At 44.1% G+C, this 51,100-nt stretch carries 52 protein-coding genes and 1 other annotated feature; of the genes, 11 read left to right on the top strand and 41 right to left on the bottom strand.

The features are described 5' to 3' along the window. Positions 1-186: 186 nt before the first annotated feature. The 3 genes from pheT to BQ9856_RS08535 form a co-directional block, all read right to left on the bottom strand. Positions 187-2,607 (bottom strand): phenylalanine--tRNA ligase subunit beta, encoded by a 2,421-nt coding sequence (gene pheT, locus BQ9856_RS08545; RefSeq protein WP_077610647.1) that lies wholly within the window; start codon positions 2,605-2,607, stop codon positions 187-189. 21 nt (positions 2,608-2,628) lie between these two features. Further along, the gene (pheS, locus tag BQ9856_RS08540; RefSeq protein WP_077610646.1) at positions 2,629-3,648 is read right to left on the bottom strand and encodes a phenylalanine--tRNA ligase subunit alpha; all 1,020 of its coding nucleotides are present in this window, start codon (positions 3,646-3,648) and stop codon (positions 2,629-2,631) included. Positions 3,649-3,736: 88 nt separating this feature from the next. Next, positions 3,737-3,985 (bottom strand) — a binding site (T-box leader). A 74-nt stretch (positions 3,986-4,059) separates the two neighbouring features. Further along, positions 4,060-4,383: an FYDLN acid domain-containing protein gene (locus tag BQ9856_RS08535; protein ID WP_077610645.1), complete on the bottom strand. Its 324-nt coding sequence runs from the start codon at positions 4,381-4,383 to the stop codon at positions 4,060-4,062. Between the two features lie 269 nt (positions 4,384-4,652). Here BQ9856_RS08535 and BQ9856_RS08530 point away from each other — a divergent pair, with 269 nt between their 5' ends. Next, positions 4,653-5,333, top strand: coding sequence for a response regulator transcription factor (locus BQ9856_RS08530; protein WP_077610644.1), 681 nt, complete (start codon positions 4,653-4,655; stop codon positions 5,331-5,333). On the opposite strand, the gene BQ9856_RS08525 is transcribed toward BQ9856_RS08530, so the two are convergent. Beyond that, positions 5,325-7,397, bottom strand: a complete 2,073-nt coding sequence (locus BQ9856_RS08525) for a methyl-accepting chemotaxis protein (protein ID WP_077610643.1) — start codon at positions 7,395-7,397, stop codon at positions 5,325-5,327. The two genes, BQ9856_RS08530 and BQ9856_RS08525, sit on opposite strands and share 9 nt — an antisense overlap. A gap of 451 nt (positions 7,398-7,848) precedes the next feature. Between BQ9856_RS08525 and BQ9856_RS08520 the strand changes: the two genes are divergently transcribed. Continuing rightward, complete coding sequence (locus BQ9856_RS08520) at positions 7,849-8,157, top strand: helix-turn-helix domain-containing protein (RefSeq protein WP_077610642.1); 309 nt, start codon at positions 7,849-7,851, stop codon at positions 8,155-8,157. Positions 8,158-8,220: 63 nt separating this feature from the next. On the opposite strand, the gene BQ9856_RS08515 is transcribed toward BQ9856_RS08520, so the two are convergent. From BQ9856_RS08515 to BQ9856_RS08475, 9 genes are all read right to left on the bottom strand, one after another. Next, positions 8,221-8,499 (bottom strand): hypothetical protein, encoded by a 279-nt coding sequence (locus BQ9856_RS08515; protein WP_077610641.1) that lies wholly within the window; start codon positions 8,497-8,499, stop codon positions 8,221-8,223. 469 nt (positions 8,500-8,968) lie between these two features. Next, positions 8,969-9,376 carry a hypothetical protein gene (locus tag BQ9856_RS08510; RefSeq protein WP_077610640.1) on the bottom strand — a complete coding sequence of 136 codons (408 nt, stop codon included), beginning with the start codon at positions 9,374-9,376 and terminating at the stop codon, positions 8,969-8,971. A 212-nt stretch (positions 9,377-9,588) separates the two neighbouring features. After that, positions 9,589-10,164 carry an accessory gene regulator B family protein gene (locus BQ9856_RS25705; RefSeq protein ID WP_077610639.1) on the bottom strand — a complete coding sequence of 192 codons (576 nt, stop codon included), beginning with the start codon at positions 10,162-10,164 and terminating at the stop codon, positions 9,589-9,591. Next, positions 10,164-10,325 carry a cyclic lactone autoinducer peptide gene (locus BQ9856_RS08500; RefSeq protein WP_077610638.1) on the bottom strand — a complete coding sequence of 54 codons (162 nt, stop codon included), beginning with the start codon at positions 10,323-10,325 and terminating at the stop codon, positions 10,164-10,166. The genes BQ9856_RS25705 and BQ9856_RS08500 overlap by 1 nt, the downstream gene beginning before the upstream one ends. A 69-nt stretch (positions 10,326-10,394) precedes the next feature. After that, a complete protein-coding gene (locus BQ9856_RS08495; RefSeq protein WP_077610637.1) occupies positions 10,395-11,750 on the bottom strand; it encodes a sensor histidine kinase in 1,356 nt (451 codons plus the stop codon). Continuing rightward, positions 11,737-12,525: a LytR/AlgR family response regulator transcription factor gene (locus BQ9856_RS08490; RefSeq protein WP_077610636.1), complete on the bottom strand. Its 789-nt coding sequence runs from the start codon at positions 12,523-12,525 to the stop codon at positions 11,737-11,739. The genes BQ9856_RS08495 and BQ9856_RS08490 overlap by 14 nt, the downstream gene beginning before the upstream one ends. A 143-nt stretch (positions 12,526-12,668) precedes the next feature. After that, positions 12,669-14,414: an ABC transporter ATP-binding protein gene (locus BQ9856_RS08485; RefSeq protein ID WP_077610635.1), complete on the bottom strand. Its 1,746-nt coding sequence runs from the start codon at positions 14,412-14,414 to the stop codon at positions 12,669-12,671. A 1-nt stretch (position 14,415) separates the two neighbouring features. Next, a complete protein-coding gene (locus BQ9856_RS08480; protein ID WP_077610634.1) occupies positions 14,416-16,146 on the bottom strand; it encodes an ABC transporter ATP-binding protein in 1,731 nt (576 codons plus the stop codon). Positions 16,147-16,325: 179 nt separating this feature from the next. Then, positions 16,326-17,216, bottom strand: coding sequence for an SPL family radical SAM protein (locus tag BQ9856_RS08475; protein ID WP_077610633.1), 891 nt, complete (start codon positions 17,214-17,216; stop codon positions 16,326-16,328). A 206-nt stretch (positions 17,217-17,422) separates the two neighbouring features. Between BQ9856_RS08475 and BQ9856_RS08470 the strand changes: the two genes are divergently transcribed. Further along, positions 17,423-18,259 carry a YihY/virulence factor BrkB family protein gene (locus BQ9856_RS08470; protein ID WP_077610632.1) on the top strand — a complete coding sequence of 279 codons (837 nt, stop codon included), beginning with the start codon at positions 17,423-17,425 and terminating at the stop codon, positions 18,257-18,259. Between the two features lie 60 nt (positions 18,260-18,319). Here BQ9856_RS08470 and cysK read toward each other — a convergent pair whose 3' ends face one another. The 12 genes from cysK to ruvA all read right to left on the bottom strand — a co-directional run bounded on the left by cysK (position 18,320) and on the right by ruvA (position 30,839). Then, on the bottom strand, positions 18,320-19,249 hold the full coding sequence (gene cysK, locus BQ9856_RS08465; protein ID WP_077613307.1) for a cysteine synthase A: 930 nt from the start codon (positions 19,247-19,249) through the stop codon (positions 18,320-18,322). 115 nt (positions 19,250-19,364) lie between these two features. After that, entirely contained in the window at positions 19,365-20,861 is a 1,497-nt protein-coding gene (locus BQ9856_RS08460) for a carboxypeptidase M32 (RefSeq protein WP_077610631.1), read from the bottom strand. 88 nt (positions 20,862-20,949) lie between these two features. Next, complete coding sequence (locus tag BQ9856_RS08455) at positions 20,950-22,026, bottom strand: 5'-3' exonuclease (RefSeq protein WP_077610630.1); 1,077 nt, start codon at positions 22,024-22,026, stop codon at positions 20,950-20,952. A 33-nt stretch (positions 22,027-22,059) separates the two neighbouring features. After that, positions 22,060-22,293 carry a hypothetical protein gene (locus BQ9856_RS08450; RefSeq protein WP_077610629.1) on the bottom strand — a complete coding sequence of 78 codons (234 nt, stop codon included), beginning with the start codon at positions 22,291-22,293 and terminating at the stop codon, positions 22,060-22,062. Positions 22,294-22,362: 69 nt separating this feature from the next. Next, positions 22,363-22,860: a macro domain-containing protein gene (locus BQ9856_RS08445; protein WP_077610628.1), complete on the bottom strand. Its 498-nt coding sequence runs from the start codon at positions 22,858-22,860 to the stop codon at positions 22,363-22,365. A gap of 246 nt (positions 22,861-23,106) precedes the next feature. After that, complete coding sequence (locus tag BQ9856_RS08440; protein ID WP_002603763.1) at positions 23,107-23,559, bottom strand: NUDIX hydrolase; 453 nt, start codon at positions 23,557-23,559, stop codon at positions 23,107-23,109. Between the two features lie 138 nt (positions 23,560-23,697). Beyond that, entirely contained in the window at positions 23,698-25,122 is a 1,425-nt protein-coding gene (locus BQ9856_RS08435) for a peptidoglycan D,D-transpeptidase FtsI family protein (protein ID WP_139348675.1), read from the bottom strand. After that, the gene (locus BQ9856_RS08430) at positions 25,112-26,437 is read right to left on the bottom strand and encodes an FtsW/RodA/SpoVE family cell cycle protein (protein ID WP_077610626.1); all 1,326 of its coding nucleotides are present in this window, start codon (positions 26,435-26,437) and stop codon (positions 25,112-25,114) included. Before BQ9856_RS08430 ends, BQ9856_RS08435 begins: the two co-directional genes overlap by 11 nt. Positions 26,438-26,444: 7 nt before the next feature. After that, positions 26,445-28,628, bottom strand: coding sequence for a DUF3656 domain-containing U32 family peptidase (locus BQ9856_RS08425; RefSeq protein WP_442855505.1), 2,184 nt, complete (start codon positions 28,626-28,628; stop codon positions 26,445-26,447). 73 nt (positions 28,629-28,701) lie between these two features. Next, positions 28,702-29,067 carry a cell division protein ZapA gene (locus BQ9856_RS08420; RefSeq protein WP_077610625.1) on the bottom strand — a complete coding sequence of 122 codons (366 nt, stop codon included), beginning with the start codon at positions 29,065-29,067 and terminating at the stop codon, positions 28,702-28,704. Between the two features lie 83 nt (positions 29,068-29,150). Beyond that, on the bottom strand, positions 29,151-30,149 hold the full coding sequence (gene ruvB, locus BQ9856_RS08415) for a Holliday junction branch migration DNA helicase RuvB (protein WP_077610624.1): 999 nt from the start codon (positions 30,147-30,149) through the stop codon (positions 29,151-29,153). A 21-nt stretch (positions 30,150-30,170) separates the two neighbouring features. Then, positions 30,171-30,839 carry a Holliday junction branch migration protein RuvA gene (gene ruvA, locus BQ9856_RS08410; RefSeq protein WP_442855504.1) on the bottom strand — a complete coding sequence of 223 codons (669 nt, stop codon included), beginning with the start codon at positions 30,837-30,839 and terminating at the stop codon, positions 30,171-30,173. Between the two features lie 111 nt (positions 30,840-30,950). Between ruvA and BQ9856_RS08405 the strand changes: the two genes are divergently transcribed. Continuing rightward, positions 30,951-32,045 (top strand): ribonuclease H-like domain-containing protein, encoded by a 1,095-nt coding sequence (locus BQ9856_RS08405; RefSeq protein ID WP_077610622.1) that lies wholly within the window; start codon positions 30,951-30,953, stop codon positions 32,043-32,045. 18 nt (positions 32,046-32,063) lie between these two features. Here the strand turns inward: BQ9856_RS08405 and BQ9856_RS08400 are convergent, their stop codons facing one another. Both BQ9856_RS08400 and BQ9856_RS08395 read right to left on the bottom strand, forming a co-directional pair. After that, positions 32,064-32,873 carry a helix-turn-helix transcriptional regulator gene (locus BQ9856_RS08400; protein WP_077610621.1) on the bottom strand — a complete coding sequence of 270 codons (810 nt, stop codon included), beginning with the start codon at positions 32,871-32,873 and terminating at the stop codon, positions 32,064-32,066. 201 nt (positions 32,874-33,074) lie between these two features. After that, positions 33,075-33,623: a DUF5662 family protein gene (locus tag BQ9856_RS08395; RefSeq protein WP_077613305.1), complete on the bottom strand. Its 549-nt coding sequence runs from the start codon at positions 33,621-33,623 to the stop codon at positions 33,075-33,077. 214 nt (positions 33,624-33,837) lie between these two features. On the opposite strand from BQ9856_RS08395, the gene BQ9856_RS08390 reads away from it, so the two are divergent. After that, complete coding sequence (locus BQ9856_RS08390) at positions 33,838-34,035, top strand: cold shock domain-containing protein (protein ID WP_077610620.1); 198 nt, start codon at positions 33,838-33,840, stop codon at positions 34,033-34,035. A gap of 204 nt (positions 34,036-34,239) precedes the next feature. Here BQ9856_RS08390 and hslO read toward each other — a convergent pair whose 3' ends face one another. From hslO to BQ9856_RS08330, 12 genes are all read right to left on the bottom strand, one after another. Beyond that, positions 34,240-35,115, bottom strand: coding sequence for an Hsp33 family molecular chaperone HslO (gene hslO, locus BQ9856_RS08385; RefSeq protein ID WP_077610619.1), 876 nt, complete (start codon positions 35,113-35,115; stop codon positions 34,240-34,242). Between the two features lies 1 nt (position 35,116). After that, positions 35,117-35,875, bottom strand: coding sequence for a class I SAM-dependent DNA methyltransferase (locus BQ9856_RS08380; RefSeq protein WP_077610618.1), 759 nt, complete (start codon positions 35,873-35,875; stop codon positions 35,117-35,119). A gap of 99 nt (positions 35,876-35,974) precedes the next feature. Continuing rightward, positions 35,975-36,484 (bottom strand): SEC-C metal-binding domain-containing protein, encoded by a 510-nt coding sequence (locus tag BQ9856_RS08375; protein ID WP_077610617.1) that lies wholly within the window; start codon positions 36,482-36,484, stop codon positions 35,975-35,977. Between the two features lie 150 nt (positions 36,485-36,634). Beyond that, positions 36,635-37,942 carry a TRAP transporter large permease gene (locus BQ9856_RS08370; protein WP_077610616.1) on the bottom strand — a complete coding sequence of 436 codons (1,308 nt, stop codon included), beginning with the start codon at positions 37,940-37,942 and terminating at the stop codon, positions 36,635-36,637. Further along, positions 37,939-38,442, bottom strand: coding sequence for a TRAP transporter small permease (locus BQ9856_RS08365; RefSeq protein ID WP_077610615.1), 504 nt, complete (start codon positions 38,440-38,442; stop codon positions 37,939-37,941). Before BQ9856_RS08365 ends, BQ9856_RS08370 begins: the two co-directional genes overlap by 4 nt. 1 nt (position 38,443) lies before the next feature. Further along, the gene (locus BQ9856_RS08360) at positions 38,444-39,466 is read right to left on the bottom strand and encodes a TRAP transporter substrate-binding protein (RefSeq protein ID WP_077610614.1); all 1,023 of its coding nucleotides are present in this window, start codon (positions 39,464-39,466) and stop codon (positions 38,444-38,446) included. A gap of 223 nt (positions 39,467-39,689) precedes the next feature. Continuing rightward, positions 39,690-40,487 carry a response regulator transcription factor gene (locus tag BQ9856_RS08355; protein WP_077610613.1) on the bottom strand — a complete coding sequence of 266 codons (798 nt, stop codon included), beginning with the start codon at positions 40,485-40,487 and terminating at the stop codon, positions 39,690-39,692. Between the two features lie 29 nt (positions 40,488-40,516). Then, positions 40,517-41,965 carry a sensor histidine kinase gene (locus tag BQ9856_RS08350; protein WP_077610612.1) on the bottom strand — a complete coding sequence of 483 codons (1,449 nt, stop codon included), beginning with the start codon at positions 41,963-41,965 and terminating at the stop codon, positions 40,517-40,519. Between the two features lie 369 nt (positions 41,966-42,334). Continuing rightward, positions 42,335-42,580 carry a hypothetical protein gene (locus BQ9856_RS08345; RefSeq protein WP_077610611.1) on the bottom strand — a complete coding sequence of 82 codons (246 nt, stop codon included), beginning with the start codon at positions 42,578-42,580 and terminating at the stop codon, positions 42,335-42,337. Between the two features lie 107 nt (positions 42,581-42,687). Further along, entirely contained in the window at positions 42,688-44,361 is a 1,674-nt protein-coding gene (locus BQ9856_RS08340; RefSeq protein ID WP_077610610.1) for a S8 family peptidase, read from the bottom strand. Between the two features lie 285 nt (positions 44,362-44,646). Then, complete coding sequence (gene mscL, locus BQ9856_RS08335) at positions 44,647-45,135, bottom strand: large conductance mechanosensitive channel protein MscL (RefSeq protein WP_077610609.1); 489 nt, start codon at positions 45,133-45,135, stop codon at positions 44,647-44,649. A 504-nt stretch (positions 45,136-45,639) separates the two neighbouring features. After that, positions 45,640-45,963 (bottom strand): hypothetical protein, encoded by a 324-nt coding sequence (locus tag BQ9856_RS08330; RefSeq protein ID WP_077610608.1) that lies wholly within the window; start codon positions 45,961-45,963, stop codon positions 45,640-45,642. Between the two features lie 209 nt (positions 45,964-46,172). Between BQ9856_RS08330 and BQ9856_RS08325 the strand changes: the two genes are divergently transcribed. Continuing rightward, positions 46,173-46,589 (top strand): putative ABC transporter permease, encoded by a 417-nt coding sequence (locus BQ9856_RS08325; RefSeq protein WP_077610607.1) that lies wholly within the window; start codon positions 46,173-46,175, stop codon positions 46,587-46,589. A gap of 32 nt (positions 46,590-46,621) precedes the next feature. Here BQ9856_RS08325 and BQ9856_RS25700 read toward each other — a convergent pair whose 3' ends face one another. After that, positions 46,622-46,744, bottom strand: coding sequence for a DUF4258 domain-containing protein (locus BQ9856_RS25700; protein ID WP_077610606.1), 123 nt, complete (start codon positions 46,742-46,744; stop codon positions 46,622-46,624). Between the two features lie 134 nt (positions 46,745-46,878). Here BQ9856_RS25700 and BQ9856_RS24805 point away from each other — a divergent pair, with 134 nt between their 5' ends. The 3 genes from BQ9856_RS24805 to BQ9856_RS08310 are packed head-to-tail and all read left to right on the top strand — an operon-like array spanning position 46,879 to position 47,499. Then, positions 46,879-47,031 (top strand): CPC_1213 family protein, encoded by a 153-nt coding sequence (locus BQ9856_RS24805; RefSeq protein WP_200801280.1) that lies wholly within the window; start codon positions 46,879-46,881, stop codon positions 47,029-47,031. A gap of 9 nt (positions 47,032-47,040) precedes the next feature. Next, the gene (locus tag BQ9856_RS08315) at positions 47,041-47,247 is read left to right on the top strand and encodes a cold-shock protein (protein ID WP_442855580.1); all 207 of its coding nucleotides are present in this window, start codon (positions 47,041-47,043) and stop codon (positions 47,245-47,247) included. Between the two features lie 24 nt (positions 47,248-47,271). Continuing rightward, the gene (locus BQ9856_RS08310) at positions 47,272-47,499 is read left to right on the top strand and encodes a heavy metal transporter (protein ID WP_077610605.1); all 228 of its coding nucleotides are present in this window, start codon (positions 47,272-47,274) and stop codon (positions 47,497-47,499) included. Between the two features lie 242 nt (positions 47,500-47,741). On the opposite strand, the gene BQ9856_RS08305 is transcribed toward BQ9856_RS08310, so the two are convergent. Beyond that, positions 47,742-48,188, bottom strand: coding sequence for a hypothetical protein (locus BQ9856_RS08305; RefSeq protein ID WP_077610604.1), 447 nt, complete (start codon positions 48,186-48,188; stop codon positions 47,742-47,744). A 525-nt stretch (positions 48,189-48,713) separates the two neighbouring features. On the opposite strand from BQ9856_RS08305, the gene BQ9856_RS08300 reads away from it, so the two are divergent. Continuing rightward, positions 48,714-49,931, top strand: a complete 1,218-nt coding sequence (locus tag BQ9856_RS08300) for a 6-phosphofructokinase (RefSeq protein ID WP_077610603.1) — start codon at positions 48,714-48,716, stop codon at positions 49,929-49,931. 256 nt (positions 49,932-50,187) lie between these two features. After that, a partial coding sequence (locus BQ9856_RS08295) for a PAS domain-containing protein (protein ID WP_200801279.1) occupies positions 50,188-51,100 on the top strand: 913 nt, incomplete at its 3' end.

Below are 51,100 nucleotides of genomic sequence, written 5' to 3'. Positions count from 1 at the left end.
CGATTCTTCCTGTTACCTCTATGATATCCAGTCCGCCAAACATGATTTTGCCTCCCTGTCTTTTCACTCATTCCTATCGTAAGGATTGACGGAATTTACCAAAACCATGCAGGCGGAGATGAAAAAGATGTCAGGATGCATTCCCTGCAAATCCTGACATCTTCCTTATTACCAAAAAACTATATTTTAAGCCCTGAGCTCAATTCCCAGTCCCTGTAATCCATTCAGGATCTTCTTCATCACAGCAAGAACTTCCTGATCCTCCAGAGTATGATCGCCCGCACGGAAGGTAATGGAATATGCCACCGACTTGCAGCCGGCTAAAACCTGCGCCCCCTCATAGATATCGAAAAGCTGATAACTTTCCAGCATCTTTCCTCCACGCTGCTCAATGACTTCTTCGATCTGTCCAACCAGTATATCCTTCGGAACCACCATGCTGATGTCTCTGGTAACAGCCGGATACTTGGCAATTCCGGTATATTTGCGGTCAAAGCTTGTAAACGGGATCAAAGATGGCATATCGATCACAGCTACATAGGCACGATCCCCGATTTTATAATTATCAGCCACATCCGGGTGTACCTCGCCCAAATAGCCGATGGTCACGCCGTCATACACAATATCCGCCTGTCTTCCCGGATGAAGGAAGGTTTTCCCGCCTTTTGGATCGTAATGAGGCTTTTTGTGCATTCCCGCCTGATCGAAAAATTCTTCCATAACGCCCTTCATGTCAAAGAAATCGCCATCCCCGTACATCCCCAGGGTAAACTGCATTCTTTCGTCCGGAAGCTCTGTAAGCGGAAGCGCCTTGGGAAGATAGATGTTGGCCAGTTCATAAAGACGGACGTTTTTATTGCGGCGGTTATAGTTGGTGGATAATGAGTAAAGCATTCCATGGAGCGGTGAGGTCCTCATAATGCTGAAATCCTCTCCAAGGGGATTCATAATATTTACGGTCACACGGAGCGGACTGTCCTTTGGAAGGAGAAGCCTGTCAAATACCTTGGGGCTTTCAAAGGAATACGTCATTCCCTGGGAAAAACCGCAGAATTCCGCAACTTCTCTTGCCAGTTCCTCCACTCTTAATTTATAAGACAGCTTTCCGGTTGTCGCCTCGCCGGTCGGCAGGGATACCGGAATCTTATCATAGCCAAAGAACCGGGCAGCTTCCTCTGCCATATCGGCCATACAGTTTAAATCCTGGCGGAAAGTCGGAATGAGGATTTCACCGGCTGCCTCATCGTATCCCAGATCCAGCCTTTTAAAATACCCAAGCATGGTTTCCGGAGCTATATCCGTTCCCAGAAGGCGATTCATCTTTTCCGGCTCAAACGGGATTCTTTTTCCGTCCCTTTTCTCCGGATAAATATCAATCATACCGCCGACCACTTCTCCGGCTCCCAGTTCTTCGATCAGCTGGCAGGCACGGTTTACAGCCTCTTCGGCATTGTTGGGATCAAGTCCCTTTTCATATTTACCGGAAGCATCGGTCCTTAACCCTGCCTTCTTTGATGAGAGACGGATGTTGGTTCCGTCAAAGCAGGCACACTCAAACACCATGGTCTTTACGTCATCGGTGATTTTGGAATTCTCTCCGCCCATAATGCCGGCAATCCCCACTGCCTTATCTCCATCGTTGATCATCAGGACCGTGCTGTCAAGCTTTCTCTTCTGTCCGTCCAGAGTCTGGAATGTGTCACCGTCCTTAGCGCATTTTACGATGATTTCATGATCCGCAAGCAGGTCATAATCAAACGCATGCATAGGCTGGCCATACTCTTCCATTATATAATTCGTGATATCCACGATGTTATTAATAGGACGTATCCCGCAAGCAGCAAGGCGTCTCTGCATCCAGACCGGTGAGGGAGCAAGCTTAATGTTTTTTACCATCCTCGCACAATAGCGGGGGCAGAGACGGCTGTTCTCTACGGTTACTTTTAAATAATCATGAATATCCTCACTGTTGCCTGTAGCTGTTACGACCGGTGGTATAAAGGGCTTTTGAAAGGTTGCCGCTGCTTCTCTTGCAATCCCGATCACACTGTAGCAGTCCACACGGTTTGATGTGATTTCATATTCAAATACGGAATCATGAAGGCCCAGAATTTCAATGGCATCAGAGCCTGTTTTTGCATCTGCAGGCAGAATGTAAATTCCGCTCTCCGGAGCATCCGGGTACATTTCAGCGGAACAGCCAAGTTCTTCTATGGAACACATCATACCGCAGGATTCGACTCCTCTCAGCTTCCCCTTCTTAATCCTGATTCCCTCTTCCGGAAGCGGGCCGCCGTCATGGCCTCCTGCCACCTTTCCTCCGTCCAATACCACCGGAACCTTATCTCCGGCCTTTACATTGGACGCACCGGTAACGATCTGAACCGTTTCTGTTCCTACATCGACCTGGCAAACGATCAATTTATCCGCATCCGGATGGCGCTCAATGGTTAAGATGTGTCCGACCACGATTTTCTCCAGGTTTTTATCCAGGCATTCATAACCTTCTACCTTTGTTCCGGTAAGAGTCATGGCATCGGTGTATTCCTGCGGTGTCACATCTAAATCCGGAACATATGCTTTAATCCATGATAATGGTGTATTCATTGATTTCTCTCCCTTTCTGTCCTAGAACTGCTTTAAAAATCTGATGTCGTTCTCATATAGTAATCTCATATCATCAATCTCATATTTTAGCAAAGCGATCCGCTCTAATCCAACGCCAAATGCAAAACCGGAATATTCATTGGGATCAATTCCGCTCATGGTGAGTACATTGGGATGGACCATGCCGCAGCCGAGAATTTCAATCCAGCCCGATCCTTTACAGAAACGGCAGCCTTTTCCGCCGCATTTAAAGCAGGTAACATCCATCTCAGCGCTTGGCTCTGTAAACGGGAAATGGTGGGGACGGAATTTTACTTTTGTTTCCGCGCCGAACAGCTCTCTTGCAAACTCAGCCATGGTTCCCTTTAAATCGGCAAATGTAATGTTCTTGTCAATGACCAGGCCCTCAAACTGGTGGAAAGAAGGAGAATGGGTCGCATCCACCTCATCGGAACGGAATACGCGGCCCGGAGCCAGCATTCGGATGGGCAGCTTTCCCTGTTCCATGGTGCGGACCTGGACCGGGGACGTCTGGCTTCTTAAAACGATGTTATCGCTGATATAGAAGGTATCCTGTTCGTCTCTTGCCGGATGGTTTTTCGGAATATTCAGCTTCTCAAAGTTATAGGAATCGTATTCCACCTCCGGTCCCTCGATGACTTCATATCCCATGCCTATGAAGATCCTCTCGACCTCTTCTAAGGCAATTGTATTGGGATGGGTGTGCCCCACCTTATTTCGTCTGGCCGGAAGTGTTACATCGATCACTTCTTTCTTCATCTGCTCTTCTCTGGCTTTTCTCATCAGGGAAGCCATAGCTTCCTCTAATTTCCCCTCAATCAGGGTACGGGCATCGTTAACCATCTGGCCGACCTTTGGCCTGTCTTCAGGAGCAACGTCCTTCATACTCTTTAATACACTGGTCAGCTCCCCTTTTTTTCCAAGATAAGCAACTTTGATGTCATTCAGTTTTTCCAACGCATCCGAAGCTTCAATCTGCTTTAATGCTTCTTGTTTGATTTTCTCTAATTGGTCTTTCATCATGCTCTCCTTCTTTTCATATTTAAATGTTGTTAAACCGCTTTCAGGGTAAAACGCATTTTTAATGTATTAAAAAAGCCCCGCCCCAAAAAGGGACGAAGCTATATTCGCGGTACCACCCTAATTCCTGTGTATCACACAGGCACTCGGCATACGTAACGTGTATGGACGTCATGATTTACACGCCAGGCTGACAGCCATAGCTGTATCACCGGTTTCAATCACGCTGCTTCGGTGGGAAATTCGATCTCTTAATTGAACTTAAAAGGGCTTACAGCCGGTGGCCCCTTCTCTCTGGAAGAAAATAAGGATCTACTGACACCTTCATTGCATTTCACGTTTTTCATTGTAACATTAGCTACCATTGTAATAACAGAAACCCAAAATGTCAAGGATTATTTTTGGCAGGCATTATTTTATAAGGAAATAGGCTGCTGCAATTGCAGCCAGAATAACAGCAACGCTTGTAATCACGGATAGATAAGGATTCCTGTCATCCGATACCCCCAGTGTTTCATCGTCACCGTCCTTATGCCGGCTCTTAAGCTTTGCCGGCTGCTCTTTATCTTTTATAATCTTAACCGGTTTTCCCGGCTCCTCTTCCGGCTTATGTAATTTTTTCTCAATTCTCATGCGAAGCAGTACTTCTTCGTCCGCTATGTGATTGCAATAAGGACAATATATGTTGTTGTTTTCATCAGGAATCTGATTCCCACAATGTGGACATATTCTCATAATCTGCCAGGTACTATGCGCTCAAGGCAGTTCCCTCTGCCTCCTCTCTCAGCCATATGGATATGATTATGATTATACTATATTCTCTTTACTTTTTCAATCTTTTCCATCTCCATATTTCCATCGTTCCGCAGCACTGCAGCCATAAAAACTTACATCAAATCTTCCTATAATTTTTCAGTTTTTTTTAAGAAATGTGCGATATACTCAAACGCATCAGAGGAAACCCGGATTTCTCTCCGTTACTTTTAAAATAAAGGATTGATACCATGCGGATATTAATAATTGAGGATGAAGCAAGACTCGCCATGATTCTGGCCGATATCATTACTTATGCCGGATACAATGCAGATGTATCCATGGATGGGAAAGAAGGATTACAGTTCGCTGTGAGCGGTATTTATGATGCCATTATCCTGGATATCATGCTTCCGGGACTGGACGGATATAAAGTCCTTTCCAGGCTTCGGATACAACATGTTGAAACTCCGGTCCTTATGCTGAGAGCAAGGTCAGAATTATCAGAACACGTACAGATTCCTGACGCAGGAGCAGACTATTACCTGACCAAGCCCTTTGAAAATTCAGAGCTGCTTGCCTGCCTTCGTGCAATCCTGCGCAGGCAGGGCAAGACCGTCTCTGTTTCCCTGAATTTTGCGGATTTAAAGCTGACCCCTTCCATGTGCGAATTGCGCTGCAAATCCAATGCGGTCTCATTAAGTGCAAAAGAGCTGGATCTGATGCAGATTCTCATGGCCAATAACAGCCGGTATCTTTCAAAAGAAACCCTTCTTTTAAAAATCTGGGGACACGAATGCGGTATTAATGAAAATAATGTTGAAGCATATATTTCTTTTCTGCGCAAAAAGCTGCTGCGATTAGAATCCAGTGTCCATATTGCAGTCGTCCGGAAGGTCGGGTACCGGCTGGAGGCCCCGGACTTATTTTAATTTAAAACCGGAAACAACCGTATTGAGCTCTTCTGCAATATGCTCCTGCCTTTCAGACATTTTCGACATATCCTGTACCACAACATAAGCCTTTTCTACGGTAGTCAGTACCATGCTGCTGTTACCTGCCGTAGTCTGCACGGATTCGGAGACATTCTGAATCGCATCCCGAACCTCCTGCATAACCTGGCTGATATTTCCTGCCATCTCTGCCACCTCATTGGATATTTCTTCAATGGAAACCGCATCACGGCCATACTGCTGCCCTACATCTGCAAAATTGTTGTAATCGGGTGTGACCGTGTCCTTCAAGAAATTCAGCATGGATTCCGATCCGCTCATCATCATGCCAAAAGCCTTCTGGACTTCATCTATGGTTCCTTCAATTTCTTTTACTGTCTCAGAAGTATCCTTTGCAAGCTTGCCGATTTCCCTGGCTACAACCGCGAACCCTTTTCCCTGCTCCCCTGCTCTGACAGCTTCAATGGAGGCATTTAAGGATAACAGATTGATCTGGGAGGCTGTGTTGGAAATGATCCTGGCCATGTCCCCGATTTTTTCCACTACCTTTGCATTCTCCACTGCCATCTGCAGATCCTGTTCCCGTTCCCGGGATATTCCAATGGCATTTTCATAAGCTTCGCGGCTGTTCTTTTCAATTACTTTGGCGCGTTCCATGATCTCGCCCGCCATTCTGCTGCTCTTTCCTGTCTCCTCGGCCAGAACGCCTACCGATGTATTCACCTCAGCCATGGAAGCATTTACCTCTTCGGTAGCGGCACTGGAGGACATCATGGCCTTATCCACATCCGCCATATAGGTCTTGATTTCGTGAAACTGCTGAAGCAGATCACTGGATACCGTATTCAGGCGTACACTTGCGTCATTAATTCCTCCTGCATGCCCGGATATCCGTTCAATTACCTGTTTATTGCTTTTAAACATATTGTTTAAGGAACTGCTCATCTGGCCCAGCTCATCTTTACGTCTGGATTTAAGCGGCTGAATGGTAAAATCTCCGTCCGCCAGGGAACCGGCAAACTTTTTCACCCGTTTTAAACCTGATGTAATGCTGCCTACCTGGAGCAAAACAGCAGCAATGCAGCAAATCAATGCAATTGCACTCAGCTTCACCAGCTGTGCATTGAGCGCCACAATCGGCTCCTCCAACTCTGACTGGGGCATCTTGATCATAATAATCCAGCCAACCCCAGGAACCGTATCATAATACAGGTTATAGGTCTCCTCTCCTTCTTCGTAGGAAACCTTTCCTTTATCGCTGGATACCATAACTGCGGCTGCCGCTGCCAGGGATCCGTTTTCGTCCTGTGTGATATTTACCGCATTGGTAACCTTATCTTTATCCGTTTCGCAGAGATACACACCTTTCCCGTTGGTCAGCATGGCTGTTCCATTCTTGCCGACCTTTATGGACTGTATCAGGGTATCGATATCACTTAGCTGCATATCCACGGTCACGGCTCCGATAAATTTATTGTTACCGTCGTAAATAGGGGCTGTACAGGATGCCATCATGGTATCAAGGGTTGAATCGTAATAAGGGTCCGTAATAACCGCTTCCCCGGTCCCGCTGGCTGCCATCTTATAATAATCCTGATTAAAGTAGTCATAGCTGGCTTCGCTGTAGTCATACGTTAATTCTATCTTACCGTCTTCTTTGTACCAGTAGGGCCCCATATATTTCTCCTGGCTGTCATATACATTGGGCTCAAACCAGATTCCGCTTCCCAGGATCAAATCATTGTCCGATATAATGTTCTTTATGGCAGCTCCATAGGTATCGATCTCTGTTGTCTGATAGGAAGATCCAACCATGTACGCAATATTCATTGCCGTCGTCTCCACCACATTTAAGTAATCATTGATGCTGTTAACGTTTGCTTTGAGTTCTGACTGCATATTGGAATTGCTCTGTTCCTCAATTAAATCCCGGCCGGTAGTTTCGCTGAGCCTTGTCAGAAATGCCAATGCCAGTACTACCACAGGCAAAATTCCAAGCAGCATCTTAATTCCGATGCTTTTGATCCCAATCTTTTTCTTCATACTGTTTCTCTCCCGTACTTTGGTTTTCAATACTCTTTTGTACTATGCGCATTGCGCCTTTTATTCCAGGTCCAACAATTACTTGTTACACAAAAAGGCTTTGACATCCCTTTCTCATGTAATTTGCTTTTAAAATACTTAAAAATATTGTAAATCCTTTTATTTTACTATTGCATTCTGATTGATGTGCATATAAACTGAACGTAAAAGTTTCTCCTTTATGGAAATGATGTTGTGGTGACTTCAGCCAAATAAAGAAGGAGCTCTTTTTCTTTTCCGGTTATTTTTATATGTATGCATACTCCTTTCCTCTACTCAGCAAATGCATAATATTAACTGTTTTTTATTATACTATCCGTATTCAGATTATGCAATATCATAATTTTACATATTTTAATCGTGTATTATACCTATTTTCTTATCATACAATATAGTAGGTGAGGTGAAAACAATGGAGCAAGACTATATAAATAAAAGAATCACAGAATTACGCATAAAAAAAGGAGTCGCTGAACATAAAATGAGCATCGAACTGGGGCACAGCAGAAGTTATGTACAGAGCATTTCCAGTGGCCGAAGTCTTCCTTCCATGGCTGAATTCCTGGCAATCTGTGAATACCTTGATGTGACACCGAAAGATTTCTTTGATAATGACAATCCTAATCCGCCATTGATCAGAGATGCGATGGATAAGCTTAAAACGCTTCCGGAAAGCGATTTATTATTAATACTTACTATGATCAACCGGCTGCAGTCCTAATTAAGAAACAAAAAGCCCCCCGCTACAGCGGCAATTTTCGGTCCGCTGCAGCAGGGGGGAATTTTAAACAGCGGATACAGGCCCTGCATTGACCGGTTTTCCTTTCTGGTCATCTTTTAACGTTTCTTCTAAAATACGCTTAAATTCCAGGAGTATTTCATAAGTTTCGGCTCGTTTCTCCAAGTGTTCAATAAATATGTCAATATACTTCTTATCTTCAGCCCTCTTAATTTTCTCTATCCGTAACCTTTCTTTTACCTTTTTATAAAAACAAATGATTATAATTAAAAGCACGCTCTCAATAATCAGCGCGCCTCCCAACATAATATCGATAAAACTCATTTTCTCCCCCTATCAATTCTTTTCGCTGAATTCCTAATTTTCAAAACCTTTCTTAAACAACAACCGGATTCTGTCCCCTTTATCCTGCATACCATACCAGCCAGCCCGTCTGGGAAGAAAAAACAGAAGAAAATGGGAACCATACTGGATTATGGAAAGCCTTATCCTCTCCACCCGGCAGTGATATTTGGACTCAGCATTCTTTTATTTCCAATATATTTCCCACATATTTCCCATAATTGAGATTCTTGGTACATGCTGCATCAAGAACCGTACTTAATTTTTTTCTCCTTACCGTATATCACTATGCTTTTCCTAAATTGAGACAAACAATTGATCCAATCCATCCGCTTCTGGAACGGACAGTTAAGCATAGCCATTAATAATCTATCTTCAATTGGATAAATTGTCAGCATGTTAATGGTCACACTACATCAGTCATGCCAAAATAATGATGATCCAACTGCGATCAACTCTCCATTATTTGCATAAAACCACATTCTTTTTCTGCAGCCATGGTAGGCCTGGTCATATTGAGGAAAATTAGTAAGACCATTTCTATAATCAGCAGTAATTTTCTAATCCCTATTCCACATCTCCGATGCATTTTATCTGATTTATATGTAAACCTCGGTATAAGAATCAATTCTTCCTTTAAAATCTTACATTTCACAACCCCAGTGTCACGCGCCGCTAAGGCATACAACATATTTTGGCTTTGTCTCATATAATAAAATTTATTCCAAAAATGCAGGTCACCATACATGATATCTGTATCCAGTTCATAATTTTTCACTTCTTCCGATCCGTCATCTCTACGAATACAACAGCTTGCTCTGTATTGATAATAACTTTCATTCTGTCTTTTCGTCCGCACTTTGAGCCTTCCTTTCACGCATTCAATCTATTGCTTATAGATACATTCTACATATTTTAAAGATAATTTCAACACAAGTGCCAAAATTATACACGTTAGGTTCCAAAATTTGCATCCCTTCATTAAAATCTTATTATTTTTTTTAAAAAACAAGGCTGCCAGAATATCTTCTGCAGCCTTGTTTCAAGTACAATTATTATAACTATCAATTCTCATTCCCTATGATTTTTCAACATTCCATATATTAACATAAGAGACAATAGGATATGGCTGATGGCAATAACAACCCCAGCCCTTGCTCTGATACACCAAAGAAACATCCCTATTACGGACTCTATCAGCCAGATTCGTCTGCTTTTTATGCGATACCGAATCGTTTCTTCCTCATCTAATGGTTTATTCTTATCAGGAACCGGGGCAAGCCAAAAAATCAATCCCCCTGATATTATAAGACAAACAGGCAGAAAAATAAGGACGAAATCTCCTGTTATTATTTTTTCTAACAGACATACCGCATAAATCAGAAAAGCGGACACGACCGTGCAGCCACCATTCGTCCTTGCATGATATCCGCCGCAATAGGACCTCAAAGGGATATAGCTGGCAAGGAATATTAAAACTTGCATAGGGGCACGCATTATAACCGCTATTAAGAGAGCGATCAATATATTTACAATCTGATTTATCATGACCTCATAAGCATATTGGTATAATGCGCGCTGTTCGCCGGTCAGAATATTTTTTTTAATCTGCCAGCTGACTATGTTTTCCGAAAGCCGCTGAATCATTAAAATTTCCTAAGAGCTTTTGCTTCTTCCGGCACCTCCGGCTGATGATGTGCCCACAAGCAGGCAACGTTAATAGTATAAACTGCAACTGCCAGTGCACATAAGTTCATCACATTTACAATAGAAACCTTTTCCTTTAAAACATCTACCCACTTTTTCATAACAAAACCACTCCTTTTTTCTTTTTATCATAAACCCAAGTAAGACAAATTTCAACCCAAGTGCCAAAATTATACACGTTGAGTTCCAAAATTTGCATTTTCCGCTCCGGAACAAGTAGAAATGGTGAGTGTTGTAACAAACATATCATCCTTCTCTTCCAAATTTAAAGTCCCGCCATATTTCTCCGCAAGGGTCATTACAATTCCAATACCCAAACCATGATGCCGGGAATCTGCTTTTGTTGAAAGCAGACGTGAGCCTTCTTTCTTAACTGCAACAGCATAACTGTTTTCTATATGGAATATCAAAAAATAGTTGTTTCCCATAAACAGCTTTACATCCACCCTCCGCTCCTCCGGGCTGCATTTTGCTGCCGCTTCAAGAGCATTATCCAAAATATTACCAAGCATAGAAATCATATCCGCATCAGATATAAAGTCAATCTTTAAAAATTTTTCAATAAAGAGCGATAATTTAATCCCCTTTTCCTTGGCTTTTGATACGCGCTCCGTCAGGATCGCATTTAGTACAGGGTTTCCGCTATATATAACATTACTTGTTTCCCTCTGGATTTTTCCACTGAGTTCATCTATGATTTCAACTATTTTTTTATTTTCATCATTTAACGCCAATACCCGGAAGCTGTTAAAATAAGCATTGATGTCATGGATATAACATTGATAGCGTTCATTGATCTTTAATATATTTTGAAAATGCTCATTTTCCATATCCCGTTTCACTGTATAAAGCTCTGCGTACTTTACTTTATTCATTACTTCCGTATATCTTTCCAAAATAACAAAGATAGCGGCATTCGCGAAAAAAAGCAGGAAAGCACCGCCACACATAAATATTTGCATGATAATGGAATCCGGAAAATCTATATATAAAAAACTGCTTGAAATCATTAAGGATACGGCAGGAACGATAAGCAAATACCAGGAAAAATTGTTATTATTACTGATTTTTAACTTTTTAATAAACTTTTCTATATATAAAAGAAATAAGAAGCCTGCCAGATACTCGATCAACAGAAAATATATCCCTCCGGAAGTAAACCATGGCGGTATGTAAAAGGGTAAAATACCCGAAAGTAAACGATATAAGAGTTCAAATGACACTTCCTTGCCACCAGCAAATATAGCAAAATAAATAATAGTATATGCTATTCCGTTACTGAAAGAAATATTGAATGAAAGTATTACATATATATAAAAGACTAATGGCACAGTCACGAAATTCAGCGGCATGCTTCCAATACTATTTTCAAAAAATATTATAAGTGTTATGATCAGACTGGATAAAACACGCTTTTTCCCTTTCCACTTTTCCTGAAATATAGCTTTAAAAAAGCGATAAAGCATATAAACATCAATCCCGCAAAAAAACAGACGGCTCACTGTAAATAACTCATTTCCCATCATAATCGCCTTTCCTGTATTTGGATAACATAAATTCTTCTTTTAATTTATTAAATTCCGTTGCCTTGCTTCGTGCAATTTGAAATGTGTTACCTACATCTTTTAATTTTAAAATTTTACTGGTACAATAAATAAGGTATTTGAAGTTTATGATATAGCTGTCATGAGGATAGCCAAAACCATAACATTTTAATTTTTCATATATATTCTCCAGTTTGTCCGGAATTCGTATAACCGGAGTTTCTCCTTTATCATCATTCTCTACTCCATAAATGCACATAACATTTTCTGAAATATAAACTCTTGTGCTTTTCTTATATTTCTCAATATAGACAATATCATCAGCCTTTAGAAACAGCTTTTCTCTATTCATGTTAGCCGTAAGAAGAGGTGCCTGACCAAACTCAATCATTTTATTCAGGGAATCCTGTATGTACCTGCCCATCACCTGATCCGGCATGTTTTTCATGATATACCGGTATGGCTGGACTTCAAAGCTGCGTGGAGATGGTTCTGCAAATCCGGTATAAAACACCAGAATTACATTGTTATCAAACTCGCGTAACTTGAGTGCTGTCTCTTCTCCATCCATACCCTTCATCTGAACATCCAGAAAAATAATGGAAAATCTGATTTTTTTCAACGCTGTCAGCAAACACGCGCCGGACTCATATTCATGTATCCTGATTTTATCATGATCTTCAATATTTTTCCAAATCTGCTCAATTAATTGTATCCGATCCTCAGCGCTATCATCACAAATAGCAATTTCAAACATATTTCTACCGCCTTTTGTAAAGTTCTTCTCTTTTGAATATCGGGCCCCATAAAGCTTTTCATAAGAATGAAAAAGAAAAAGCACCAGAAAAAAAATTTGTGCATATTACTCTGGTGCCATATAGTAAACTTTTTAATCTGCATTTAAACTGCAAACTGACTATTATACAGCTGCGCATAAAATCCATTCTTTGAAAGAAGGCTTTCATGGGTTCCCTGCTCGATTATATGGCCATCCCGCATTACCAGGATCACATCTGCCTCCTTAATTGTGGAAAGCCGGTGTGCTACGATAAAGCTGGTACGTCCCTCCATCATCTTGGCAAAAGCCTTCTGTATCCGTATCTCAGTTCTGGTATCAATGGATGAAGTCGCTTCGTCAAGAATCAGCATAGGAGGCAGGCAAAGCATGACTCTGGCAATGCACAGAAGCTGCTTCTGGCCCTGGGACAGATTTCCCCCGTCTTCTGATATGACCGTATCATATCCCTCCGGCATGCGCTTAATGAAACTGTGGGCATGGGCTTCCTTTGCTGCCAGTATAATCTCTTCCTCAGCAGCATCAGGCTTTCCGTAAGCAATGTTTTCCCGGATGGTTCCTGACTTCAGCCAGGTTTCCTGTAACACCATACCGTAGCCGGTTCTCAAGCTCTGTCTGGTAATATGGCGTACATCCGTCCCGTCAACCCGGATCGAACCGGAATTCACATCATAAAAACGCATCAGCAGATTGATTACCGTACTCTTACCGCAGCCGGTAGGGCCTACTATGGCAATACGCCGGCCCGGTTCTACCTTAAGATTCATATCTTCAATCAACGGCACTTCCGGATTATAGGAAAAGTCCACGTGGTCCAGAAGCACCTCTCCTTTTGCATGCTCCAGCACCCTGGCGTCTGGATCATCCGGGATCTGCGGCTCTTCATCGATCAGTTCAAATACCCGGGCTGCAGAGGCCAGTGCATTCTGAAGCTCTGTGATGACTCCTGATATTTCATTAAATGGTTTTGTATATTGATTGGCATAACTTAAGAAACTGGAAAGCTGGCCTACGGATAAAAGTCCCTTCATAGCAGCAAACGCTCCCGCAATTCCAACACTTGCATAAACCAGGCTGTTTACAAAACGTGTGGCCGGATTGGTTATGGATGAAAAAAACGTAGCTCTTAAGCCCCAGACGCGGAGATCTTCATTGATGTTTTCAAATTTTTCCAAAGCATCCGCTTCGTGGCCAAAGGCCTGCACCACCTTCTGGTTTCCCAGCATCTCTTCCACAAGGGAAGTCAGTTCTCCCCTTGCCTGAGACTGCATCTGAAACATACGGTAGGTTCTTCTTGCAATGAAACTGGCCACAAATAAGGATACGGGTGTCACCAGTACTACCACAATAGCTATGGCCGGATTGATAAAAAACATAAAAAGTAAGGTCCCCAATATGGTAAGCACTCCGGTAAAAAGCTGGGTGAATCCCATTAAAAGTCCGTCGGAAAACTGGTCAATATCCGCGATGATCCTGCTGATGATATCCCCATGGGCATGGGAATCAATGTATTTAAGCGGAAGTATCTCCAGCTTGTTAAATGCCTGAGTTCTGATATCCTTCACCACCCGGTAAGTTATCAGGTTGTTGATATGGCTCATGAGCCATTGTGCAGCCGATGTAAAGGCAATGATGACCCCGATTTGTATCAAAATCCCCCACATTCTGCTAAAATCGACCTCTCCTGCTCCCAGGATGCAGTCAATGGCCCGGCCTATGAGGATCGGAACGTATAAAGTCAGCAACACCGTAATAAAGGCACATGCCAAAGAAGCCCAAACTCCCCATTTATACCGGCCGATGCAGGTAAGAATCCGTTTCATGGTGGATCTATGCTTTTTTACGTCCATACTACTGCGCCTCCTTTTCTGACAACTGCGACAGGCAGATCTCCCGATAAACCTCACAGGAGGTCAAAAGCTCTTTGTGGGTCCCGCAGCCTGCCATCTGTCCATCATCAAGTACCACAATCAGGTCTGCATTTTTAATCGTGGAGGCTCTCTGTGACACGATAAATACGGTCATGTCTCTGGTGCCTTCCTTAATTGCCTTCCGCAGCCTGGCATCCGTTGCGAAATCCAGAGCAGAAGCACTGTCATCCATTATAAGAATCTGCGGGCTTTTTACCAAAGCCCTTGCAATGGTAAGCCTCTGGCGCTGTCCTCCTGAGAGATTCTTACCTCCGGCCTGAATCATGAATTCCAGGCCTTCTCCTTTCTCCTGTACAAAATCCCCTGCCTGGGCAATGTCAAGAGCCCGGTAAATTTCCTCGTCCGTGGCATTTTTTTTGCCCCACTGCATATTTTCACGAAGGGTTCCTTTAAAAAGCACTGCCTTTTGCGGGACCATGCCGACCATTTCTCTAAGCTGCCCCAGCGGATATTCTCTTACATCACTGCCTCCTACCCTTAGTCCGCCATCTGTCACATCGTAAAACCGGGGAATCAGATTTACAAGTGTGGATTTGCCGGAACCGGTGCCTCCGATAATGCCGACGGTCTCTCCTTTCATAGCTCGAAAGGAGATATCGCTTAAAGCAGCAGCCTTGGCTCCTTCATAGGTAAAATACATATGGTCAAATTCCACTTTTGGCGCCCCGGCCTCTTCTTTTACAGCCGTACGGGCAGTTTCCACAATTCCAGGCTCCTGCTCAAACACGAATTTAATCCGGTTGGCACAAGCAAGCGCCTTTGAAATGGTTATAATCAAGTTTGCCAGCTTTACCAGTTCCACTAAAATCTGGGACATGTAATTTACAAGAGCAACCACTTCTCCCTGGGTGATCATCCCGTTTTGCACTTGTCCGGCTCCTGTCCGGATCAGAACAATAATACCCAGGTTAATAATAACGTAAGTAAGAGGATTCATCAACGCAGAGATCTTACCTACGAATACCTGAAACCTCACCAGACGGCCATTCTCCTCATCAAACCGGCGTATCTCATCCTCCTGGCGGTTAAAGGCCCGGATGACGCGGACACCTCCCAGATTTTCCCTGGCAGCTAAAAGGACTTTATCCAACTGTTTCTGTACCTTTTTATAGAAAGGCATGCTGATCAGCATAATACCGAATACCACTGCGGAAAGAATAGGGATGGCCACAACAAATACCATTGCTGCCCTGACGTTAATGGTAAATGCCATTATCATGGCTCCAAAAACGATAAACGGGGAACGAAGAAACAGGCGTAAAAATAAATTAACGCCTGACTGAACCTGATTGGCATCGCTGGTCATACGGGTTATCAGCGTTGCCGTTCCAAAGACATCGATTTCCCGGTAAGAGAGCCTGTTGATATGGGCAAACAAATCATTTCTAAGAGAAGTACCGAAGCCTGTTGCTGCTTTTGCCGCAAAATACTGGGCAGTTATGGAGCAAACCAGGCCTATGATGCCAAGCAATACCAGACAGCCGCCCATTTTAAGAATATAGGGAGCGTTTTGGGACCTGATCCCCACGTCAATGACCTGAGCCATAACAAGGGGAACCAAAAGTTCAAAGCTGGCTTCTAAAAGCTTGAACAACGGGCCTAAAACGCTTTCCAGTTTATAGTTTTTCAGATACTTCAGGAGTTTTTTCATCCTAAAATTCCTCCGCTTTAGAATAATAAATATTATTTTAGAATAATATATTGTAATATTATACCATTTTGGTATATTATTACAAGTATAAATTACAAAATAAGGGCCGCCTTTAAGAAAGCAGATCATGCTGCCGGAGGAAGAACTTGTTGCCTGTTTCAGGCAACATTATCTTCCGTCTAATCAAAAAAGCTTAACTGCGTTACCTCATAACACTTTTTGTACGCATGGATGATGTCATTCATTCGGTAAAGTATGCCGTAACGCTGGCATTCTCCGGAAAAAACCTGCCACAGCTTCCTCGCCGCCGGGCTTGTACATTCATAGCTGTTTCCATACCGTCTGATGTACTCTGACACCAGATCCTGTTCCGGAAACAGCTCCCGGAGCCGGTCAAAATACCATTCCCGCTGATTATTCCGAAGAGTCATGCCAAAAGCCGGGTAAATGAATCTGGCCCCTGTCTCATGCGCAGCTTTTACAATAGAAAGAATATTATTTTCATGATCCTCCAGAAAAGGAAGAACCGGCATTAACAAAATACCGGTAAAAATTCCGTTTCTGCTCAGAGTCTCTATCAATTCAAGCCGTTCCGACGGCCGTGATACAGATGGTTCAATTTTTTTTGCAAGATTGTCATCCGTTGTAGTCACGGTCACTTTGCACAGAACCGGAGAATGCTCCATGATTCCTTTCAGGACATCCACATCCCGTTTAAGAAGAGTACTTTTTGTAGCCACTGCCGCCCCAAATCCAAATGCATCAATAAGCTCCAACGCATGTCTTGTAAGTTCCAGTTCCTTTTCAAAAGGGTTATAGGGATCACTCATGGCACCGGTTCCTACAACGCCGGTTTTCACCTTACGCCTTAAATCGTCCCGGATAACCCGCAGAGCATCCTCCTTTGCACGTACCGTATCAAAATGATCAATACGGTAGCAGTCGGACCGGCTGTCGCAGTAAATACAGCCATGGCAGCATCCTTTATAAATATTCATATTATAATCAATGCCGAACCACCCGGACCCCTTTGTTTTCGTCACTATGGTCTTTGCAGGAATATACTCCATGCTTTTCAATTCCTTTCCTCACCGTGCATTAAAATGATCTTTTGATATATTCATTAAAATTCATTTCATTTATTTTAAGTTTTATATAAAGATTTGTCAATTCTATCCATTGGTTCATTCCTGACGCAATCATATGGGGAATCCCTTGATATTTTTTCTGTCCCATGATAATATGCTAATGATAAGAAGAAGGAAAAGGGGATATTATGATTCGATTGCTATTGCGCTGCAGGCAAATATACAGCAAATATACCAGGGATGAAATGACCGTATATGCAGCACAGGCCACATTTTTCATCATTATTGCGGCCTTCCCGTTTATCATGGTTTTACTTGCCTTAATCCAGTTCGTACCGGCCATTACAAAAGCCAACCTGCTTCAGCTTATGACCACAGTAATCCCCAGTACCTTGGAGATAAACAGCATCATCGTAACGGTCATTGACGACCTCTATAACAATACACCGGCAGCCGTTCTTTCCATAAGCGCAGCCGCCGCAGTCTGGTCTGCATCCCGCGGTATGCTGAGCATTGAGCGGGGGTTAAACCGGGTATACGGCCAGGAGAAAAAGCGTAATTATTTTATGACACGCATTATATGTGCCGGCTACACCATCGTGTTTATGGTTATCTGCATACTGACGCTGGTATTGCTGGTCCTGGGCAGTTCCATTCAAAGCTTTTTAAACCATAATTTTCCGGTTCTGGCCGGGATCACCCAGCATGTTCTAACATTTCGCACCATGCTCATTTTCATATTGACGTTTTGCTTTGCTGTCCTCTATACCTATGTGCCGGAAAAGAAGCAGCAATTTCTAAAGCAGCTGCCAGGTGCCGTTTTTTCAACATTGGGCTGGATTGGCTTTTCCTTTGCTTTTTCCATTTATTTCACTAATTTCAGCAATTTTTCGGTAATGTATGGGAGCCTTACAGCCATTGTGCTGTTAATGCTCTGGCTGTATACCTGTATCTGCATCCTCTTTTTAGGAGCCGAAATCAACGATCACTATTCAGGAGAGGGGAATAATCATGTACACGTATAAAAAAGCCAGAGTGCCGCTTTTTTCTGCACCTCTGGCTTTTGCATACGGGTGATGATATCATTAAGAAAACAGTGGAGTGGATAAATACCGGTCCCCTGTATCAGGAAGCAGTACGACAATCCTTTTTCCTGCATATTCCGCTCTCTTTGCAACTTCCTTAGCTGCCCAGACAGCGGCAGACGACGAGATTCCTACCAAAATTCCCTCTTCCTGGGCAATTTCCTTTCCAGTTTCATAGGCAGCCCCATTTTCTACTGCAATTATCTCATCGTAAATATCCGTATTAAGAATAGAAGGAACAAACCCGGCTCCGATACCCTGGATCCCATGAGGTCCGGGCTTTCCTCCGGAAAGAATCGGAGAACCTGCCGGTTCCACTGCTATCACTTTTATATCAGGATTTTTCTCCTTTAAATATTCTCCTGCTCCGGTAATGGTTCCGCCGGTTCCGATACCGGCTATGAAAACATCAATATTGCCATCTGTGTCTCTCCAGATTTCCGGCCCGGTCGTTTCACGGTGGGCCTGGGAATTAGAAGGATTATCAAACTGGCCTAAAATAATGGAACCGGAAATTTCTTTTTGGAGTTCTTCTGCCTTTGCAATGGCACCTTTCATGCCTTTGGTTCCTTCCGTCAGCACGATCTCTGCTCCATATGCTTTTAAAAGATTCCGTCTTTCCACGCTCATGGTCTCCGGCATGGTAAGGATCGCACGATATCCCTTCATGGCTGCAATGCTGGCAATGCCGATACCGGTATTCCCTGAGGTCGGCTCTATTATGGTGGCGCCAGGCTTTAAAGTGCCGTCTTTTTCAGCATCCTGAATCATATAAAGTGCCGCCCTGTCTTTTACACTTCCCGCCGGATTAAAATATTCCAGCTTTGCGATAATCGCAGCAGATACCTGATGCTTCTTCCCGTATTTGCGCAACTCCACCAGCGGGGTATTGCCAATCAGTTCCAGTGCGCTTTTTCTGATATTCTCCATATTCATCCTCTTTTCTGATACATTTGTTCTGAAACAGATACCTTTTTTGATTTTAGCCCTGACGGACTTCTCTGTCAATTATTTTCCATATTTCAGGGGATGTTCCGTCTGCACTTTATGACAGTTCATAAAGCTTGCGGTACTTTTCCGTCAGATATTGGATGAAATAATCCGGAGTAAAGTCCTCGCCGGTAACATCCTTTAATATCTGGCGGCTGGTTTTCAGCTTTCCGAATTTGTGGACATTTTCCCGTAAAAACTCTCTTATCACTTCAATTTTTCCGTTTTTAAGAAGATCTTCGATATCCATTTCCTTCTTCATGTGGTAATAAAGCTGCGCTCCGAAAGCATTCCCCAGCGCATAGGATGGAAAATATCCGAATAGCCCCTGAGACCAGTGGATGTCCTGAAGCACACCTTCCGCAGGGTTTTCCGGACGTACTCCCAAATATTCTTCGTATTTATCCGCCCAGATTTCAGGAAGCTTCTTTAAGTCCGTTTCTTCCTCCACAATCAGCTTCTCCATCTCATAGCGGATCAGAATATGAAGGCTGTAGGTGAGTTCATCGGCCTCTGTTCTTATCAGGCTGGGCTCTACCTTATTGACCGCCTCCACAAACTGTTCTCTGGAAATCTCCCCAAGCTTTTCCGGAAATATCTCCTGCAGTTTTTCATAGAGAGGTACCCAGAAAGCCGGGCTGCGGCCAATGATATTTTCAAAAAAACGGGACTGGGACTCGTGCATCCCCATAGATGCTCCCTGTCCGACCGGTGTCTGGGTAATATCGTCTGCAATACCCAATTCATAGACGCCATGGCCTGCCTCATGGATAACCGAGAATATGGAGGCGTCCATTCTCTCACGATAGCTGGTGGTGATCCTGACATCGTGATTATGAAGATTGGTGGTAAAAGGATGGGCACTTTCCGATAACACGCCTTTCTTGAAGTCAAAGCCTATATATTCGGCTAAATACCTTGCTAATTCCCTCTGCTTTTCTTCCGGGTAACCGCCTCTTAAGAAGGAATTATCAATTTCTTTTCCGCGGTCCGTGATTTCTCTTAACAGCGGTACGATTTCTTCTTTAAGCTGGTTGAAAAACTCATCCAAAAGTTCTGTATTAAAACTCTTTTCATTCTCATCCAGCATAATATCATAAAGCTTCTGCCCTTCTTTCCTGCGGTAAGAAGCAAACTTTTTCTTAAAATCGACCACTTTTTCAAGGGTAGGAATAAACTCATCAAAATCCCCATCCTTTCTTGCCTTAGTCCAGATTCTGGCGGATTCAGCTATCAGCTGGGCGTTTTCCCGGTATTCCTTTGCCGGGATGCACACCAGTTCTTCTCTTGCTTCCTTTGCTTCCCGGACAACGGCCTGTTCCACGGCTGACAGACTCTTATCCCTCTCACAGGCGGCAACGGCCTCTCCCATTTCATCTCCTGTCATAGCACTGTAATATTCCTCTGACAAAATGCCGATCACCCTTGAAGTATAAGAACCGGCATCTTCCGGCGCAAGAGTTTCATTGTCCCATTCAAAAAGAATGAGGGATGTATGAAGCGCCATGGTCTTTTCCAGTAAAGCTGATAGTGTTTCGTAAGACTTACTCATAATCTGTTTCTCCTTTATCAAAAGTCAGGGACACTCTGTATGAGTGTCCCCAAACACCAGGAAAAAATACTTTTCATAAATACTCCTGCTATTTTCCAGAGCCAAAAATGGAGGCTTCCTTTATATCCAGTTTATTCAGCCATTCCCTTACCTTTTCTTCTTTATAGGTTTCTGCTGAAAAATCATCCAGTTTCATATCAATGGGGATATCGGTTTTCATAGTCGCCAGATTCTTAGAAAGCATGGCTGCTTTTTCTCCGCACAATTCCTCTTCACTGGTTTTTGTCAATGCCTTATAGGGCGAACGGCTGATCCCCAACTCGTTTTTCCAGAAATCCTGCAGCTCCTTTAAGGCCTTCTTATCGGCTTCTGCTTCGTGAATGGAACGGTATATCTCTTCCACTGTACCATATTCCCGAAGAAGAGGAGGCGCCGCACTGCTCACGCCCTTTACTCCGGGTATATTATCCGAAGGATCGCCCTGAATTCCCTTTAAATCTGCAATCTGCTCCGGCCTGACGCCTTCCTCATACAGCACTGTATCCGAAGTATATTCAAATACCTTTTCCGGAAGATTGATGTCCTCCTTTTTAAAACCGTAAAAAGAGTAATACTTCTTATAGAGTTCGTCCGCTTTTTCCTGCCGGGTCTGAATCATCCAGGCCCGGACATTGTATTCATCGTTTACCAGCTGGAGATAGTCATGGTCCTTTGTCAGCAGAATCATGGGAATCTCTTTCCGAAACCTCATAACCAGACTTCCGGCATAGTCATCAGCTTCATACTGTTCACTTAAGAGCACTTGAAACCCTGCCTCCTTAAGGATCTCTTCCATCAATATAAACTGACTGATAAGCGGCTCCGGCGTTACTCCGCGGGTTCCTTTGTAATCCGCATACAATTCTCTTCGGAAGGTATCTCTGGTTTTATCAAACACAAAGGCAATGTGATCCGGCTGCTGCTTCTTCATCAGAGAAACCACCATTTTAAGCATACCGAATATGGCATTGGTGTAGGTACCGTCTTTTGCATGAAGGATTTTATCATAGTGCTTCTGTTTTTCCTCCTCTGTCTTTGCAAACATGATTTCTCTGGGCAAAACCGCATAATAACAGGTTGACAGCATGGAAGAGCCATCAATAACTACAAACTTTCTTTCAGACATGTATTCTCCACTCTTTCCGAATCCTCTGCAGAATCAGGTAAAATAATTCTGCAATTCTGTTTCATTTTTCGCACCTAAACGCTTCATAATCTCCCGCCGCTCCTGGGTAGACAGACTCTTCCACAGCTTTTGGACGCGCGGGTCCGCAAAGCCGATATAGGAAACTCCATTCCGCTCGCATTCATAGGATGATAAATAATGATTGAGAGCGCTCCATTCCACATAAAACGCATTGATGCTGCGGCTTAAAGTGCTTACTTTTGCCATATTCATTCCTCCCGGATAAATTGTGCTGTATCATGATACGGATCAATCGTCCAATTTCCAATTCATGCCTTACTTCCCGGCATCATCCTTCCAAATCTGAACTTCTCCTTCGTAGCCTTCAAAAACTCTCTCTATGATCGCCTTTACGGTTTCCCAATCCCCTCCGGCCCTGCCGCATCCGATATCATATGGAAAAGCTACCTGTTCCTGCTTATTCCGCACATCAACAAAATCACGGATCTCCTGAACGGCCTGTTCCAGGGCCTTATAATCGGTATAGACGCCATTTTTTCCATAATCATCCTGTCCATACAGATTTGCAATCAAAAACCATCGGCCGTCTTTTTGCACCGGTTGGGCAGAAACACGCCCCAATAATTCCGACGTCTTCCCACCGGACTGCTCCTGCCACTGTTTTGTTATGATCTTATAGGTCTTTTCCACCTCCGGAAACATCTTCTTAATCTGTCCGGCCATCCCACGTCCAAAGACACCCTGACAGTTTACCTGATGACAGATGATATCCGCATCAGAAGTAAAAATATCTCCGCTGCAATATTTTAGCATAATTATCCCCTCCAGTATTTCTGATCCGATTTCCAGATTTATTATAACCTGAATTACCGGTAATTCATAGCATATTCATGAAGTTTTAAGATATAATTTTCCTCAAATGACATAAAACTATGTAGGAAAAAGGAACAAAAATATTCCTTCCACAGCATATGCGAAAAGAGCCGGGAAAGTTATCCTACCGTTACTTTTCCGGCTCTTCTGCTCAAATGACCGGGGCATATCTCCCAGGCCTCCCTTTCAGAAATACTTCTTATTGCCCCATAAATTGCTCTTCTTCAAGTCCAGATATTCATTATATGCTTTTTCTAATATCTGCTTTTCATTGGAAAACTTCAGAAGATGATATGCTTCATGAAACTTATAATATCCCGAATCAATAAAATATTCTTCCCGTTGTGGTTTACTGTAATAGCTGTCGGCCATCATTAGATACCAGTGTACATCCTTTTCCACCATATCCTGGGGCGTATTAAAAGAGTACTGGCTCTTACCAATGTACTTGATAATGGACGCACTGACCCCTGTCTCTTCCTTAACTTCCCGGAGCGCTGTCTCTTTATACTCTTCACCCGCTTCTACTGTTCCCTTTGGCAAAACCCAACCTTCATACTTGTTTTTGTAATTCTTATATAAAACCAGAATTTTACCTCGAAAAATAACCACACCGCCACAACTCGTTGCTTCTATCATTGCAAATCCTCCAGAGTGAAACCGTTCCTTCCATCGGGAATTCCGGTTTTGGTGTGTCTCACAGACTGGCTCTAGTATACCTCTTTTTAGGTACATATGCAAGAGCGTAATGATGAAAGCAAATATCCTGTTTTTTTATCATTTGGAAAAATACCGGTCAAAAACAGCTCTGGCAACAGGAGCTGCGGCCTGGCCGCCTGAGCCGCCTTCCTCCACGATCACGCTGACCACTACCTTGGGCTGCTCTGCAGGCGCAAAGCCGACAAACCAGGCATGGGTCTCTTTGTTTTTGTCAAATTCCGCAGAACCGGTCTTACCCGCTACGGTATAGGCATCCGTCCTCAAAGCGGAACCAGTTCCTTCCGTCACAACATCCCGCATAAATTCCGTTAAATTAGAAGATTCCGCTGCAGTCATCAAATTGCCATTGGATTGAGGCATAAATTTCTTAATGACATCCCCCCCTGCGTTTTCCACATGGTCAATGAGGTAAGGCTTCATGAGGGTTCCGCCATTGGCAATGGCAGCGGTGATCATGGCATTATGGATAGGAGTGATCTGGGTCTGCCCCTGACCGATGGAGGTCTGAAGGATCTGCCAGGTATCCGCGCCGCCTCCCATCGTATAGGAGCTCTTGCTATAGGCAATGGGCAGAGCCAGCTCCGAATTAAATAACAGCTGGTCAGCCGTATTTTTTAAGCCGTTTAAATCCAGCTGCAGGCCAAGATTCGCAAATGCTCCGTTGCAGGAATTTGCAAACGCCTGCTCCAGGTTCTGGTGCCCATGGGCGGTCTCGTGATAGCATTTGATGGCGTAATCCCCATTTTCATAAACCCCATCGCAGTCAAACGTATAATCTTTGTAATTTTCTGGATTCTCTCTCATATATTCCAGAGCTGTCACCATCTTAAAGGTCGAACCCGGAGGATAAAGCCCCTGTGTCGCACGGTTTAATAACTGCCCCGATGTATTTTCCGCAGCCACAAGGCTGTTCCAGTCCGCATTCAGAGTATTGGGATTGTAATCCGGTTTCGATACCATGGCAAGGATCTTGCCGGTATCCGGCTCCATCACAACAACCGCTCCGTTTCGTTTTCCCAGGGCGTCATAAGCCGTCTTCTGAAGGTCCACATCAAGGGTGGATACTACATTATCGCCCTGATTCTTTACGGTTGAAAGTTCATTTACTACCTGCTCCACAAGATTTACATGACTTGTAAGTAAATAAAAATTGGAAAGAGCTTCCAGACCGGTCTTGCCGTTGGTAGAATATCCTACCACATGTGCAAACAGCGAATCATAAGGATAAACCCTGGTTTCATTCCCATCCCTGTCCACCTCTGTGCTTGCCAGCACCCGGCCGTCGCTGCTGCGGATTTCTCCCCGCACCACGCGGTCGGCAAAGCTGTCAAGCCTGGCATTATAGGAATTGTTGATCACGTTTTCACTTTTTACCGTAAGAAAGTAGCCAAAATATGCCGCAAGCCCTACAAAAAGAACTACGACCCCATAAGTAAGCAACAGGATATGGCGGTTTGCTTTTGGATTCTGATTAGCCTTCATATTCGTCTTCTTCCTCTTCATTGCGTTTGAGTATATAAAGTCCCTGGATTATCCCAAAGATGATAAAGGTGCTTAAGATCGAACTTCCTCCATAACTGACAAGAGGAAGTGTTACTCCTGTAGAAGGGATGAATTTCGTCACACCTCCTACGGTCAAAAAAACCTGAAAGATATAGATCGTTCCCAAGCCAAATGCAATCAGCTTGTAAAAGACCGCCTGCATCCGGCTTGCGATCATCATGAACTGCAAAAAGCAGCCCAGGCAGATAAGAAGTAAGCACAGGGCAAAGATTCCTCCCAGCTCCTCTGATACCGCGGAAAAGATAAAATCCTTTTCTACCACCGGGATCTTTCTTGGCATCCCCCGGTACAGTCCCATGCCAAACCAGCCACCGGTTCCAATAGCAAACAGGGACTGGGTGATCTGGTATCCTTTCCCTGCAATATCAGACCAGGGATTTAACCAGGCCGCCACTCTGGTCTGTACGTGCCCAAACAATTGAAAAGCCAGCATGGCTGCAAGTGTCCCACCACCGGCCCCGGCCATGAGATAGAGCCATTTTCCCGTAGCCACAAACAGCATAAATGTATATGTGACAAAGAAAATAAGGGCACTTCCAAGATCTTTGGATAACACCAGGATGAGTACGTGAAGTGCCGCGGCTGCGGTAACAGCTAACACCGTTTTAAAGCTGGTGGACCGGTAAAACATGGTGGCAATAAAAAAAACAAAGCTGATCTTAACGAATTCCGATGGCTGAAAGGAATAGCCGCCTAAACCAATGGAAAGCTGGGCTCCATAGCTGCTGGTTCCGGCTATGCATACGATTCCGAGAAGGAACAGCCCTCCGATTCCATATACCCAGGGTATTTTGCTAAGCTGCCATACCCGGTCAATGACAAAGGGAATCACCCATGTAACCAGAGCAGCGGCAGCTACGATTATAAACTGCTTCATGGCCCGTTCAAAAGAAAGCCTGGTAAGCATAATAAATCCTATGGAAAGGAGCATGCACATATTGTTGACCAGCAGCCTGGATACATTGCGGTAGAACAGCCGGTAAAGGAACAAATAGCAGAAAAAAAACACTGCCTGGGCCAGATAAAAGGCCAGCATCCGCTCATCCTCTGTCTCCAGCCAGATGATCAAATAAGCCAGAAGATGTATGAGGAACATGGCCAGATTCTGACGTCCGCAGATCTTCTTCTGCTTAAGTTCATCGCGGAATGAAAAAAAGCGGAAATTTAAATACGTGTACAATGCAATCAACAGTATCATCAGATACCTTGAAACATCAATAATCAGATTAATCATATACCACCTACTCTACGCCTCGTTTGAAATGACCTCTTGTAAATTCTTTGAACGGCAGCTCCGCATTCCGGCCATAAAGCAATCCATCCGCAAAGCTTCGAATAACCGCTTCTGTCTGGGCTTTGTTCTCTGTGGTGAACTGAAGCCGTAAGGCAGAAGGAGACAGTCCGTTTACCGCCTCCCGGAACCCAAGCAGGGATACCGGAGCCGAATTATAGATGGTATTATAGCAGAATGTGCAGTGGTTCTTCACAGGAAACTCTTTTCCCATCCGATCTTTTAACGTCAAAACGGCCGGGATCCTGTCGCACTGCCCTGTTCCCTGATGAAGGCACTGGGCGGTTACCATCATGGGTAAACGGCCATATACCAGAAGTTCCCCCGGAACTCTAAGTTTTCCCAATTCCCGGCTGTTTAATTCCACCGGCCACGTAAGTTCATCCGCTCCCAGCTCAAGAAGCTGTTCCTGTGCCTGATGATTCATTCCATACATGCCATAATCAAAAATCAAACGGCCCTTTATTCCCTTTTCTTTTAAATAACCGGGTTCTTCCAGGGAACGGATCAAAAAGCCATCAAATCCGGCAGCTTCCAGTTCATTTAAATATTTGTTAAAAAATAGCTCTGCCTCTGTCCGGAATATATGAGGCATGGTGAGCATGCACTCCTTGTTATCTTTGTGACACGCCTCCACAGAAGCCTTCCACAATTCCGGGGCAAATTCTGCCGCATCTATATAAATCCGCTTCACATCCGGCCCGCCCACCGCAGCCTCAAAACAATCCGGCCGTTCGAGGGAAACCGCAAGCTTCCTTCTGTCAGAAGCCTCTCCGCGGCTGAAAACCTCCCCGTCATCCGTATTTTCCCCTTCCTCTTGTCCACACCTGATATAATCTTCCAGCACCGCCTTTTCCAGGGCCTCCAGACTCCGCCGGCGTAAATCATTAAGAGCCTGAACCGGAAGGAATATCCTTCCCTTCACATCGATCTCCAGATGTTCGAAGTAAAAAGGAGTATTCCCTGTCTTGTCCAGCTGTTTTTTCACCTTTTCTTCTGTCAAAGGCTGATTTTGTGCCGTTTGCACGGTCTCACCGGTAACAGTGACACAATGGCCGCAGCCTTTCAGCGTAAAACATGCCTGCTGCCCCTCTAAAAGGAATGCATGTCCCGTCAACGGCTCCTGAACCTGCTTTTCCACAAAATTCTGATCAAGGTAGTCAAACAGCGGCTGGTTGCCTTCCCGAAAGGCAGGCTTTTCCTTCCATACCACCATGTCACGCCCATTATGGCGCTTATAATATCCGTCTGTCTGACCGCCCCGGTCAAACAGATCAAGGAGGATTTTCCGGTCCTGTTCTAAAACCCGGTATCCCTCTCTTCCCCGATTCAAATAAAGATCCACATACTTCCGGTAAATGCTCACCACTCCGGCCGTATATCTGGGACTTTTCATCCTTCCTTCGATTTTCATGGAATCAATACCGGCTTCCATCATATCCGGTATGAGATCCAGCGTACAGAGATCTTTCAGGCTCAGACAGTAGCGTTCGTCTTTTTTCCCAAGGGCCTGGCCATCCTGCTTCACCTCGTAGGGCAGACGGCAGGTCTGGGCACATCTTCCCCGGTTTCCGCTGCGTCCGCCGATAAGGCTGCTGAATAAACACTGTCCGGAATAGCAATAGCACAATGCACCGTGAACAAAGCTTTCGATTTCCACATCCACCGTGTCCCGAATCCGCCGGATCTCCTTTAAAGACAATTCTCTCGCCGTAACCACCCGCTCCGCTCCCAGTTCCCTTAAAAGTCCGGCACCATAAGCTCCGGTAATGGTCATCTGGGTGCTTGCATGAATGGGCAGCTTGGGAAAATGCCTTCGAATGAATGCCAAAACTCCCATGTCCTGCACGATGACTGCATCCAGTCCCCGCTTATAATATGGAACAAGATAATCATAAAGTTCCTTCATCTCCTGTTCCTTCATCAAAGTATTGACGGTCAGATACAGCCTGCGTCCATGAAGATGAACGTAATCAATGGCCTCCAGCAGCCTGTCCTCGTCAGGATTATCCGCAAAAGCCCTCGCTCCAAACCGGCTTCCGCCAATATAGACCGCGTCAGCGCCTGCTGCAACCGCTGCCTTCATACTTTCAAACGATCCTGCCGGAGCAAGAATTTCAACTGCTTTCTTCACATGTACCTCCTGCTTTCCCTTATTGATGAAAGAGAGGATGTCACAGCCATGCCATGAACCACCCCCTCCTGATTTATTCCTTCCGATCGGATCCCACAGACTTCTTTCCTTCCGCCTCCATCTTTGCCGCCTCAAGCTTCATCTGGGTGGCCACAAGCTCATGCTTTAAGCTGTAGGTTTCCTTTTCCATCTCCGCCTTTTGCTGCTCCAATATGGCAATCTGTTCTCTGGCTTTAAAAAAATCATCCGCCATATTCAGTTCTATCATGACATTCTGGTATTCCGCGCTCTGTTTTGTAAATCCTTCCTGACGTTTTAAAGTCAATACCATCTCATTGATATAGCTGGCCAGGCGCTGGATGTAACCTTCCTCTTCACTTCCAGCCAAAGTATAAATCTTACCATCTATTAAAACTTCTGTACTGTGTTTGGAATCCATGTTGTTTTCTCCCTGTTATCATTTGCTCTTACTTTACTATACCATACTTTATACAGATAGGAAAGTTCTAAAATCCAGGCAGCTCATGGTTCCATGTCTATCCCAAGATGTTCATAGGCCCGTTCCGTAGCCACACGGCCTCTGGAAGTGCGGTTTAAAAAGCCGTTCATAAGAAGGTATGGTTCATAAACATCTTCCAGGGTCCCGGCATCCTCACCCAGGGCTGCGGCCAAAGTGTCTAACCCCACCGGACCGCCGGAAAACTTTTCGATCATGGTGGTTAAAATTGCCCGGTCATTGTAGTCTAAGCCAAACTTATCCACATCAAGGATATCCAGCGCGAAATCCGCCACTTCCTTTGTGATCGTGCCGTCATACTTCACCTGGGCAAAATCCCGGACCCTCTTTAATAAACGGTTTGCCAGACGCGGAGTTCCCCTGGAGCGTTTGGCGATTTCTGCGGCTCCCTCTTCCTCGATCTCCACATTTAAGACCCTGGCAGAGCGGCAGACAATGATCTTTAGTTCTTCCGGCGTATAAAACTCCAGCTTCTGCACCACGCCGAACCGGTCCCTTAAAGGAGCGGTCAAAAGACCAGCCCTGGTAGTGGCGCCCACCAGTGTAAATTTAGGAAGGTCCAGCCTTATGGACCTGGCTCCCGAATCCTTTCCCAGCATGATATCAATGGCAAAATCCTCCATAGCCGGATAAAGGACCTCTTCTACCTGACGGTTTAAGCGGTGGATCTCGTCCACAAACAGCACATCGCCTTCCTGGAGATTATTTAAAATCGCCGCCATCTCTCCGGGTTTTTCTATGGCAGGTCCTGACGTGACCTTCATGTTGACCCCCATCTCATTGGCAATGATCCCGGACAGGGTGGTCTTTCCAAGGCCGGGAGGCCCATAAAATAAAACGTGGTCCAGGGATTCTCCCCTGGCCCTGGCAGCATCAATATATACTTTCAAATTGGCCCGGATCTTCTCCTGCCCGATATACTCATTAAGACTCATAGGTCTTAGACCGGGCTCGATCCTCTTATCTTCTTCTGTTATCTCCGTGGTTATGATTCTACGTTCCATCTCTGTCTTTACCCGTTATTTCTATATAAATGCCAGATGCTTTAAGGATGCCTTAAGCACATCTTCCACTGTCATGGACTCTGTCATCTCCACCTGGCGCACTGCGCGGCCGGCTTCGGAGGCGGAATAGCCCAGAGCGGTCAGCGCATCGACAGCTTCCCCTGCAACGCCGTCGGAAAGAGGCTTCCCGCCGTCCCCTTCTGATACAAACCGGGGAGGAAGGACGTCTGCCATGTCAATTTTATCCTTTAAATCCAGTATGATCCTCTGGGCTGTCTTGGCCCCGATCCCCGGCGCCTTTGAAATAGCCCTGGAATCTCCTGAAACAATGGCCATTCTCAAGTCATCCGGTTCCAATGCGGAAAGAACTCCCAAGGCTCCCTTGGGACCGATCCCGTTCACGCTTATGAGCTGCTTAAACATCTGTAAATCCTGACGGTTTAAGAAACCGTACAGACACATGGCATCCTCTCTTACCTGAAAATATGTATAGAGTTTTGTTTCCATGCCGATACCCGGCAGCTTTTGAAGCACCGACACAGGAACATGCACTTCGAATCCCAGGTTCCCGCTTTCTATTACAACCGTATCTTCAAAGATTTCGGCCAATGGCCCTTTCACGAAAGAAATCACTCCGTCTCTCTCCTTTTGACTGTTATACAAGGACATCCTGCCTATTGCATTTATCATAGCATACTGCCTGTTGTTATGCAAGCGGATAGTCGAACAAATATTCTGTTCCCGTTGACGAACCGGCCGTTATCCGTTATAATGTTGGGGAAAGAAAGGACGAAATTATTCATGATTACCCTACAGAAAACCATTGCATTTCACGAAACCTATCCGCTTGACCGGATCGGGCAGCGGGAGAAGCTCCTGTTCTTTGATATCGAGACCACAGGATTTTCAGGGGAGTATTCCACCCTTTATCTGATTGGATGCGTTTATTACCGGAACGGCTGCTGGAACCTGGTCCAGTGGTTCGCCGATACCCTGGATTCGGAGGGAGAATTACTTAAGACTTTTTTTGAGTTCCTGAAGGATTTTACCAGGGTCATACACTTTAACGGGGATGGATTTGATATCCCATATCTTTTAAAACGCTGTCATGCACACCGTTTGTCCTATGATTTTTCCCGGGTGGAAAGTCTGGACATCTACAAAAAAATACGCCCTTACCGGGGTCTTCTCGGCCTTTCCAGCATGAAGCAGAAAGCCATCGAGGAATTCTTAAAGGTGGAGCGGAAGGACCTTTATTCCGGCGGCCAGCTGATTGAAGTCTATAAAGACTATTTAATTTCCCATGATCAATATTTGTTTAACCTTCTGATCCTACATAATGAAGATGATTTAAAAGGCATGCCCCTCATACTCCCTATTTTAAATTATCCGGATTTTCTGGAGCATGATTTTTGGCTGGACCACCAGGAGCTTTTAAGCCAAACGGATATTTTTAACCGGGAGCAGCCCATCTTGCGGCTCACCTGCAAAAATGGCTTTTCCGTTCCGGTTGGGTTCTCAAAATCCAATTCCATGGTTTCCTTAGAGGCAGAAGAAGAATATCTGGCCGTTACCATTGACTTATATGAGGGAGAATTAAAGTATTTTTATCCGGATTATAAAAATTATTATTACCTGGTTTATGAGGACAAGGCCATTCACAAAAGCGTGGCGGAATATGTGGACAAGGAAGCAAAGGTAAAGGCCACGGCCAAAAACTGCTATACCCGCAGGACCGGCTGCTATCTTCCTCAATTTTCCACCTTATGGACCCCTTGTCTGCATAGGGAATTCAAGGATAAGACCAGCTATGTTTCCTATGAACCCCACTTCTTTGAGGCCGAGGAAAATACCCGCCTTTATATCCGCCATCTGCTCCATACCCTGTGCAAATAAGCTTTATTGGATGCTGAGTTAAACGATCCCCTGCATTTTCCGGAAAACTCTCGGGGGCACGCCCTTGATTTTTTTAAAGGCATCGCCAAAGTAATTTCCATCTCCGAATCCGCATTCCACAGCTATCTCTGTAATGGATTTGGAGGTGTTAAGCAAAAGGCCGGAAGCCTCCCTGATTCGTATGTTGGTTAAGTATTCCTTATATCCGAACCCCGTAACGGCCTTAAACTTCCGGGAAAAATAAGCGGGACTCATATGGGTCCGTTCCGCCACTTCTTCCAGAGTGATCTGGGATGCATAATGGTGGTAGATGTATGCCGCCGCTTCCTCGACCGCCTCCTCTGCCACCTCCAGCTTCACCGGTTCCGTTTTCACCTCCTGGCATCTTGATAAAAAAACCAGCAATTCGTATAAATAACTTTGCATCATGATCCGGGAATAACCATCCTGGCCGGTTGCCTCATATTCCATTTTCCGGATCAGTTCTTCCGCATAGGCGCGCCTCCCATGGGGGATCCTGATTTTGGAATTGCGGAACAGGTAATCAATCATCTGACTGCCGCAAAGCTCTGTCATAGGATCTAAGTATTCCCTGTCAAAGCTTAATGTTATCCGTTCATTCACCGGACTGGAATGGTAGGTGGTCCGGTGAATTTCTCCAGGAGCGATCACGATCATGTCCCCTGGCTCAATATAATACAAGGTATGGTTGATGAATATCCTGCATTGCCCTGACACCAGATAAAACAATTCATAGTTCGGATGCCAGTGGCTTTTTGCCATATTAAACTCATAAGAACGCTTTGTCCTGCTGATTACAAATTCCATCCTTTACTTCCGCTCCCGCCTGATAATCCATTCATGCGCTAAAGTGCGCAATTTTTCTGTAAAACCGTCTGTTTTAAGCGGATTTTTCGTAGTTTTATTCCGCTATTTATGATATACTGCAGATAGAAAAAAGAAGTTATGACATGGCTGCGTTCATTTTTTCTCTTTCCTTTTGCAGCATACCTCATATCTTCTTTTCTCTTATTCATAATCCCCCTTTTTTAACAAATGCCGGATATAGGCAAAAGTCCTTTCTTCCCCCTCATCCTTTAACATCAAAAGAAGCTTCTCTAACAACGCTCTTGTCTCCGGTGCAATTACCATGTAGGAACTGGCATGCATATAGTATTCCCAAGGGGATGCATCCGTGTAATCCTTCCCCTTATAAGTTTTAGAGGCTGCGATCCGGTCCATCATCATCTCAATGACGTAGTTTAACGGCATCTTATGACCCACCAGTCCCTGTGACATATCTGTAGTAAAATCGATCCAGTATTCATAGTGATGCTTGTTGCGGCCCTTATGATGAAGCCATGCTCCGGAAAAGCCCTTATCCTCTCTTTCCGCAGCGTTTGGGCTTCTGATTCCCTGATAATAGAGAACACCCGGTATAAACTCTTCCAGACTGTATTTTGACAAATCATGAAGCAGACCTTGTTTAAAAAGACCCACACGAAAACAGTTTTTCATGACCCGGATCTTATGTATATTTATCGTACAAAAATGTCCCCACAGATTTTTAAATTTCATTGTCTTTCCCTTCCTGTCCTTTTGAGAAATCTTTCCCCATTCTACCATAATTTTTGCCAATTTCGCCACTTATTTTTCATTTAAATTAGTTTTTGAGATTTCTTGTTTTTTAAGGCGGAAAATGTTTGACACCTTACCCTTTTTATGCTATTCTTAGGGAAGTTACAGATATCCTGTAACAGTACAATTTTTTATTCGTTTTGGAGGTATCATAATGAAAGGTACAGTTAAGTGGTTTAACAACCAAAAGGGTTACGGATTCATTTCCGACGAACAGGGTAACGATGTATTTGTACACTACTCAGGTCTTAATATGGAGGGCTTCAAGTCCTTAGACGAAGGCGCTGCCGTAGAATTCGACGTAGTAGACGGAGCAAAAGGACCACAGGCTACAAACGTTACCAAAATATAATCATTGACTCATCAGTGTACCTTTTTTCAATATACAGGAAGAAGTTATATTGTTTCACATGATTACGATTAGAGCCATCCGGTTGGATGGCTCTTTTTGATTTACAGGAAAGTTCTCCAAACTCCCCTGTAAAATAAAAAGCACGACCTGCAGGATGCACATGACGCTTAAGAGGAAGATGTCACTGATGTGACAGCGCCTGCCCTACGCTTTCTCATACAGTTCTTTTAAATCTTCCACCGTAAACTCATAATTCTTATTACAGAAATGGCAGTTAACCTCGATGCTCTTTCCTTCGTCAATCATTTCCTGAAGTTCTTTCCTCCCAATACTGATCAAGGCTTTTTCCACCCTGGCCTTATCGCAGTTGCAATAAAAACGGGCCGGCACCTGCTCCATCATTTCCAGGCCGAAATCTCCAAGTATATGCTCAAGAATCAACTCAGGAGTATTCCCCTGGTCCAGAAGAGCCGTGACCGAGGTGATTTCTCCCAGCTTCTTCTCCAGCTTGTCAATCATTTCTTCGGAAGCCCCCGGTAAAAGCTGAATGATAAAGCCCCCTGCCTGTTTGACCGTATTATCCTTATTCATCAAAACGCCCAGTGCCACGGAAGAAGGCGTCTGCTCTGAGTTTGCATAATAGTAAGTCAGATCCTCAGCAATCTCTCCGCCTACTAATATGGTCTGGCCCACATAAGGCTCTTTCATACCGATGTCCTTAATCACGCTTAAAACGCCTTCGCCTACCGCGCCGCCCACATCCAGCTTTCCGGCCTGATTCGGCGGAAGCATGACTCCGGGATTGTAGGCGTAACCCTTTACATTTCCCTTTGAATCTGCTGTTACCGTAAGTCCTTCTATTGGACCGCTTCCCTGAATTTTCAGGGTCAGCAGATCATCTTCCCCCTTCATCATAACTCCCATCATGCACCCGGCTGTCAAAAGCCTGCCTAAGGCAGCCGTCGCAACAGGGCTTGTATTATGGGCCTTTCTCGCCTGCTCCACCAGCTCTCTGGCAGTCGCCGCAAAAGCGCGGATCTGATGGTCTCCTGCAGTAGCCCTTACAATATAATCAGCCATATCATTGCTCCTTTCCATGCTCTCTCGCTATCACATATATTCTTTCACTGTTATCCTTTACGTATTCTCTGGTAAAAGCATCATAAGCTGCCACAAATTCCATGCCAGCCTCTTTTATAGCCTTCCTTACCTCATCAAGGGAATAAGCCTTCTGGTAATGGCTTTCCGTATATTTCCGGTACAGGCCATCCTCCTCCCTGATAAACAGGGAAAGGCCGTATTCATTGATCCCGGTTTTCTTATCATAATAATTATCCCAGATAAAGCTGCATTCCTCACGGTCTTCCGCAATGGTGGAATCCCCCAAAAGAGCTTCATATTTGTAAACCGTATTTAAGTCAAATATGAAAATGCCCTTAGGGTCCAGATAATTGTTGACCAGACGGAACACTTTTACCATATCCTCATATTCCAGGATGTAGTTCATACAATCGCAGATGCTTATGACCGCCCGGACCGTACCGTAAAGCTCAAACTCCCTCATATCCTGCAAGAGATAGAGAATGTCCTTTCCTGACTCCGCCCGCTTTTCCATGGCTATCTGCAGCATGTCCCCGGAGTTATCCACTCCGATCATATCATACCCCCGGTCCGCCAAAAGCCCGGTCAGGCTCCCGGTTCCGCAGCCCAGATCCAGAATTAGTCCTTCCCCGATTCCATATTCCCTTAAAAGACCGGTTACATATCCGCACCAGTCTTCATATGGTATGTTGTCCATAAACAGATCATAAACCTCCGCAAAACTGGTATACGCCTCCATTCATGATTCTCCTTCCTTAAAAACAAAGCAGGTAACTCCTTAAGAGGTACCTGCTTTTCCGGTCTCTTTGTCCTGCTGCCGGAGCAGCGTATGGTCTGATTACAGATTGCGCCCGCAGCACTTTTTATACTTCTTACCGCTGCCGCACGGACATGGATCATTTCTTCCAATCTTAGCTCCCTTAACAACAGTTCCGGAAGCCTTCTGCTTCTTATAGAGCTCTTTTCTCTTCTCTTCTGTCAGCAGCTCATCCCACTGCGGAAGGTTAAACAGCCATTCTGCCTTGGCCTCTACCATATTATAATAAAGTTTTTCCGGGTCGACTTCCAATTTTACCACGGTCTGTTCGTCCATGGTTTCTATCGGATTCTCATATCCTTTTAAGCTCTCATTGATTCCATCTAAAAATCCGGTCATGGTCTGGACATCTGTGCCATATCTCTTAGCCAGCTCTTCAACCGTACCCTCAACCACTTCCTCCGGCCTGGAAAGAATATGCTCATAAATTCCCTTTTCCACCTTGAAATATTCAGACCATAATTCTTCTTTTCCTTTATCATCCAGCCCATCGCCATACGCCAGATTTCTCCAATTTTCTAAAATAGTCATGTTCAAACCATCCTTTTATCTGTTATTTCTGGTAATACCCCATCAAACAGTATATAACATCTTTATGGATTTTGCAAAATGTTTTTTATGTTTTTAGAATTCTATGCCGACGGATCACTGGCGGGACGGTCGGGCCCGGTTTCACTTTATTTATACATATCCTAACAGTCCCGGCAGCCATAAGGACAGAAACGGTACGTAGGATACCAGAAGCAGTACGATGAATATGGCTCCGAAATACAGGAACAGCGGTTTGATCACATTTTCGATCCTGGTCTGTCCGACCTTGACCCCGACAAACAGAGTCGTACCTACAGGAGGCGTAATGGTTCCAATGCACAGGTTAAAGATCATCATAACACCAAAATGTATGGTGTTCATGCCAAGTGTCTTACAAATCGGCAGGAAAATCGGCGTAAAGATCAGGCAGGCAGGCGTCATGTCCATAAACGTACCAACAAGAAGCAACAGGATGTTAATGATAAACAGGATCACATATTTATTACTGCTGATACCAAGCATTGCGTCGGATACCGCACTTGGGATGCCGGTAAATGCCATTACCCAGCTCATAATGCTGGACACGCCGATCAGAAAAATAATGATACCGGTCATCTGTGCACTTTCCAGAAACAGCTTCGGCAATTCGGACAGCTTAAGGGATTTATAGAAAAACAGGGATAAAACCAAGCTGTATACAACGGATACAACACTTCCTTCCGTTGCCGTAAAGATACCGCAGATAATTCCTCCAATTACAATTACGATCATAAGAAGGCAGGGAATCGCCTGTAAAAAGACCTTTAATTTTTCGCTGCCGGTAAAACGTTTGGTACTTTGATATCCCTTTTTCTTTGCCAGGAAATAAATAACGACCATACATGCCAGGCCCCAGAGGATACCCGGAATATAGCCTGCCATAAACAGGGCTGCCACGGAAGTTCCGCCGCTGACAAGGGAAAAGGTGATCATAACGTTGCTCGGCGGGATCAAAAGTCCGGTGGGCGCTGTTGCAATATTGGCTGCAGCGGAAAAATCCCTGTCATAGCCTTCCTCTTCCTCAATGGGCCCGATAATGGAACCCATGGCAGAAGCCGCTGCGGTTCCGGATCCGGAGATTGCTCCGAAAAGCATATTGGCAACTGCATTGGTATGTGCAAGGGCCCCCGGAATCCGGCCGGTGAACAGCTTTGCAAAATTAATCAGGCGGATTGCGATGCCGCCCTTATTCATAATATTTCCTGCCAGGATAAAGAACGGTATGGCAAGAAGACTGAACACTGAAATACCGGAAAAGATTCTCTGGGCACCTGTAAGCACTGCTGCCCCTGTGTTCAAAATCGGCAGGATCGCGCATATGGATGATACCGCAAGAGCGACGGCCACAGGTACGCCTGCAAGCAGCATGACCACCAGAAGCACAAAAATAATCAATCCGCACATCATGGATATACTCATACTTTTTCCTCCTCTCTCTTACTAAAATCCTTATGCAGCATGTCAACCGCATTCATAATGCTGAATACCATAATCAAGACACCTGTTACAGGTACAATCACATAAACATATCCCATTGGGATCCGTAAGGATGCAGTTGTCTGAATCATGGTCAGCTTTGTAATGGAGCTTCCGCCGTAAACCATGACAACACCTGCAAATACGAACGCCAGAAGCTCAATGGAAAACTCTAAGTATTTTTTTACGGAACCGGTGATCTTGTCCGCCAGGAACCCGATCCTCATATGATCTTTTTTCCCGAACACATAAGCGGATGCCAGCAGGGACATCCATGTGAAAGAATAAGTCAAAAGCTCCTCTGAAATGGTGCTGGGCCTGTTGAAAAAATACCTTGTAACGATCTGGTAGGTACCGATCAGTGTCATTGCTGCAAACAGAAAAATGATGACACTGCCTAAAAACTTCATGATCGCGTCTTTCACTTTATGCATCGCCGTCATATTACTCTCCTCCCTTTGCTTTCTCATTCTCTTCCTGAATGTGATTATAAAGATCTGCGATCTTGGGATTTTCTTTTAGCATCTTCTCATGAAGAGGCAGAACCTTCTGCTTGAACGGTTCTATATCCACATCAATGAATTCTACTCCCATATCCTCTGTGGCAGTCCTTTTGGCTTCCTCGATGCTCTTATCCCATTCAGCCATTTCCACCTGGGTCGAAAGCTCAGCCGCCTCCTCGAAAATCTGGTATTCTTCCGGACTTAAGCTGTTTAAAAACTTTAAGTTGGCTACCAGCATATCCGGTACCATCTGATGTTTATTGTAAGTATAGTATTTTGCAACTTCGCCGTGTTTGTTATTGGTTAAAGCAAGCTCATTATTTTCCGCCCCGTCAATCACTCCCTGCTGGATCGCAGTGTATACTTCGCCAAATCCCATGGGAGCGGCGGCCGCACCAAATGCATTGACCATGGAAACGCTGGCCGGACTCTGCTGGACCCTGATTTTCTTTCCCTTTAAATCATCCGGTGTACGGATCGGAGTCTTTGCATAGAAATTTCTTGTTCCCGCGTTATACCAGGTTACCACCCGGAACCCGGCTTCATCGGTAGACGAATAGATCTTCTGCATGTAATCCGTATCCTGCATAACGGACTTGTACACAGCTTCCGAATCAAACAGATAGGGCATGCTGAATATTTCATAAACACCTGCAAATGTCTCTAAATTGGCCGTACCGGCCACAACAAAATCAATTGCCCCTGTCTGTGTCAGCTCGATCGCCTTCTGAGCTGATCCAAGGATTTCATTGGGAAATATCTGTACCTCATACTTATCTCCCAGACGTTCCTCTACATATTGTTTAAATGCAAGAAGCCCCAAATGCTCCGGATGGGTCTCCGACTGTGCATGGGAAATGCGGATGATCCGTTTTCCCGAGGCCGCAGAGCCGCAGCCTGCAAGGCCTGCCGCTACGGCAGCTGCCAACAAGCCTACTGCCAGTTTTTTTATGAATTTCCTCATACTCTTCCTTTCCTTTCTTCCTGTTCCATTCATGCCCATCGTGACAAAAAAATAAGCCCCAGGGCTTTATAATCCAGATAGACATTAAGGTTTGGCGCCTTCCTTAACACTTTCTTAATTATATAACCTGAAGCTTGATTTTGTACCGTAAATGTTTGTCATCCAGGAAGAATATTTTGTCATTCCTGCAAACGCTTTCGCACATCTGCACAAAAAACAAATACTATTTTTGTGCAGATTGACTGTCCCTGTATTCCGATGGCAGCATACCGGTAATTCGTTTAAAGACCTTTGCAAAATAATTGGAATCAAAATACCCTACCTGTATGCTCACGTCTTTAACGCTGGTGTTCTTATTCATGAGGAGTTTCCGGGCCTCGTTAACCCGTACCTTGGTTAAGTAGGTGGTGAAATTCTGGTCAAAGCACTGTTTAAACAGCTTGCAGAAATATGCATCGGAATAGTGCAGAAGCCTCGCCGCATCCTGCATGGAGATTTCTTTCATATAGTTGTTCCTTATATATTCCCGAATGGTTTCGGCTACCTCTCTCCTGGCATCCCCCTCCATCTGCTCTTCCGGATCATGATCCGGATTGCCCTCCGGCATCCTGCTGCCAGCCATACTTTGCCCCTGTCCGCTTCCATGGCAATCTGCCAAACGCATGGCTTCTTCCATTACCGCAAGCAGTTCTTCTTCCTCGCAGGGCTTTAAAAGATAATCCAGCGCACGGATAACAATGGCTCTTTTTGCATAAGAAAATTCATCATATGCCGTAAGAAAAATGATTACACAATCAGGATCCAGCCTGCGGATCTGCTCTGCCGCCTCCACTCCGTTTAACTCCGGCATCGCAATATCCAAAATTACGATCTGGCTCCTCTCACGCTCAAATACCTCCAGGGCTTCCGCACCATTCACAGCCTCGCTGAGTATGATACTGTCTCCAAAGTGCCTGACCAGCCTTCTTGCCAGGGCCATACGTTCAATCTGCTCATCATCTGCCAGCAATATGCGATACATGTTCTGCCTCCTTGTGTATGAAAGTTCCATTATTCCGGTGTAAATGCCAGCTGGACTACGGTACCGCATTCCGGGCGGCTGTAAATAAATACCTCACCATCCTCGTACATCCCATGGACTCTCCGGTAAATATTTCCTACACCGATTCCTGTTTTCTTTTCGTCCCCAAGCCTTAAGGAGCTGCGGATTTCTTCCAGCTTCTGCCGGTCCATTCCATCGCCCGTATCGGCAACCGATATCCAGAGCCTTTTTTCCTTAAGCCAGGAACGGATATGGATTTTTCCGCCCCTGCTTCTGGAGGAAAGGCCGTGAATCACGGCATTTTCAACCAAGGGCTGCAGGCAAAAGGACGGAACCAGAACATCCATCGTATCCTGGCGGCAGTCCGTACTGCAGCGGAGCCTCTGTCCAAAACGCATCTGCTGGAGATACATATAATCCTGAACGACTTTTAATTCCCGTTCCAAAGGCATAACAGAGTCCGTGGATTTTAAATTGTACCGGAACAGACTGCTTAAGGCCGTAATCATTTTTTCCGTGGCTTTTGCATCCTCAATCTGAGCCGTACTGGCAATCATGTTCAGTGTATTAAAAAGGAAATGGGGATTGATCTGGTTCTTTAACATCTGAAGCCGTACTTCATCCAATTGCTTTTCCATCTCATGTTTTTCCGTTAAAGCGTTAATATACCCCCGGGTTGATGCCTTCATTCTGGAAAACGCCTGCACCAGGCGCGCTATTTCATCCCCGCCTTCCGCGCTGACATCTTTCCCTGAGAAATCATTTTCCCCTATCCGGACAGAATCCTCCGCCAGCTCCACCACAGGGCGTATAATGCTTCTGTTAACGGAACGGTTAAGCAGACTCACCAGACAGAGTGCGGCTGCTCCCCATATCATACTTGCAACCGGTACAATTACCAGAATATACCGATGCGATTCATATTTTTCATTCCCCATTTTGATCGTCATCTGCTCCAGCTGTCCGGCATAGGTAGTAAGATATCCCTGTACACGGTAAATGGTATAAAGCTGATCCGTATAATTTTCATCATCCTTCGGCAATAAAAGAAACCCATCCCGGTACCTGGAATAATTTTCGTACATGTTGCGGATGGACCACACCTTGGCGTATTGCTCCGGACCTGTCTTTTTGTAATCATAGGGCAGCTCCCGTATGGCTTTCTCTGTCTCCGCGCAGGCCTTTTCATATGCCTCACGGCTTATATCCGTTCCCTCCCTCACGAAAGCAGAAAACGCATTTTTTTCTCCTTCCATGGCAGACCAGTAAGCCAGGCTTTGTGCATTGCCTCTAAGTACGGAACTAAAGCCTCTCATCCCGAATCCGGCCACAAGAAAATTGGCGGCGATAGACAATATGACTACCGCCGCCGCACATACAGCAATGTACTTCACCTTTTCCTGCAAGGAAACAGACAGCCACATTCGATGCAGCTTTCCAGCTTTTTTCTCATTCATCCTGTTTTCCACCTTTATGAAGAACAGCCTCAGATATCCGGCGTTTTAAAACAGAGTATACCAGTTCTCGAAATACTTTTCAAGCACCTTTGTGCGTTCTCCTGCTTAAGTCCCTTTTGATATTTAGAAATCAGGCTTGCCAAAGAACAAAAAAATACCCTGGCTGTTACGCCTTTGTAACAGTCAGGGTATTAAAAAGGGGAGGATAAGTATTCACTTATCTTTGGTATAATCCTATTATGGCCCAAACCACATATTTTATACACATGATTCAAAAAATATTTTATTTTTATACCGTTCTCCCATAATATTTTTCCAATTTTTCATTAAGCCCTTTTAAATAAATCAGGTCAGGGGAAACAGACCGAATCAGGCCCCACGCTCTGCGCTGCTGTATTCCAGCACCATCTGCTTTACATCTTCAGCCGACATGCTGCATTCCTTTAACAGGTTTGACAGTTCTTTTAAATCTTCCTGTTCCAGTTCCTCTATCAGATCCTTCTCCTGGATTTCCAGAGTTTTCAAACATTCCTTATATTGCGCAATGGATGCCCTCACTTCTGCAAGCTTTTCCTCCAGCTTTTCCCTGTTTGTTTTTCTGACTCCTCTTGCCACTTTAACTTCTCCTTTTCTGCCTGGAAATGATTACGGTATGTCCCGCTTTTACCAATATATGCCGAATACAGAATTTTTATGCAGATGATAAGGAATTATTTGCCGCCTTAAATATACGTAAGCCGTTCAAACAGCATGTTTATCTCAATCTGACCGTAACCCCATATATTATTGGGATACACGTTGGCCGGGTTGCGCTGCGCACCGCGTATGAGCAGACGGTTGACATCATTCCCGGTAATTGTGGTGTAATTCCCCCTGGGGACAGCCCATTCAAAAACCATGGCAATGACACCGGCCGCCTGGGCTGCCGCGCATCCGCTACCGGTTATTGAACCGTATTGGCCTCCGGGAACTGCGCAGGTAAGCTGATACCCCGGCGCGGCAATATCCGGTTTAATACCGCCGGTCCTTGTATAGCCTCTTCCGGATTCCGGCAGGATACTGTCATTGAACTGATTATAAGCAGTAACTGTCAGAGGGTTTGTTGCGTTTCCCGGAGAAGTTATGGTGGTATCCGGATTCGGATTTAAAAAAAAGGTTTCTTCTGATATTAAATCCCCGGACGGCAGCCATGTATGAAAAGAAAAAGGTTCATTATCAAGATTCTGAACCCGCATCGTCCAGATTCCGGGAATAGTATCCTGAAAACGGATTAAAACGAGCTGATCTCCGGTTTCTTCCTCGAAAATATAGTTGTTAACCCAGACCACGCTTTCATTAAATACGAATGGAAATCTTCTGCACTCGCCAAGCGACGGAAAAACCTGCCCGGTGGTCTCCCTGTTTGGTGCAGTTACCTCTATAGAAAGCCTCGCAGGGGCAAATGGCCACAGCTCGACAGCAAACTGCTTATCATTATCTCCTACCCTGAATTCAATATCGTTGAAAAAAGGCTCTGCACTGGTACTGTTAAAATAATGTCTGCGCTTGTTTGCTTCATTTCCGGTAGTAATTGTAATTCCGGTCTGGGGCAGCTGGGCAAGATAGTTTGTGATGTAACTGGTCGCACCGCGTCCGTCATGGCTTGACTGGTTTGTTCCCATTGCTATACATATGGCAATGGGGCGGTTCAGCCTTTGAGCAACTGTTGTCACATAACTCAGCCCGATAATTAAATCGGATTCCTGATAGCATTCAATGTTTTCCGGAACAAAAAAGATCCTCTTCAGATTATTCTTTGCCGGCTTTAATTTTACGATTAACAGATCGGCTTCCGGAACAACGCCGCTAAAGTCCTGCTCCAAATTGGGTTTTCCTGCGGCCACACTTGCGATCGCTGTTCCGTGTCCATTGGTGTCAACGGAAGGAACAATGGACAAAGGATTTTCCGATTTCAGCGCAACATTAATATGTTCTCTGGTATATTCAGTACCATATGTAAATCCTTCCGGCGGCTGGCCTTCCTGCTGGGTCTGATCCCATAAGGACAGAATACGGGTCGTTCCGTCGTTATAGAGGAATGCCTCATGCTGATAATCAATTCCGGTATCAATAATCGCAACAATGACCCCGCGTCCAAACAGGGCCAGATAAGGATTCCTCTGCACCGTTCCGATTCCGGATTTTTCAAGGCTGACGGTAGAGCTAAGCGTCAATACAGATGGAAAAGCATTATAAGGAAACGTTCCTAAGGCACAGGGATCAAAAGAATCAACAGGGATATGTGCCAGAGAATGCCTCAAATCCATATTCGTTATATTATCTCCGGTATTATATGTTGGAATCATAACGTTACTGATGATAATATCATAATAATTTTCATCCAATATTTTTTGCATGAATAGGCCTCCCTGTCTATTACTAATGCACATATAATATATTTTATGCAGCAGAGCTCTTATTATTTCCAAAACCGGATGAAGGAGGGTGCAGCCCCAATTGCCTGTCATGCAGCGCACATATCGGTAACTCTGGGGCATTGAGTGATCACCGGAATCATAACGCCCCATACCCTTCGTATATGGGACCAGACTCAGCAGAAGGGATCCCCTCCTTATGGGTTTACCTTTGTGCCGCTGCAGTAAACGATTAAAACAGAAAGGTCTTTGGATATTGGCGCTTCCTTATTGTGCTGTTTTTTTCTGCGCATCCAACCGGCTTGTACAATATGGACAGCGAGTGGCGTTCACATTGATACGTTTAAAACAAAATTGGCATTCCTTTTCTTTCTGGGATTCCGGTACCGCTTTCTGCTTCTTGCCGCGCAGCGAATTAATTGCCTTTATCATCAGGAAAATAACAACGGCCATTATTAAAAAATTGATGACAGCTGTGATAAACGAACCATACGCAAATACCGGGCCGAGAGCCTGTGCCGCCTGCAGCGTTGAGACATCTGTACCTTGGGGAGCTTTGTACAGCAGCACGAACTTATTTGAAAAATCAACGCCTCCGGTAATGACTCCAATCAATGGGGAGATGACATCCCTTACCAGCGAATTAACAATGCCTTGAAATGCTGCGCCGATAATAACGCCAACAGCCAAATCCACCACATTTCCACGTAAAACAAATTCTTTAAACTCGGCTATGATCCCTTTTTTCTTTTCCATAAGCACCAGTCCTCTCAATATTTCATTTTCACATTCCGCATCTCATTGGTTGCATACATAACCAGATGATCGAAATATCCCTGTCTTTTATATGATGCATTGCCATTGGCGAAAATATGCAATTAATACTGCAAATCAGTCACCAGTTCCAGCTTTCAGCTCCAGAACTATAATCAGCTTCATATTGATAATATTTTAACATTCTGTGCCGGAAATGTCACAACAAAGAACATTTCCGCATGCTCTTTAATCCACTGTTGACAGCCATAAACCACAGGTAAATAAAATAAATTCCGAAGGACTTACAAAAATCGGGAAAAAATGCGCCCAGCAAAAACCAGGCGCATGTTGATACATTTTCAACCAATACCATATTACCATATTATTTGCGGGGATTATGGGAATGCTTTTAGAAGGTTGTTTTATAGCAAAACTGTATAAAATTATTATACGCAATATAAAGAAAAAGATATCTTTTAATATATTGATTTTAATAATTTTTTATTAGTAACGATCTCTGTCAAACAATCTTCTTAAAAATATAATTCTAAAGAGATCTCTCAGATCATGGTCACGAAAACGGCGGCGGCGGCGACGGCGGCGGTCTCTATCATCTCTGTCGCCAAAACCGCCAGGAAACTGCTGGGCCATATTCTCATCCATATTTTCTGCCTGTTCATATTTTTTCACAAGGCTATCAACCAAATTGTCCCAGTCACGAAGTGATTCTTCCCCTGTGATCTGGTTCATATCGACTGCGTAACTGACATCTTCAACTATCATCGAATATAATTCCGGATAGAGGATAGCAAATTCATTAATATCCATATGACACTCCTGTTCATTTTTTGATATAGTAATATATTATATGGTAAAGAAATATCAGAAGTTCAAATATATGAAAAAATTAACGGTCAAAATGCAAAAATTATCAAAAGATCGTTGTGTTCGGCTAAAGAATGTGCAAGAAAATTATGAATCAGATATACATAAAGCATATCTTATACAGAAAGTAACCGTAACGCGGGGCAAGGTCCATGAAAAAGTCAGCTAAATATGTATTTTTATTTGGGGTCGGAGGAGTTTTGTATAACCTGTTGGAAATTCTGTTCCGGGGATGGTCTCATTGGACCATGTTTATTTTAGGCGGTGTATGCTTTGTATGCATAGGACTGATTAATGAATTGATCCCCTGGTGCACACCGCTCTGGAAGCAGATGCTTATTGGCATGGCTATCATTACATACTTTGAGTTTATTACCGGTTGTGTGGTAAATATATGGCTTGGCTGGGATGTCTGGGATTACAGTAATCTTCCGGGCAATGTCCTGGGCCAGATTTGTCCACAGTTTTCCCTGCTCTGGTTCTGGATCAGCGCGCTCGGAATCATTCTTGATGATTGGCTGAGATACCGGCTATTCGGCGAAGACCGGCCGCATTACATTTTTTTGTAAGAATGGTGAAAAAATTACGATTAATGTGTTATTCATAAAAAGAGCCAGCAATTCGCCATGCATAATGCAATTTTAACATCTTCCCGTCTTATATCCCGTTCCTGCATCCGCTCCAGACAATGAGCCGACCACTTAATCTTTCTGGCTTCAAACATTTGAGGATAATACACTGGGAGGTTCTCAAGATGCTTCTTAAATTTCCTGGCTTAAACTGGAAACCAACCATAGAATGAAATTTTTATATGAATGGCATACTAAAAAATAGTTTTATAATAAAAGGAGACTAACTATGAGCAAAAATAATTCAAAAAAAAGTACAAGTAATCATAAAAAAGATGATGGTACTTTTCATTCAAAACATATTAAGCATAATCCACAAGCAGAAAGCGCTCGAGCCGTATTCGGATTAAAGGCTGATAATTCGAAAGATAAAGAACCTTAGACTCTATATATCATTAAAGTATCTCACATTCAGCCGATAAACAGGCAAGCAGGCTACGGCTTTATCTCAACCAACGAAGGACGGGTTGTTTTCGTACATCATTCACAAGTTAAGAAAAAAACTCATAAAAAAGATTTACACGAGGGCGAGCCTGTCAACTTTGACGTTAAAAAAGATGATAAAGGCTTATGTGCTTTAAATGTCCAAAAAATATAATTTAAACTGTAAAGGAGTTATCTTATGAACAAAATTCATTATAATATATCAGGCATACAGAATTCGGAAATTAAAACTCAGCTAAAAAATGCATTAGATAAAATAGAAGGAATTTCTATGGTCAATATTGATGTAGCAAGAGGTTCAATTGAAGTCGGATACAATCAATCAACCGACGAAAATTCAATTAAATCTTGTATCGAAAATGTTGGATGCAATATAAAGAGCCAATCTAGCGAATTCGAAGAATAGAGCCTATAAAAAAGGCTCTTAAATTAATGTGTAACACAAAAAACTTGACTTCAACCCTTGCAACAGATAAAGTGATTTTGTTCACAATTTATTTACTCATGCGTTTATCTTGATCCCTAATATTTGTGATTCATCTATTAGCTTTCACAAATTTTAGGGATAGCATAGTGGCACAGCAAAGAACATGGTGGACAGCACATAAGAGGGGCCAATAGGGTTACCCTACCGGCCTTATTTTAAGATTAATCATTTAAAAGTATCCAACCCGAAAACCTTCCGTAAGTTGAATTTAAATTTCTTACACCAAATGCGTACCGACCAGATTTTAATATATCAAAAAAAACGCCTGTCGAACCGCCTTCATTGATGCTGACCGTATATTCGTCAACTTGAGTATATACTCCTTTAGATTCTTTCCTATAAACTTCCAGCACTACATCAGAGTCCTGTTCAGCATTTACTTGAAAAGTTATATTGGAACCTCTGCGTAAATAATATCCTTCATCAGAATTGTCCCAAATTATCGTACCTCCGCCCCTTATTTTACGTTCCTCAAGTTCATAATCAGAACCGCTAGACGCTTTTGTTTGTACTTGAGTTTCCTTTACTGCGGCATTTGCATTGATCGCAGGAAGCAAAATAATTGATAAAACCAGCATTACTAAAATTATGGATTTCATTTTTTTCATAGTTATAATCGCCTTTCTAAAATTTATACAATAGTAACAAATTATAAAAATACCTCCTTTCTTTGGTGATACTAAAATTATATTATATGGTATTTGGAAAAATTACTACAGCTCCGTTTAATTGGTTTATTGATAAAAAACTAATGTTTATACTTCACAGTTTCTTCACAAGACGTACAAAATTTATTTACAACTTCTACAAACTTTTTTCATATCTTTCTCCTATAATAAAGACATAAACAAGAACAACTCCAAAACTTGTTTAAATAAAAGACTTTTTTTCATAACTCGCCGGTGAAATCCGTATTTCACCGGCTCCTCCCTTTTTAAAGGCCAAACGATTCTAAGATTTTCATAACATCCTTCATTTTCCATCCTTCCGAATCCCATAGAGCTTATCCGGTTATTCATGATTCATTTGCCATATAATGTCGAATTTTAGGGAATGACCGTTGCAAAGAAACCCGTTCTATTATAGAATAGGAAAAGTGCCACAGGCATACGTAAATTTGGAGGATACCATACATGAAGAAAAATGCAATCGTAGGACAGTCCGGCGGACCAACCGCCGTGATCAATGCAAGCCTTTACGGCGTCATTAAAGAAGGAATGGCTCACGAAGAAATCGGCCGGGTTTACGGCATGATTCATGGCATAGAAGGCTTCATGTCCAGCAATTATATGGATTTAACGGGTGATTTGACGGAAGATGAACTGGAACTTCTGAAATTAACACCTGCCGCCTATTTAGGCTCCTGCCGCTACAAACTTCCCGACGATCTATCTTCTCCTTTTTACCCGGCTCTGTTTGAAAAATTCCGGGCCATGGAGATTGGATATTTCTTTTACATTGGCGGTAATGATTCCATGGATACGGTAAGCAAGCTTTCCCGCTACGCCGCCCATCACGAAAGCAGCATCCGTTTCATTGGAGTTCCCAAAACCATTGACAATGACTTGATTCTTACGGATCATACCCCCGGATACGGCAGTGCTGCAAAATACGTCGCTGATACTGTCCGTGAAATCGTTCTGGACTCTTCTGTCTACCAGCAAAAGTCCGTCACCATCGTGGAACTGATGGGCCGTCATGCAGGCTGGCTCACCGCTGCCAGTGCGCTGGCCAGAAAGTTTGAGGGCGATAATCCCGTGCTTATCTACCTTCCTGAAACAGATTTTGATTTTGAACAATTCGCATTGGATGTAAAGGCTGCCCTTAACAAAAATAATTCTGTTATTATCTGTATTTCAGAAGGACTCTCTGATGCCCGGGGCAAATTCATATGCGAATACGCGGATGAAGTCCGTTTGGACACCTTTGGTCATAAAATGCTGACCGGAAGCGGAAAAATGCTGGAGAACTTTGTGCGCAGCCGCTTCGGCGTAAAGGTCCGTTCCATTGAGCTGAATGTAAACCAGCGCTGCAGCGGCATGCTGGCTTCTGCAACCGACATAGAAGAATCCGTACAGGCAGGTCAGGAAGGGGTAAAGGCCGCTCTGAATGGCATCAGCGGAATGATGATCGCCTTTCACCGCACAGGAAATTCCCCTTATGCCATGGAGTGTATCACTGTTGATGTCAACAAAGTATGCAATCAGGAAAAGCTGTTCCCGCCCGAATGGATCTGCAGCAATGGCACTGATGTAACCGCAGATTTCCTGGAATATGCCCTGCCACTGATCCATGGCGAGCTTCAAAGAAAGATGGAAAGCGGCAGACCTGTGTATCTGTACCGGAAATGATCCTGTTCCGCCAAACCTGCCAAAGCGGCGCAGCCCAGTTTCTTATCTTGCTGTGCCGCTTTTATTTACGCTAAAATCTCTGAACCTCTCTTCCCCCTCAATGCTTCAATCAAATATCCGCATCCGCTAATATCCATCTATTTTACAAATGTTTACTATATTTATTTCTTTTTACGCATTTTTTGACAGCATGCTTCATATATTCATAATAAGGCCTATTTCTATTTTCATAAGCACTTATGGGAGAAAGTGAACAATGAACCAAGAATCTTTTTTAGATCGCATTCCCTGCGGCATACTGAAGCTTAAAATCGATGAAAGCTTTACCATTCTTTATTCCAATCAGGCTATAAAAACACGGTTCCAGGTGCCTGCTTCTCTTAAGGACATGGTATATGGACCAGAATATCCGGGGCTGTCAACAGAAATACGCAGCCATCTGGCAGACCGGGCGGACAGCTTTGAATTGGAATTCAAAGCAAATATGCAAAAAAATTGCATCTGGTGCTCCATACAACTGAATTATATCCCTGAGGAGGAAACATTGTACTGTGCGGTCTCCGATATCACATGTATGAAAAACTGTCAGGAAAACTTACGGATCCGGGAAGAACAATACCGGCTGGCCAGCCAGCATTCCGGCTGCCTTGTAAGCATCTACGACATCCCTTCCAGAACCCTTTCCCCCTCGCCTGAATTTTCCAGAACCTTCCCCTTCCCCTATACTCTGCCGCTCTCCCCCGAATTTCTCATTGAAAACGGCATCGTACACAGGGAAAGCGTTGTCGATTTTCTGAATTTTTACCAGGCCATGGAGCAGGGTGTCCCTGAGGGAAAATGCATCACACGCCTAAAAACAGGCTCAGGAGATTACTGCTGGTTCTCCACTCATTACTCTCTGGTGTGTACTGAAGATCAGAAGCCTCTCAGGGGGATCATATCCTACCAGGATATTACGGACCAGTATGAAAAAGAGCTGGCCTATCAAAGGTGGATGGAGTACATGCGCGAACAGAAAAAAGACTGCATCGGCTATTATGAATATAATTTGAAATTTGACTTGTTTGAAGAAATCATCGGGGAAATGACCCAGACCATGCCGGAATATGCGGTGAATTCCTTTTCCGACATCATGAGCTACATTGCAGAACACCACATTTTTGAAGAAG

This window comes from Clostridium sp. Marseille-P2415 (genome assembly GCF_900155545.1).
Lineage (GTDB): Bacteria > Bacillota > Clostridia > Lachnospirales > Lachnospiraceae > Lacrimispora.
This window is presented reverse-complemented; position numbering and strand designations above follow the sequence as displayed.

What these genes read in the sequence shown, in the direction of transcription:
- BQ9856_RS08430 (WP_077610626.1), bottom strand. Translation starts at nt 26,437, where the DNA reads ATGATTAATCTGATTATTGATGTTTCAAGGTATCTGATGATACTGTTG.
- pheT (WP_077610647.1), bottom strand. Translation starts at nt 2,607, where the DNA reads ATGAATACACCATTATCATGGATTAAAGCATATGTTCCGGATTTAGAT.
- BQ9856_RS08435 (WP_139348675.1), bottom strand. Translation starts at nt 25,122, where the DNA reads ATGAAGGCTAATCAGAATCCAAAAGCAAACCGCCATATCCTGTTGCTT.
- BQ9856_RS08460 (WP_077610631.1), bottom strand. Translation starts at nt 20,861, where the DNA reads ATGAGTAAGTCTTACGAAACACTATCAGCTTTACTGGAAAAGACCATG.
- BQ9856_RS08490 (WP_077610636.1), bottom strand. Translation starts at nt 12,525, where the DNA reads ATGTTTGAAATTGCTATTTGTGATGATAGCGCTGAGGATCGGATACAA.
- hslO (WP_077610619.1), bottom strand. Translation starts at nt 35,115, where the DNA reads ATGGCTGATTATATTGTAAGGGCTACTGCAGGAGACCATCAGATCCGC.
- BQ9856_RS08535 (WP_077610645.1), bottom strand. Translation starts at nt 4,383, where the DNA reads ATGAGAATATGTCCACATTGTGGGAATCAGATTCCTGATGAAAACAAC.
- BQ9856_RS08360 (WP_077610614.1), bottom strand. Translation starts at nt 39,466, where the DNA reads ATGAGGAAATTCATAAAAAAACTGGCAGTAGGCTTGTTGGCAGCTGCC.
- BQ9856_RS08330 (WP_077610608.1), bottom strand. Translation starts at nt 45,963, where the DNA reads ATGGATATTAATGAATTTGCTATCCTCTATCCGGAATTATATTCGATG.
- BQ9856_RS08495 (WP_077610637.1), bottom strand. Translation starts at nt 11,750, where the DNA reads ATGATGGGAAATGAGTTATTTACAGTGAGCCGTCTGTTTTTTTGCGGG.
- BQ9856_RS08525 (WP_077610643.1), bottom strand. Translation starts at nt 7,397, where the DNA reads ATGAAGAAAAAGATTGGGATCAAAAGCATCGGAATTAAGATGCTGCTT.
- BQ9856_RS08520 (WP_077610642.1), top strand. Translation starts at nt 7,849, where the DNA reads ATGGAGCAAGACTATATAAATAAAAGAATCACAGAATTACGCATAAAA.
- BQ9856_RS08310 (WP_077610605.1), top strand. Translation starts at nt 47,272, where the DNA reads ATGAACAAAATTCATTATAATATATCAGGCATACAGAATTCGGAAATT.
- BQ9856_RS08390 (WP_077610620.1), top strand. Translation starts at nt 33,838, where the DNA reads ATGAAAGGTACAGTTAAGTGGTTTAACAACCAAAAGGGTTACGGATTC.
- BQ9856_RS08305 (WP_077610604.1), bottom strand. Translation starts at nt 48,188, where the DNA reads ATGAAAAAAATGAAATCCATAATTTTAGTAATGCTGGTTTTATCAATT.
- ruvB (WP_077610624.1), bottom strand. Translation starts at nt 30,149, where the DNA reads ATGGAACGTAGAATCATAACCACGGAGATAACAGAAGAAGATAAGAGG.
- BQ9856_RS08470 (WP_077610632.1), top strand. Translation starts at nt 17,423, where the DNA reads ATGATTCGATTGCTATTGCGCTGCAGGCAAATATACAGCAAATATACC.
- BQ9856_RS08440 (WP_002603763.1), bottom strand. Translation starts at nt 23,559, where the DNA reads ATGATAGAAGCAACGAGTTGTGGCGGTGTGGTTATTTTTCGAGGTAAA.
- BQ9856_RS08455 (WP_077610630.1), bottom strand. Translation starts at nt 22,026, where the DNA reads ATGTCTGAAAGAAAGTTTGTAGTTATTGATGGCTCTTCCATGCTGTCA.
- BQ9856_RS08325 (WP_077610607.1), top strand. Translation starts at nt 46,173, where the DNA reads ATGAAAAAGTCAGCTAAATATGTATTTTTATTTGGGGTCGGAGGAGTT.
- mscL (WP_077610609.1), bottom strand. Translation starts at nt 45,135, where the DNA reads ATGGAAAAGAAAAAAGGGATCATAGCCGAGTTTAAAGAATTTGTTTTA.
- BQ9856_RS08355 (WP_077610613.1), bottom strand. Translation starts at nt 40,487, where the DNA reads ATGTATCGCATATTGCTGGCAGATGATGAGCAGATTGAACGTATGGCC.
- BQ9856_RS08530 (WP_077610644.1), top strand. Translation starts at nt 4,653, where the DNA reads ATGCGGATATTAATAATTGAGGATGAAGCAAGACTCGCCATGATTCTG.
- BQ9856_RS08380 (WP_077610618.1), bottom strand. Translation starts at nt 35,875, where the DNA reads ATGGAGGCGTATACCAGTTTTGCGGAGGTTTATGATCTGTTTATGGAC.
- ruvA (WP_442855504.1), bottom strand. Translation starts at nt 30,839, where the DNA reads ATGATAAATGCAATAGGCAGGATGTCCTTGTATAACAGTCAAAAGGAG.
- BQ9856_RS08340 (WP_077610610.1), bottom strand. Translation starts at nt 44,361, where the DNA reads ATGCAAAAAATATTGGATGAAAATTATTATGATATTATCATCAGTAAC.
- BQ9856_RS08475 (WP_077610633.1), bottom strand. Translation starts at nt 17,216, where the DNA reads ATGGAGTATATTCCTGCAAAGACCATAGTGACGAAAACAAAGGGGTCC.
- BQ9856_RS24805 (WP_200801280.1), top strand. Translation starts at nt 46,879, where the DNA reads ATGAGCAAAAATAATTCAAAAAAAAGTACAAGTAATCATAAAAAAGAT.
- pheS (WP_077610646.1), bottom strand. Translation starts at nt 3,648, where the DNA reads ATGAAAGACCAATTAGAGAAAATCAAACAAGAAGCATTAAAGCAGATT.
- cysK (WP_077613307.1), bottom strand. Translation starts at nt 19,249, where the DNA reads ATGGAGAATATCAGAAAAAGCGCACTGGAACTGATTGGCAATACCCCG.
- BQ9856_RS08485 (WP_077610635.1), bottom strand. Translation starts at nt 14,414, where the DNA reads ATGGACGTAAAAAAGCATAGATCCACCATGAAACGGATTCTTACCTGC.
- BQ9856_RS25705 (WP_077610639.1), bottom strand. Translation starts at nt 10,164, where the DNA reads ATGATTCAGCGGCTTTCGGAAAACATAGTCAGCTGGCAGATTAAAAAA.
- BQ9856_RS08480 (WP_077610634.1), bottom strand. Translation starts at nt 16,146, where the DNA reads ATGAAAAAACTCCTGAAGTATCTGAAAAACTATAAACTGGAAAGCGTT.
- BQ9856_RS08500 (WP_077610638.1), bottom strand. Translation starts at nt 10,325, where the DNA reads ATGAAAAAGTGGGTAGATGTTTTAAAGGAAAAGGTTTCTATTGTAAAT.
- BQ9856_RS08300 (WP_077610603.1), top strand. Translation starts at nt 48,714, where the DNA reads ATGAAGAAAAATGCAATCGTAGGACAGTCCGGCGGACCAACCGCCGTG.
- BQ9856_RS08350 (WP_077610612.1), bottom strand. Translation starts at nt 41,965, where the DNA reads ATGAATGAGAAAAAAGCTGGAAAGCTGCATCGAATGTGGCTGTCTGTT.
- BQ9856_RS08405 (WP_077610622.1), top strand. Translation starts at nt 30,951, where the DNA reads ATGATTACCCTACAGAAAACCATTGCATTTCACGAAACCTATCCGCTT.
- BQ9856_RS08445 (WP_077610628.1), bottom strand. Translation starts at nt 22,860, where the DNA reads ATGCTAAAATATTGCAGCGGAGATATTTTTACTTCTGATGCGGATATC.
- BQ9856_RS08365 (WP_077610615.1), bottom strand. Translation starts at nt 38,442, where the DNA reads ATGACGGCGATGCATAAAGTGAAAGACGCGATCATGAAGTTTTTAGGC.
- BQ9856_RS25700 (WP_077610606.1), bottom strand. Translation starts at nt 46,744, where the DNA reads ATGTTTGAAGCCAGAAAGATTAAGTGGTCGGCTCATTGTCTGGAGCGG.
- BQ9856_RS08370 (WP_077610616.1), bottom strand. Translation starts at nt 37,942, where the DNA reads ATGAGTATATCCATGATGTGCGGATTGATTATTTTTGTGCTTCTGGTG.
- BQ9856_RS08400 (WP_077610621.1), bottom strand. Translation starts at nt 32,873, where the DNA reads ATGGAATTTGTAATCAGCAGGACAAAGCGTTCTTATGAGTTTAATATG.
- BQ9856_RS08375 (WP_077610617.1), bottom strand. Translation starts at nt 36,484, where the DNA reads ATGACTATTTTAGAAAATTGGAGAAATCTGGCGTATGGCGATGGGCTG.
- BQ9856_RS08420 (WP_077610625.1), bottom strand. Translation starts at nt 29,067, where the DNA reads ATGGATTCCAAACACAGTACAGAAGTTTTAATAGATGGTAAGATTTAT.
- BQ9856_RS08395 (WP_077613305.1), bottom strand. Translation starts at nt 33,623, where the DNA reads ATGAAATTTAAAAATCTGTGGGGACATTTTTGTACGATAAATATACAT.
- BQ9856_RS08450 (WP_077610629.1), bottom strand. Translation starts at nt 22,293, where the DNA reads ATGGCAAAAGTAAGCACTTTAAGCCGCAGCATCAATGCGTTTTATGTG.
- BQ9856_RS08515 (WP_077610641.1), bottom strand. Translation starts at nt 8,499, where the DNA reads ATGAGTTTTATCGATATTATGTTGGGAGGCGCGCTGATTATTGAGAGC.